Genomic DNA, 57671 nt, shown 5'->3' with positions numbered 1-57671 from the left:
CCACAGACATGACGGTTGTTCCGGCACAGCAGCAGAGCGGGGGCGGGGGCGGCACCAGCGGCTTGTACGACGTGCTGGAGCTGGTCCTGGACCGCGGACTGGTGATCGACGCGTTCGTCCGCGTCTCGCTGGTCGGCATCGAGATCCTGAAGATCGACGTACGGGTCGTGGTGGCCAGCGTCGACACGTACCTGCGCTTCGCCGAGGCCTGTAACCGGCTGGACCTGGAGACCGGCGCCAACAAGAGCCCGGGCCTCCCCGACGTCGTCGGGCAGGTCACCGAGTCCGGCGCCCGCGGCAAGTCCAAGGGTGCGCTGTCCGGCGCCGCGCAGACGTTCGCCGACGCCATCGGCCAGGGCCGCGAGGAGTCCGGCCAGACCGAGGAGCGCAGGCCGCGGCGCACCGCCTCCCGCAAGAAGGAGGAGTCCGAGTGAGCACGTACGTGTACGGCATCGCCCGCGCCGACCACCCCTCGCTGGAGGAGAAGGAAGTCCGGGGCATCGGCGACCCGCCGCGGCCGGTCCGCGTGGTGCGCGCCGGCGAGCTGGCGGCCGTGGTCAGCGACTGCCCCGAGGACCTGCGGCCCAAGCGCCGCGACCTGATGGCCCACCAGCACGTGCTGACCGAGGCCGCCACGGAGGGCGCGGTGCTGCCGCTGCGGTTCGGTTCGCTCTCCGAGGACGACGCGGCGGTGCGCCGGGTCCTGGACGAGCACGCCGAGCACTACCGCGCGCAGCTCGACCAGCTCAACGGCCGGATCGAGTACAACGTCAAGGCCGCGCACCGCGAGGAGGCCATCCTGCGCCAGGTCCTCACCGAGGAACCCGAGGTCCGGGCGCTCAACGACGCCAACCAGGCGTCCGGCGGCGGCTCCTACCAGGACCGGCTGCGGCTGGGCGAACTGGTCGCCAACGCCGTGCGGGCGCGCGAGGTCCGCGACGCCCACCTCGTGGAGGACACGCTCGCGCCGCGGGCGGAGCAGTCCTGCCCCGGGCCGGAGGGGTCGGGGTGGCTGGTGAACCTGTCCTTCCTGATCCGCCGCGAGGACGCGCCCGCGTTCCTGGAGGCCGCCGACGAGCTCGCCAAGCAGGCCACACACCTGGAGCTGCTGGTCAACGGCCCGCTGCCGCCGTACAGCTTCGTCCGGCCGATCGGCGGGTCCGGGACGGAACGCGGCAACGGCCACCGGGCCGGGAGCGCGGCGGCGTCCGCGCCCGCGGAGTGACCGGTGGGACTCGTCAAAGAACTGCTGCTGCTCCCGGCCGCCCCCATCCGCGGGACCGGCTGGGTGCTGCGGCAGGTACTGACCGAGGCGGAGCGGCACTACTACGACCCCTCCGCCGTCCAGCAGGAGCTGCGGCGGCTGGCAGAGCGGCTGGACAACGGCGAGATCGACGAGGCCGAGTTCGACCGGCGTGAGGACGAGCTGCTGGACCGGCTGGAGGCCGCCCGCACCCGGCAGATGCCGCAGGAGCGGGACGCCGCGGCCCCCGAACACCCGGACGGCGAACGGCGGTAGGCAGGCAGGCGGCCCGCCGGCAGGACGGAGGCGGAAGCACGGCGGGCCGCGGACGGACCGTGACGAGGAGCGAACGAGGAGAAGGAGCGCATCGAGATGACGAACCGGCTGGCACTGGCGCTGGCCGTGGCCGGAGGTTACGTACTGGGCCGCACGAAGAAGGCCAAGCTCGCCATCGGCATCGGCGGAATGGTCCTGGGCAAGCGTCTGCAACTCAGTCCGCAGCAGGTGATCGGACTGGTCAACGACAAGATCGCGGCCAACCCCCAGCTCGGCGAGATCCGCGACCAACTGCGCGGTGACCTCAAGGGCGTGGGCAAGGCCGCCACCGGCGCGCTGGTGACCCGGCGCCTCGACTCCCTCGCGGACCGTCTGCACGAACGGACGGAGGACGTGCGGGATCGCCTGTCGGCGGACGGGTCGGTGGGTGACGCGGTACGGGGTGCCGCATCCGGCACGGGGCTCGACAAGGTCACGAGGGGTTCCGGGTCGACCAAGTCTTCGGGCTCGTCCAAGTCTTCCGGCTCGTCCGGCTCGTCCGGCTCGTCGGGCTCGTCGGGCTCGTCGGGCGATGAGGACGACGAGGTCCTGGAGGCGCGGGAGGACGAGGACGTCCAAGAAGAGGACGCGGACACCGGCGATGACGACGCCCGGGACGAGGACGACGGCGCCGCCCGGGGCAGGGCGCGGTCCGCGCGCCGTTCGGCCACGTCGGCGGGGGCGGAACAGCGCTCCCGGGCGGGCCGGAAGACCGGGTCCGGCACGAAGAAGCCCGCCTCCTCCGGCTCGGCCAAGAGGACCGGCCCGGCGGGGAAGCGGACGGGCTCCGCGTCCCGCGGCTCGGGGTCGTCGGGCGGATCCGACCGCTCGTCCGATGGGGACGACTCGGGCCGCTCGAACAGTGCGGACGGCTCGGGCGGCTCGGGCACCGGCCGGAAGACCGCTTCGGTCGCGGCGAACGCCAAGAAGACCGCCCGCAAGACGGCGTCCCGGCGCACCGGAGGTGCGGACGATGACTGACACCGGCAAGCAGGGTTCCCCCGTCGGCTCGCTCAAGGAGAGCCTCGTCGGCAGCCCCGCCGCCGAACGGCTCAAGGAGGAGGCGACCGCGTTCGCCGCGGCCCAGGCGGAACGCCTGCTGGTCGCCACCGGCCGGCGGCTCGGCCGGGCGACCGCCTCCCTCCAGGACATCGCCGACGGCAACAGCCCGGGATTCACCGAACTCGCCCGGCGCGGCGGCAAGAAGCTCGCCGAGGGCAAGGGCCCGCTCCGGGCGGCCGTCGAGGCCGGCGCGAGCACCGTCAAGGACAAGGTGAAAGGCCAGGTCAAGGACCGGGCCAAGGAGGCGTTCGCGGGCCTGCGCGGCGGGCGCAAGGGAGGCGGCGGCAAGGGCAGGTTCGTCACCATCATCGAGGACACCGACGTCGGGGTCCCGGTGCGCGAGGCGTACGACCAGTGGACGCAGTTCCAGGAGTTCGGCACCTTCGCCAAGGGTGTGCAGGGCGTGGAGTCCGCGGACGACACCTCGTCCCAGTGGCGGACCAAGATCTTCTGGTCCTCCCGGAGCTGGCGGGCCACCACCACCGAACAGGTGCCGGACCAGCGGATCGCCTGGACCTCCGAGGGCGCCAAGGGCACCACGAAGGGCGTGGTCACCTTCCACCCGCTGGGCGAGAACCTGACCAAGGTGCTGCTGGTGCTGGAGTACCACCCCAAGGGTCTGTTCGAGAAGACCGGCAACCTCTGGCGCGCCCAGGGCCGCCGCGCCCGGCTCGACCTCAAGCACTACCGCCGCTTCGTGATGCTGCGCGGCGAGGCGACCGGCGCGTGGCGCGGCGAGATCCGGGACGGCGAGGTGGTCGTCAGCCACGAGGAGGCCGTCGAACGGGAGAACCAGGTCAAGGAGACCGAGGGGAAGGACAAGCACACGCCCGCCCCGGAGCCGTCCGAGGACGCGGACGCGCGTGCGGACGAGGGCGCGACCGGCGAGGAGGACGACCGGGAAGAAAACGCGCCCGCTGACGACGCCGGCCGGGACGACGCGATCGCCGAGGACGAGCAACGCGAGGACTCGACCGCTGACGACGAGCAGCGCGAGGGCACGACTGCCGAGGACTCGACCGCTGACGACGATGACGAGCGGTATGAGGACGAGACCGAGAGCGACGACGCGTACGCGGACGAGGCCGACGACGAGCCCTACGACGAGAGCGGCGACAAGGACGACCGGTACGACGACGAGTACGACGACGAGCCCGCCTACGAAGAGGAACCCGCCTACGAGGAGGACGAGGACGAGGTGGCGGAAGCGGAGTACGAGGACGAGCCCGAGCCGGAGCACGCCCGGTGACGTCCCAGATCCCGTCGGCCTACGGCTCGTCCAACGGCGGCGCCAACCTCGCCGACATCCTCGAACGCGTCCTGGACAAGGGTGTCGTCATCGCCGGCGACATCCGCGTCAACCTCCTCGACATCGAGCTGCTCACCATCAAGCTCCGGCTGATCGTGGCCTCCGTCGAGCGCGCCGAGGAGATGGGCATCGACTGGTGGCGCGACGACCCCAGCCTCTCGTCGGGAGCCAGGCGCCGCGAACTCGCCGAGGAGAACGACCGGTTGCGCGCCCGCATCGCCGCCCTCGAAGAACGCGAACAGCTACCGGAACAGGGACGGGGACGCGAGCAGCTACCGGAACAGGAACGCGAACAACTGCCGGAACGGGAACGGGAACGCGAGCAACTCCCGGAGCGGAAACGGGAACGCGGACGTGAGCGGAGAGAGGAGCCGGAGTGACGATGTCGCGGGGACGCGCCCCCGAAACGGACCGGCAGCACCAGCGGGCCCGGCCTTCCGGGGCGGTGACGCCGGGGCGCCTGCTGTATACGTACGCCGTCGCGCGCGCGGGCAGTAGCCCGCCGGACGCGCTGCTCGGCGTGGCGGACGCGCCCGTGCACACCGTCACCGAGGGCGGCCTCACCGCCCTCGTCTCCGAAGTGCCCGCCGCCGACTTCGAGGAGGCGGCGCTGCGCACGCGCTTGGAGGACCTGGCCTGGCTGGAACGGACGGCCCGCGCGCACCGGAGCGTGGTGGACGCGGCGGCGGCGCTGTTCTGCGTGCTGCCGCTGCGGCTGGTCACCGTGCACCGCGACGCGGACGGGGTGCGCGCCGCGCTGTCCGCCCGCGCCGGGAACTTCTCCCGTGCGCTGGCCGCCCTCGACGGCCGCGCGGAGTGGGGCGTCAAGGCGTACGCCTCGCAGGAGCAGCCGCCGTCGGGGAACGGCACCACGGCACGGGAGCGCCGACCCGCCGACCGGGACCCCGCCACCCGGCGGCCTGACGCGCCACCGGCCGGCTCCGAACCCCCCGGACCGCCCTCCGGCACCCCCACCGGCTCCGGCCGGGACTTCCTGCGGCGGCGGCTCGCCCAGCGGCGGGCCCGGGAGGAGTCCGAGCAGCGCGCGGACGCACTGGTCCGGGCGGCTCACGCGGAGCTGGACCGGTTCGCCGAGCGCAGCACGCTGCACCGGCCGCAGGACGCGCGGCTGTCCGGTGTGCCGGACCGCAACCTCCTCAACGGCGCGTACCTGCTGCCCCGCGAGCGCGCGGGCGCCTTCGCCGCGCTGGTGGGCGAGCTGGACGAGCGGTCCCCCGGCGTCCGGTTCGAACTGACCGGCCCGTGGGCCCCGTACTCCTTCGCCCAGCCCCCGGAACCGGCCGACCGGGGCGCCACCGACCCGACCCCGACCCTCACGGACGCCCCATGACCCATCCCGCCACCCCACCCGCCGCTCCCGGACTCCCCCAGCGCCGGATCGCCCTCGTCGACCTGCTCGACCGGCTGCTCGCGGGCGGCGCGGTCATCGCCGGGGACCTCACCCTGCGGATCGCGGACGTGGACCTCGTACGGATCGACCTGCGCGCATTGATCAGCTCGGTGAGCGCCCAGGTCCCCTCACCCTTCGACGACTCCGACGGGATCGACGGCATCGACGACACGATCGCCATCAGCGACACGACCGACATCAGCGACATCAGCGGCACCGATGTCATCAGAGACGGCCACCTGTCCGTCCGCACCGGCGAGTCAAACGACGAGGCCGCCGGGTCCGGAGCGCTCGGCGCGCTGACGGCCGGCGTTTGCGAGGAGCGGCCGTCATGACCCACCGGATCGAGCTGGACCAGGACACCGTGGAGCGCGACCTCGTACGGCTCGTCCTGACCGTCGTGGAACTGCTGCACCAGCTCATGGAGCGGCAGGCGCTGCGCCGCGTCGAGCAGGGAGATCTGAGCGAGGAGCAAGAGGAGCGGATCGGTCTGACGCTGATGCTGCTGGAACGGCGGATGGACGAACTGTGCGCGCGCTACGGGCTCGATCCCTCCGAACTCAACCTCGATCTCGGCCCGTTGGGCCCGTTGCTGCCCACCGAGAGCGAATAGGCCGGGCGGTCGGGCAACAGGACCGGCACGTCGGGCAATTGACCGGTACGGCGGACAACCGGACGACGCCCCCTCGCGCGCGGCGCGCCCGGCGAGCATCATGTGCTGAGCCGAACCCGGCACACGCTTGACCTGATCGCGTACGTCCTTGGCTGTTGCAAAAAACGACCCCGGTCGTCAGGAAGACGACCCCGGTCGTGAAGACGACCGGCTGTTGGCTGACGAGGTGGCGGATGGGTACGGACACAGCGACGACGAGCTCCCGGCGGGTGGTGGCGCACCGCCCGGGAGCGGTGGTGGTGAGCTGGCTGACGACCACCGACCACAAGAAGATCGGCCACCTCTACCTGATCACTTCGTTCGGGTTTTTCCTGATCGGCGGGGTGCTGGCGCTGCTGATGCGGGCCGAACTGGCGCGGCCCGGCCTGCAGATCATGACGAACGAGGAGTTCAACCAGGCGTTCACCGTGCACGGCACGATCATGCTGCTGCTGTTCGCCACCCCGGCGTTCGCCGGGTTCGCGAACGAGATCATGCCGCTGCAGATCGGTTCGCCGGACGTGGCGTTCCCCCGGCTGAACATGCTCTCCTACTGGCTGTTCCTCTTCGGCGGCCTGATCGTGATCGGCAGCCTGATCGTGCCGACGGGCGCCGCCAACTTCGGCTGGACGGCATACGCCCCGCTCAGCTCCATGGTCCGCTCCCCCGGCATCGGCGCCGACATGTGGATCATGGGGCTGGCGCTGTCCGGTTTCGGCACCATCCTGGGCGCGGTCAACTTCCTCACCACGATCATCGGCATGCGGGCGCCCGGCATGACGATGTTCCGGATGCCGGTCTTCACCTGGAACGTACTGTTCACCTCGATCCTCGTGCTGATCGCCTTCCCGGTGCTGGCGGCCTCGCTGCTGGCGCTGGAGGCCGACCGGCGGTTCGGGGCGGTGGTGTTCGAGGCGCAGTGGGGCGGGGCGCTGCTGTGGCAGCACCTGTTCTGGTTCTTCGGGCATCCGGAGGTCTACATCATCGCGCTGCCGTTCTTCGGCATCATCACGGAGATCATCCCGGTCTTCGCGCGGAAACCGATCTTCGGGTACGTGATGCTGATCGGCGCGACGATGGCCATCACGGGACTGTCGGTGGTGGTGTGGGCGCACCACATGTTCGCGACGGGCGCGGTGCTGCTGCCGTTCTTCTCGTTCATGTCGTTCCTGATCGCGGTGCCGACGGGCGTGAAGTTCTTCAACTGGATCGGCACGATGTGGCGCGGCTCGCTGTCCTTCGAGACGCCCATGCTGTGGGCGACCGGCTTCCTGGTGAGCTTCCTGTTCGGCGGGCTGACCGGCGTCATCCTGGCCTCGCCACCGCTGGACTTCCAGGTCACCGACTCCTACTTCGTCGTCGCCCACTTCCATTACGTCGTCTTCGGCACGGTCGTCTTCGCGACGTTCGCGGGCTTCTACTTCTGGTGGCCGAAGTTCACCGGCAGGATGCTGGACGAACGGCTCGGAAAGATCCACTTCTGGACGCTGTTCATCGGCTTCCACACCACCTTCCTCGTGCAGCACTGGCTGGGCGTGGCGGGGATGCCGCGCCGGATCGCGGACTACCTGGCCGCGGACGGGTTCACGGCGCTGAACACCATCTCGTCCATCGGGGCGTTCCTGCTGGGCATGTCCACGCTGCCGTTCCTCTACAACGTCTGGAAGACGGCGAAGTACGGCACGAAGGTCGAGTCCGACGACCCGTGGGGCTTCGGCCGCTCCCTGGAGTGGGCGACCTCCTGTCCCCCGCCCCGGCACAACTTCGTGACCCTCCCGCGCATCCGGTCCGAATCCCCCGCCTTCGACCTCCACCACCCGGTGATCACTCGGGTCGCCAAGGCCGCGGAGGAGGGGGAGGAGGAGCAGCCGGCGGGGGCCGAGGGGCGTGCGCCGGGAGGGGGACCGGGACCGGCGGCGGGGGACGGTGGGCCGTCGAGCGGGGCTTCTTGATCCGCCGATCGGGCGGGTTGATCCGCTGATCGGACGGGCGTCGGGGGTGCCGTGGGAGTCGCGCGTCCGCGCCCGGTCGAGGGCGGTCGGCCGAGTGAGTCGAGTCGGTCGGCCGAGTCAAGGGCCGTTAAGGGCGGTCGGCCGAGTCGGCCGAGTTGTCGAGGGCAGTCGGAAGCCCCCGGCGGTGTGCTGTGCCGGGGGCCGAGTGGACGGATGAACGGGTTCACGCGGGCGTTGCGTGTCGCGGCGGACGGTGCGCGGAGTCACGCCGCGTCGTGCGGCGAACTCCGCGCCCGCCCCTACGCGATGGGCCCGCGCCGGAGAGCAGGCGGAGCGGTCGTGCCGAGGTCTCCGACATGCCCGGAAGCCTGGCAGCCCTTGCGGACAGCCATGGTCCTGAGCCGACCACGGAGCACGTCGCTACCAGCGGTACCAGCGTGCGCGACTGCCCCCGGCACTGGACCGGAGCAGGAAGCCGAGCAGCCACACGACGAGCACGGCGATCGCCACCCACCACAGCGCCTTGAGCGCGAAGCCCGCGCCGAAGAGGATCAGCGCGAGAAGCAGTACCAAAAGAACAGGAACCATGTTGTTCGCACCTCCGCGACTCCGGGTTCCCCAAGTGCCCCGACCTATGCCATTCGGGTGACGGGGACATGGGCTGAAGTGCCGGAAACGCGTCAGGGCGTCGGGGCGGGTCCTCGTGCGCGCTCCACGCCCTCGCCGGCACGCGTGCGCCGCGTCCGCCCCTGGTCGCGGCTTCAGTGGGGCTGGGTCCCCATGACCCGGATCCCCAGGTTGTTGTCCATGGTGTAGTACGGGCCGACGCGCAGCACACCCGACGGCGAACCGACCGGGAGCACCGGGCAGGGGGCGCCCTGCCGGTCCGGCACGTCGCGCAGCAGGCGGGCGAGGCGGACCGGTTCGGCGTCCGCGGCGGCCCTGACCCACAGGTCCCACCGCTGGACACCGTCCTCCCAACGGTCGACCAGCGGCCCGTACGGCAGGGTGAAGGTGAAGTCCGGGCCGTGCCCCGTCACGGGGACCGTGACATGGGCGCGCCCGTCGCCGGGGGTGCCGGCCGGGGAATCGTCGGAATCGCCGCCGTGCGAAGGGGCGCTCGCGGTCCCGTCCGGTGTCTGGAGATCGTCCAGCGCCCCGTGCGGCAGCCCTCGGCCATCCGCCGCCCCATGACCGTCCGCCCCTCGGCCGTCCGCCGCCCCGTGACCGTCCGGCTCCTGGTGCGCGCGGGCCTCGGCGACCGCGCCGGGCGCGAGCACCGCGCCGTACAGCCGGCCCGTCACCGTCAGGCCGCGCGGCTCGGCGAGGAGGTCGCCCGCCTCCGCGTGCGGGCCGCGGACCCAGCTCCGCAGCGCGAGGCCGCCGTGCCGGTTCGCGTACGGGATGCGCACGCCGAGCCGGCCGATGCCGGCCAGCGGGCCGCGGTCCACCAGGGAGTGCAGGTCGTTGGCGCCGAGCAGCAGGCGCTGCGGGGCGCAGCCGTCGCCGAAGTCGGCGAACGCGTTCCAGTGGCCCTCGGCGAGCGCGACCGTGCTGGGCAGCACGGCCCGCAGCCGCCCGGTGCCGTCCGGGCCCAGCGGCAGCCGCACCTCCTCCTCGGCCGCGTCGCCCGTCCCGTCGCCCCCTGGTCGCAGCACCAGCGCCGCGCTCCACAGCGACTCGGCCGCGAGAGGGGCGGTGATGTCGAAGGTCAGGCCGCCCGCGGAGTCCGCGATGCAGTCGGCCCTCAGCTCCGGTGCCCCGACCATCGCCACCCCCTACGCACCCCTTCTCTTGAATTTCTTCCGTGTCTCGCCGGGCGTCGGCGCCCGGACCGAGGTCTCCCCCAGGGGCCGAGGGCGCACATCGTCGCTCGCCCTCGGCATGCTTACCGAACGGATAGATCAGGGCGAGAGGTTCCAGGTTGGGACCTATAGCCAACTTGTGCCGAAAGCGTTAGGACATCGGAAGCGAAAAGCTGGAACTCTCGTCTTGTTCTTCCTCTTCCGCCCCGTTCATCCCTTAGAGATCATGATTCTCAGAGCCACCAGAGCCACCAAGGCCATCAGGCCCCTCAGGATCCTCGCAGCGGGATGATTCGCGAGCCTCGGGGCCTCAGTGCCTCAAGGCCGGACGGTCCCCGGACTTCGCGATCTCACGCCTTCGCGATCTCACGGCCTCACGGCCGGTAAGGCAACTGCGGCACCGTGAAGCAGTTGCGGTCCATGTCGCCGCCCTGCGTGACCCAGCCGCCCTTCCCGCCGCGCGCCGCGTCCTGCCAGCGTGCCACCGACAGGCAGGTGCGCCGGGTGGCGGGCGGCCGTTCCATGGGGGTGAAGGAGGTGGGGACCAGCAGTCCGCGGGCGGTGTAGGGCGTGTCCCGGCCGAGGTACCGCTCGACGCACGCGCGGGTCGGGTCCGCGCCGCAGGACCGGGCCGCGTCGGCGAACCACATCGCCGCGGCCCACCCCTCCAGTTGCCACTGGGACAGCGGCCCGCTCCCCTTCCCGTACCGCGCCATGCCAGCCCGGAACTCGCGTACGGCGGGGTGCCCGGTGTCGTCGTAGTTGCGGCTGGAACCCGTCACCCACAGCGCGTTCCGGCATCCCGGCGCATCCTTGTAGTCCTCGGGGACGGAGTCCGACCAGTTCTGCACGTTGGTGACCTTCGCGGTCGGTTTCACGCCCGCCGCGTCCATCGCCGCGCAGAGCTGGGCGTTGCCGTGCGTGTCCATCGAGTCGAAGACCAGGTCGGTGTCCTGGTCGCGCAGGTCGGCGGCGACCGCGGCGAAGTTGGGCAGCGCGAAGTCCACCTGCTCGGTGACCACCTCGTACCCCTCGGCCTCCAGGCCGCGTACCACCAGCCGGGCGTACGCGGCGGACGCCGCCTGGTTGTAGGAGACGACGGCGGCGGTGCGGGCCCGCTGCGCGCGCTTGAAGTACCGGTAGACCTCGGTGCCGCCGTACAGCCGCCCGCCCCAGCCGGGTTCGTCACCGTTCCGGGGAGCCACGCTGCCGTAGATCCCGTACAGGTGCGGATAGGTCTCGTACGCGGACCCGATGGGCTGTCCCCCGATGTCGGGCACGCCCGCGTCGCTCACCCGGGGGGCACCCGCGTAGTCCAGCGCCGTGGTGGCGACGAGTGCGAACACCTTCCGCTCGGCCAGCAGCCGGTGCACGCACTCGTTGTTGCCGATGCCGCTGCCTCCGTCGTCGCAGGTGACGACCTCCACCGGGCGGCCGTTGACGCCACCGCGGGCGTTGAGCGCGGCGAAGTACGCCCGCGCGCCGTCCCGCGGCCCGGTGAACGCCTGGCCGCCGACGGGGCTGGTGGCACTGCTGATGATGCCGACCGTGATCGGCGGGGGCGCGGCGCCGGTGGGAGGGGGCCCTTCGCGGTGTTCGAAGTCGCTCTCGGGCAGCCTGCTGCCGCATGCGGTGACGAGGACGAGCAGCAGCGCGAGGAGGACGGGGAGGGCGTAGCCACGGGCGGGCGCGAAACCGCGCGCGGGCGCCGTGGTCCCCAGCGTGGCCCCCGACGCGGCGCGGCGGGCGGGCCCGGCCTTCCGGCCGGTGGGAACGGACGGGGTCCCCCGGCCGGTCGGAGCGGACAGGGCTCTTCGGCCGGTGGAGGCGCGCCCTCCGCTCGTCATCTCAGCAGCCCGGCACCTTGACGCCGTTGTCACTCATGTTCACCAGGCCGCAGAGCGTCTTGAGCGACACCTTCCACACCCCGTTCTGGAGGACGGTGACGCCCTTGGCGTTGGGGAGCGCGGTGGTGCCGTTCAGGGTGAGGGTGTACGTGACGTCACCCTCGGTCGGCGAGGTGAACGTCACCTTGGTCACCCGGGACGCGACCTGCCCGCCGCGTTTGTCCCCGTTGAACGCCTCCAGGAGCAGCTTGAGGTCCTCACCGTTCTGGAGGTACTTCGCCTTCTGGTCGTTGGACAGGGACGGGTCGAAGAACTTCTCCCAGTTCTCCCTGACCTGCCGTTCGGCGGCGGCCGGGTCGGCCGGGCCGTTGCCGCCCGGCGTGGCGGAGCCTTCCGGGGCGCCCGTGCCGCCGCCGGTGGTCGCCACACCCGTCGGCGTCGACCGCTCACCGTCCCCGCCGCCCCCGTCCCCGCAGCCCGCCGTCCCGACCGCCACCAGCAGCGCCGCCGCCACGATCAACGGAGCCCGGCGCGCCCGTCCCCCTAGGGCCTTCATCCCCACCACCGCCTGATATCGGTCCCGGCTGAGTTCCCCGAATTTCCTGTATGTGCTGTGCTTCCGAGTTTCCGAGCGGTCCGCGAACCGGGCTCTGGGAACGTTCCGGGGTCTGCCCTTCTCCCTGGCCACGGTGCGGTCTCACGCCGGTACCCCGGCCGCACCCCCGTTCGTCCGCGCGCCATATCCACGGACGGCGCCCGCGCGTCCCATGGCTGCCTTACGGCCGCCCCACAGGGCATAGTGCAACTGTTCGCCGGATGCCGCGAGGGGGCCCGATGCGCCAGGCGCGAATACGGTTCGGGGCACGATTCGCCCAATGGGGCGGCTGGGCGGCGCTGGCGGGCGGGGCGGTGCTGTGCGTCATCGGGTGGTACGGCGTCTCCGGCGAACGGTTCGCCGAGCGCCAGGTGCCCTACCTCGCGTCCTGCTCGATCCCCGGCGCCGCGCTGATCATCGCGGGCGCGGTGCTGGTGGCCCGGGGTGACCAGGGCCTGGCGGCGGCGCGCGTCGAGGAGTTGTACGGGCTGCTCGTCGCGTACGACCCGGAGGCGGGCGAGCGGAAGGCGGGCGAGCGGAAGGGGAAAGCGGGCGGCACGGGGGACGACGTCGCTGCCACCGCCTCCTCCGGGGCCCCACCCCGGGAAGCTCCGGAGCCGCTGCTGCGGGTGCCCGGCGGAACGCTGCTGCACCGACCGGGCTGTCCGCTCATCGCGGGGAAGCCGGACGCCGTACCGGTGACGCCCGGCGATCCGGCCACCGGAACGGCCGGGACACACCGCCGCCTGATGCCGTGCCCGGTCTGTGAACCGTCACCGCCGTCACCAGGTGAAGGCCACCCCACCGCGAGCACCCCCGGCGGCCCCGGCCCGGTCCATCCCTCCGGCCCCACTGGCTCTACCGATCCCACGGGCCCGACCGATCCCACGGGCCCGACCGATCCCACGGGCCCGACCGATCCCACGGGCCCTACCGATCCCGCTCGTCCCTCCGGCCCCTGACGGACGTCCGACGATGGACTCCCTCACATACGACCTCACCCTCGCCGGGCTGGCCGTGGGCAGCGCCGCCGCGCTCACCGGCATCGGGCTGATCGTCACCTACCGGGCCACCGGCGTCCTGAACTTCGCGCACGGCGCCATCGCCATGGTCTGCGCCTACGCCCTGCGGCACCTGGCCGTCGAATGGGACTGGCCGCTGCCGCTCGCCGCCGCGGCGACCCTCCTCCTGCTCGCCCCCGGCCTCGGCCTCCTCCTGGACGTGACGGTCTTCCGTCCGCTGTCCGTGCTCGGCGCCGGGCCCGCGCGCACCCTCGTCGCCTCGCTCGGGGTGTTCGTGCTGCTGGTCGGCGGGGCGGTGCTGCTGTGGGGGCCGGGGGCGCGCGCGGACGCGCCCGCGCTGCTGCCCGACGACCCCTGGGCGCAGCTCGGCACGGCCGTCGCGCTGGCCACGGGCGTCACGGCCGTCACCCGCTGGACGCGCTTCGGGCGCGAGCTGCGCGCCGTCGTGGACAACCGGCCGCTGGCCGTGCTCGGCGGCATCGACGCCGACCGCGTCGCGGCGGCCGGCTGGGCCTTCGGCTCGTTCACCGCGGGGGTGACCGGCGTCCTGCTGGCGCCGCTGCTGCGGCTGGACCCGTACGGGCTTCCGTTGCTGGTCATGGAGGTGATGGCGGTCGCGGTGGCGGCGGGGCTGCGGAGCCTGCCGGTGGCGGTGGGCGTGGCGCTGGCGGTCGGCGTCGCCCAGAGCCAGCTCACCCGGCTGCACCCCCAGGGCACTCTGGAACCCCTCCTCCAGGCTGTCAGCGCCAATCTCTTCGTCGTCGCCCTGCTGGTCGCGGCCCTGACGCCGCGTCCGCTCCGCACCACGACGCACCGCGACAGCGCCCCGCTCGGCCGGGGCCGGCTGCCCGACCGGGACGGCCGGGCGTGGGTCGTCTGCGGCATCCTCTTCCTCCTCCCGCTGGGGCTGGCCGGCAGCGACCTGCACGTCTCCATGCAGGTGCCGGCCCTGGGGGTGGTCCTGCTCTCCCTGGTCGTGGTCACCGGGCGCGGCGGTCAGATCTCGCTGGGGCAGGCCGCGTACGCGGGGCTGGGGGCGCTGTTCACGGCCTTGCTGGCGGCCGGGCGGTTCCCGGGGTTCGGCCGGGTGCCCGAACTGCCCGCGCTGCTGCTGTCCGTCCTCCTGGTCGCCCCGCTCGGACTGCTCACCGGCTGGCCCGCCATCCGCCGCCGCGGCCTCGCGCTGGCGCTCGCCACCCTCGCCTTCGGCGTCGCGGTCAGCCGCTTCGTCTTCGCCCAGCCGTACGCCACGTCCGGGCTGTCCCTCGGACGCCCGGCCGGCTTCGCCGCCGACCGCGTCTACTACCTGCTGGAACTGGCGCTGTTCGGCCTCGCGCTGCTCTGCGCGGCGGCGCTGCGCCGCGGCCGTACGGGGCGCGCGCTCGCCGCCATGCGCGACCACGAGGCGGGGGCGGCGGCGGCCGGCGTACCGGTGCCGGCGCTCAAGCTGACGGCGTTCGTGGCCGGGGCGGCGCTGGCCGCGCTCGGCGGCGGGATGCTCGGGATGGCGCTGCGCGCCTTCGACCCGGCGTCGTACGACCCGGTGCGCGGCCTGCTGTGGTTCGCGGCCGTGCTGGTCCTGGGCGCCGACAGCCTGCTCGGCGCGCCGACCGCGGCGGCGCTGCTGGTGGGCCTGGACGCGGGCGCGCGGGGCGGCGCCGCGGCGGCGGTCATCGGCGTCCTCGCCGTCCTCTCCGGCCGCCTCCCGAACGGCCCGTACGAGGCACTGCGCGCCGCCGTCGGCCGCCTCACCGCGCCCCGGACCGCACGGCTGACACCCCTCGGCGTCCGCGCACAGGAACGGATGGCGATGACGATCACGGGCGGGGGCCTCCAGGACGTCCAAGGCGGGAAGGAGGGCGGGAGCACCAAGCGGCCAGGCGGCGGGGGCTGCCGGGGCGACCAAGGCGGAAGCGAGGGCGGAAGCGCCAAGCGGCCGGGCGGCCGGGACCGGGACGGCAGCGAGAACCGGCGCGCCAAGGACCCGGGCGCCGGAACCGGCCGGGGCCGGGACGCGTTACGGAACGGGCTACGTAGCAGCGTCGGCCCCCACCGGCTCTCCTCAACCCCCCACGCCCCCGCCACGCCCACCCCCAAGCCCACGCCCCCACCCCCCGTCAGGGCCCCCGTCAGGATGCCCGTCGCACCGTCCGTCATCCGCCGTGCCACCGCCGACGGACGCCTCACGGCCCGCCACATCCGGGCCCACTACGAAGGCTTCACCGCACTGGACGGCGTGGACCTGGCGGTGGCGCCCGGCCGGATCACCGCGCTCATCGGCCCCAACGGCGCGGGCAAGAGCACCCTGTTCCACTGCCTGTGCGGCACCCTGCGCCCCACCTCCGGCCGGGTGGTGCTCGGCGGGACGGACATCACCCGGCGGCCCGCGCACGCCCGCGCCCGCCTCGGCCTGGCCCGCACCTTCCAGCAACTGGCGGTGTTCGAGGGGATGAGCGTGGAGGAGAACGTCCGGGTCGGCGCCGAGCAGGGCGGCGTACGGCACCCGAAGGCCGCCACCGACCACGCGCTGCGCCTGCTCGCCCTGGACGGACCGCTGCGCTCGGTCCGCGCCGCCGGGCTGGACACCGGCACCCTGCGCCGCGTCGAACTGGCCCGCGCCCTGGCCGGCCGCCCGCGCACCCTCCTCCTGGACGAGCCAGCCGCCGGGCTGGACGGCGCGGAGGCCGCCGCGCTCGCGCACGTCCTGCGCGCCCTGGCGGCGGAGGGCACCGCGCTGCTGATCGTGGAGCACGACCTCGACCTGGTCGCCGGGCTCGCAGACACTGTCTACGTGCTGGCGGCCGGCCGGATCACGGCATCGGGCCCGGCCACCCGCGTCCTCGCGGCCCCTGGGACCGTCCTGCCATGACCGCCGATACCACCCTCCGCGCTCCCCACGTCCTCGCCGACCCGGAGGCCGCCCTCCCATGACCGCCGACATCCTGCGCCAAGCCACCCGCGCCCTCACCAGCCCGGGAACCGTCCTCCCATGACCGCCGACATCCCCCGCCGCGCCGCCCGCGACCTCACGGCCCCGAAAACTGCTCTCCCATGACCATCGCCATCGCCCTCCGCGCCGCCCGCGTCCACTACGGGCCCCTGGAAGCCCTGCACGGCATCGACCTGTTCGTCCCGGCCGCCCGGTTGACCGTCCTCCTCGGCCGCAACGGTTCCGGCCGCACCACCGTCCTGCGCGCCCTGGCCGGAACGGTTCCGCTCACGTCCGGCAGCGTGCTGTGGCGCGGCACCGACATCACCGGCACCCCGGCCCACGTCCGCGCCCGCCGGGGACTGACCCTCGTCCCGGACCAGGGCGCCGTCTTCGGCTCGCTGCCGGTCGCCGACCAGCTCTCCCTCGCCTCCCCGGACGGCACGTACGCCGCCGCCCTGGACGCCTACCCGGCCCTGCGCCCGCTGCTGCCCCGCCGGGCGAGCACGCTCTCCGGCGGCGAGCAGCGGATGCTCGCCGTCGCCCGGGCCCTGCTCTCCCCCGCCCGCCTGCTCCTCCTGGACGAGCCGACGCAGGGCATGTCCCCCGCCACGGCGGCCCGCACGCACGCCCTCCTCGCCTCCGCCACGGCCGCCCCCGGACCGCCCGACGGCGCCGGCCCCGGCCGCACCGTCCTCCTCGCCGAGCAGTCCTTCCCGCCCTCCCTGCGCCGGGCCGCCACCCTCGTGTACGAGCTGCGCCGCGGCACCGTGGTCTTCGCCGGCGAACCGGGCGAGATCGAACGAGGAGAAGCCCAACGAAGAGAAGCCCCACGAGGAGAAGCCCAACCGGGGGAAGCGGGGAACGGGAGCGACGACAAGACCTGACACCCCGCGGCCCTCGCCATCTCCACCCGACCGCGACCCCGCCCCCGATCCCCACCTCACCTCACCGCGTCCGCACCCCCTGGCCGCTCCCCCCTCAGCTGATAACGCCGCGAGCAGTGCGGCCAGGCGCGCCAGCCCTGTTGCTCCTGGACCCGGCGCCCGACCGCGATCTGTTCCTCGCGGGTGGCCAGATCGGCCCGTGGCGCGAACGCCAGCCCGCCGTACTGCTCCCAGGTGGACTGCTGGAACTGCAGGCCGCCGTAGTAGTCGTTGCCCGTGTTGGCGTGCCAGTCGCCGCTGCTCTCGCACTCGGCGAGGCAGTTCCACGGCCCCTGCGCCCCGGCACAGCCGAACGGGACCCGTCCCGGCTGCGGTACGGCGGCGTCGGCGTCCCCCGCGCCGGCCGTTCCCCAGGCGAGGAACGCCACGAGGAGCGCCACGAGCGCCGCCGGGAGCGGACTCCTTCGGCGCGCTCCCCGTACCGGTGTCAGCAAATGGTGAGACATGGCAGGACACGCTAAGCAAAAACGTTCTTCCGATGAACACCGCTCCCGCCGACGCGCCGGTGTCCCACCCGGTCGATGCAACATCCGGGTGGGACACCTCGAAAACGCGCCGCATGTCCGGGAACGACGGTGGGCGCTCACCCGGAACGCGTCAGCGCCACCGGCACCCGGCCCCGGCCGGGGCCCGGTCCAGACCGGCCCAGGCCCCGGCCCGGCTCACACCACGAGCCGCTGACCCGGGACGATCACGTGGGGGTTGCCGCCCACGACCGCCCGGTTGACCGCGTACAGCTGGCGCCAGCCGACCCCGCGTGCCGCGGCGATCCGGCTCAGCGTGTCGCCCGGCCGCACGACGTACGTGCCGCCCTTCCGCACCTGCCCGCGATCGGCGCGCCAGGTGGGGCCCCAGGTCTTCTTCCGTACCTCGCCGGACGCCTGTCCGCGTCCGTTCCCGTACGACTGGCGACCGTTCTTGTACGTCTTTCGCTTGCTCTCGTACGCCTTCGGTGCGGCGGGGGCGCTGCCGTACGCTCCGGCGCGGGCCGAACAGGTGGGCCAGGCACCCCAACCCTGGCTGGCCTGGACCCGGGTGGCCACGGCGATCTGCTGCGCCCGGCTGGCCCGGTCCGCGGTCGGCGCGTAGGCCGTACCGCCGTGGGCCCGCCAGGTACTGGGGCTGAACTGGAGTCCGCCGTAATAGCCGTTGCCGGTGTTGATGCTCCAGTTGCCGCCGCTCTCGCAGCGGGCGATGCGGTCCCACACTCCACCATCCGCCGCTCGCGCGGGTTCCGCGGTGGCGGTCAGCAGCGCGAGGGGGGCCGCCAGAGCCGCCCCGGCCAGCACTGCGATGTCACGACGTATGAAGCCCTTCGAAAGAGGCATGGAATCCCTCTCCGCGGACCCGGGGTTCCCCCTTGAAGAGGGCGCGGCGCGGACGCGTCCATGCGTCCGCGGGCCACGCCGACCCGCCCGCCGCGGGCCGTGCGGTACGGCGCCGGCCCGGCTGGGCGGCGCGGTTCCCCGCACGCGGTCACTCGTCAAGCGTTCGCTCGTGCGTGACCGTTTCTGTCTCGTTCACATCCCCGCATTGATGCTGCTGCACTCGATCGCAGTCGAACTCTCGTGCACAGACTTGCCTTTATGGCTCTTGATGTGGACGGCGGGCGTCCCCGGGCGGTGCTCGGTGCACACGGCCGGAGAATGTAGGGAGCCTTGTGCCCCGTTTTCAACCGAAGCGGCGTCTTTCCAGGCCAGTTACCGGTTACCAGAGGTATCAGCGTTTTCCGGACACGCTTTTCATCCGTTCATTTCCGTATTTACCACCCCGGCCCTTCATAGTTATGTGACCCACCTCACCATTCCAACATGTGTGTGGGACACACGGACTGGCAGGGAGTGAGGGGTTCCGGCCCTCGCCTCACCCTGCGCGACGAATGGAGCGATCCCTTCCCCCGGCACGCGTGACCCTGGCCACAGATCGCCCGTTGTCTCCTTACGAGTCGGGAACCACCCGGCATTCCCACCGGACCGAGGAGCCACCCGTGCCCCGCATGCTCGACGTCAGCAACGACGTTCGCGCCGAGATCGGCGACGAGGAAGCCGACCGCCTGCTGGCCGGTGACAACGCCCCCGGCAACTACGACTGCACGTCCTGCCGCGGCCCCGGCAACAGCGACCGGGAGCGCACCAGCACCGTTCTGTTCATCGGCGAGGAGACGGCGGTGCTCGCGTTCGCCCACGCGGCGTGCATCCCGTCCCAGGTCGTCCCGGTCTCCGAGGAACAGCTCCAAGGAGCTGTGCGCTCGATCACCGGCGAGGACCCCGTCCCGTCCGCCGCGCCGCAGGGCCCCCTGGCCCCACCGCTCGACCCGCCCGCTCCCTCCGGCCCCGGGCACGCCACCCTGGGCGTCACCTGCGGCCTGGTCCTGGTCGCGGACGACCTCCGGCCCGCCCTCGTCGTCGAACCGGGCGGCCCGATCACCCGCCCCGGCGCCACCGGCCCCGGGGACGACTTCCTCCCGCTGCTCATCGAGCAGGGCTTCCTGCCGGTGACGGACATGGCCACGCTGCCCGCCGTCAACACGGGGTGGTCGGTGCTGGTGGCCATGGGCCGGCTGCACGCGATCCTCCAGCCGGGCGTGCTCGGCGGACCCCAGACCGCCTGGTGGCAGGCCCACCAGCCGCTCGCCGTCACGGAGGGGTGGCGCACCGCGGCGAGCAAGACGCGGACGGTGCTGGTCTACGCGGCCCCGGCGGGTTCGGTCGGGCACCAGCCCCGGGAGGACCTGATGCGCCAGGCCCTGGAGAAGGCCGTCGCCGAGGGCACCCTCGTCGCCGCGTCGATGCCCCTCGCGGGCACCTGAGCGGACGCCGCGACGCAGGACCGGCGAAGACACCCCGACGCGGAACCGGCGAAGACACCCGCCGGGATCCGCCCGGAAAAACCGCCCGCCCCCGACCGTCCGGCGACGACGGCCCGCCATCGGGCCCCGCTGCCGGACGCCCACCTCCCGCAACCGGCCCGTACCCCCTACGCCCGCCTCCGTACGGGCCCCCGTGTGATCACCGTATTCCGGGCCGAGCCCGCATCCCGCGCGGCACGGGGTCGTTGGCACAGACGTGCACACCTACGAACCTCCGCCCCGCGTCCCCTCTCCCCAGCCCATCCCCGGCATGCGTCCGTCCTACGACGTACGGGCGTCGGTGACGATCCCGCCACCGCCCACCGAACCCCGCCGCTCGGCCACGCCGATCTTCGACGCGCTGTACGCGGAGTACCGCCGCTCCTTCCGCGCGCTGCCCGGGGACCGCACGGGCGAGGAGGAGCTGAGTTCGGAGGCGCTGCGCGGCATCTGGCGGCGGACGACCCGTTCGACCGGTGACTGGGAGCTGGTGGGCCGGCTGCCGCACCGGCCGCAGCACGCCAGGGCCCGTGTCCCGGCGGCGCTGCCGCCCGGCGGCGACTGGTCCGCGGAGCAGTGAGCGGCGGGGCCGTCCGCCACCGCCGCTCACCTGCCCGGCCCCTTCTTCCGGATTCTTCCGGAAGCGGGTCCTGCTTCTTCTCTCTGATGCCTCGCGGAAGCGGGGCCTACTTCTTCTTGCTGGTGCCGCGCTTCTCGCGCACCCGCACCGAGATGTGGATGGGCGTCCCCTCGAAGCCGAACTCCTCGCGCAGCCGGCGCTCGATGAAGCGGCGGTAGCCCGCCTCCAGGAAGCCGGAGGCGAAGAGCACGAAGCGCGGCGGCTTGGTGCCCGCCTGGGTGCCGAAGAGGATGCGCGGCTGCTTGCCGCCCCGGATCGGGTGCGGGTTGGCCGCGACGAGCTCGCCGAGGAAGGCGTTCAGCCGTCCCGTCGGGATCCGCGTCTCCCAGCCGGCCAGCGCGGTCTCGATCGCCGGCACCAGCTTCTCCATGTGCCGGCCGGTGCGCGCCGAGACGTTGACCCGCATCGCCCACGGGACCTGCACGAGGTCGCGCTCGATCTCCCGCTCCAGGTAGAAGCGGCGCTCCTCGTCCAGCGTGTCCCACTTGTTGTACGCGATGACCAGCGCCCGGCCGGCCTCCACCGCCATGGTGATGATCCGCTGGTCCTGGACGCTGATGGACTCGCTCGCGTCGATGAGGACGACGGCGACCTCGGCCTTCTCCACGGCCGCCGCGGTGCGCAGCGAGGCGTAGTAGTCGGCGCCGGCCTGGAGGTGCACGCGGCGGCGGATGCCGGCGGTGTCGATGAACTTCCAGGTCTTGCCGCCGAGCTCGATCAGCTCGTCGACCGGGTCGCGGGTGGTGCCGGCCAGCTCGTTGACGACCACCCGCTCCTCGCGGGCGACCTTGTTGAGCAGGGACGACTTGCCGACGTTCGGGCGGCCGATCAGCGCGACCCGGCGCGGGCCGCCGACGGCCGTGCCGCCGTAGGTCATCTCGGGGGCCTCGGGCAGCGCGTCCAGCGCGGCGTCCAGCATGTCGCCGGTGCCGCGGCCGTGCAGCGCGGAGACCGGGTGCGGCTCGCCGAGGCCGAGGGACCACAGCATGGCGGCGTCGGCCTCGCCGGAGGGGCCGTCGACCTTGTTGGCGGCCAGCACGACGGGCTTGCCCGCGCGGCGCAGCAGCTTGACTACGGCCTCGTCGGTGTCGGTGGCGCCGACCTTGGCGTCCACGACGAAGATCACCGCGTCGGCGGCGTCGATCGCGAACTCGGCCTGCATGGCGACCGAGGCGTCGATGCCCAGGACGTCCTGCTCCCAGCCGCCGGTGTCCACGACCTTGAAGCGGCGGCCGTTCCAGTCGGCCTCGTAGGTGACGCGGTCGCGGGTGACGCCGGGCCGGTCCTCGACGACGGCCTCGCGGCGGCCGATGATGCGGTTCACCAGAGTCGACTTGCCGACATTCGGGCGGCCGACGACGGCGAGGACGGGGAGCGGACCGTGGCCGGCCGCGGCAATGTCGCCCTCGACCTCCTCCAGGTCGAAGCCCTCCTGCGCGGCGAGCTCCATGAACTCCGAGTACTCGGCGTCGTCAAGCGCGCCGTGCCCGTCGCCGGTGGGGATCTGGTCGTTCATGAAGTCCGTTCCTCGTTCACGCAGTCGGTTCGCGGCTACCGCCGCGTGTGGTCGTCGATGGGCCGTGGCGGCCCACTACTCGTTGTGTTCCGGCCCGGGCCGGCCCGTCGTCCCGGACCCGGTACCAGTGTCGGTCAACGCCCGGTCAGCCGCCTGGCCCCGGCCAGGTGGGCGGTCAGCCGCTCCTGGATGCGGGCGGTCGCCTCGTCCAGCGCCGTCCGCGTCCGCCGTCCGCTGCCGTCGCCCGCCGCGAACGCCTCGCCGAACACCACGTCGACGCGGCCCCGCAGCGGCGGCACCGCCGGTATGACCCGGCTGCGCCGCTCGGCGCCGCCCAGGACGGCCACGGGGACGACCGGCGCCCCCGAGCGCAGGGCGAAGTAGGCGAGCCCGGCGCGCAGCGAGGCGAAGTCGCCCTCGCCCCGGGTGCCCTCCGGGAAGATGCCCAGGACGCCGCCGCGCGCCAGAACGTCCAGCGCGTCGGTGACGGCCTTGCGGTCGGTCGTGCTCCGGTCCACCTTCAGCTGCCCGATGCCGCGCAGGAACGGGTCCAGCGGTCCGACGAACGCTTCCTTCTTGATCAGGAAGTGCACCGGCCGCGGCGCCGTCCCCATCAGCATGGGCCCGTCGATGCCGTGCGAGTGGTTGACCGCCAGTATGACCGGACCGGCGGACGGAACCCGCCAGGCGCCCAGCACCCGCGGCTTCCACAGCCCGTACATCAGGCCGATGCCGATCCGCCGGCCGACCGCGGCGCCGGCCGGGCTCGGCGGTGTGCCGCCGTCGGTCACGTCGCCGCCTGTCCGGCCTCCGCCTTCGCGGACATCGCCGCCTCGGTCAGCGTCACCACGCACTCCACGACCTGCTCCAGGGTCAGGTCGGTGGTGTCCACCTCGACCGCGTCCGCGGCCTTGGCCAGCGGTGACGTCTTGCGCGAGGAGTCGGCCGCGTCGCGCTTGAGCAGCGCCTCGCGGGTGGCGGCCAGGTCGGCGGCCTCCTTGCCCTTCAGCTCCCCGCTGCGGCGGGCGGCGCGCGCCTCGGGCGAGGCGGTGAGGAAGACCTTCAGGTCGGCGTCGGGCAGGACGGTGATGCCGATGTCCCGGCCCTCGACGACGATGCCGTGCGGGGCCTCGGCGGCGATGGCGCGCTGGAGCTCGGTGATCCGGGCCCGCACCTCCGGGACGGCGCTGACGGCGCTGACGGCGGCGGTGACCTCCTGGGTGCGGATCGGGCCCGCGGCGTCCAGGCCGTCCACGCTGATGGTGGGGGCGGCCGGGTCGGTGCCGGAGACGATCCGCGGCTTGCCCGAGGCGTCCGCGATGGCGGCCGGGTCCCCGACGTCGATGCCGTTGGTGAGCATCCACCAGGTGATCGCCCGGTACTGAGCGCCGGTGTCCAGGTACCCCAGTCCCAGCTTGGCGGCCACTGCCTTGGACGTGCTGGACTTGCCCGTGCCCGCGGGACCGTCGATCGCGACGATCACAGCGGCCGGAGCGGTCCGGGCGGCGGTTTCCACGGTGTCGGGCACCTTCCTTGTGGCAGGGGGACGAGGGTCATGGGACATGACCCCGGACAAGGTTACTGGCAAGCGACGGCGCCCCGTACAGCCCGTCCGGCACCACCGGGGCCGACGGGCAGTCGCTCATACCCCGGGGCGTCGCGGCTCCCGGCCGGGCGGTGCCACCTGCCCGTTTGACATGCAACCAATTGGTTACCAATCTGGTGGGGAGGGGGTAGGCCGACATGGACGACGTGTTCAAGGCGCTCGCGGACAGGAGTCGCAGGCGGCTGCTGGACCGGCTGCACGAGCGGACCGGGCAGAGCCTGCGCGAGCTGTGCGCGGGGCTGGAGATGACCAGGCAGGCGGTGGCCAAGCACCTGGCGGTGCTGGAGGGCGCGGGCCTGGTCACGGTGGTACGGCACGGCCGGGAGAGGCTGCACTACCTCAACCCCGTGCCCATCCACGACATGGCCGACCGCTGGATCGGCAAGTACGAGCGGGACCGGGTGGCCGCGCTCGGCAATCTGAAGCACGCCCTGGAAGGAACAGCGATGAGCAAGCCCGAATTCGTCTACACGATCTACATCCACACCACGCCCGAAAAGCTCTGGGAGGGGCTGACCAGCCCGGAGTTCCTGAAGCAGTACCACGGCGGCTGGGCACCCTCCTCCGACTGGAAGGCCGGCTCGAAGGTGCTGTGGCCGGTCGAGGACGGCGGCGAACCGCAGGACCTGGGCCAGGTCGTCACCGAGTCGGAGCCCGGCAAGCGGCTCGCCTACACCTGGCACACGCTGCAGCCGATGCACCAGGAGATGTTCGGCATGAGCGACGCGGAGTTCGCCGAGGCCGTCAAGGAGCGCTCGAAGGTCGCCTTCGACATCGAGCCGGCCGAGGAGCCGGAGATGGGCGTGAAACTCACCATCACCCACGACGGCTTCACCTCGGCCGACTCCAAGATGCTCGAAGGCGTCAGCGGCGGCTGGATCATGATGCTGTCGGAGCTGAAGACGATCCTTGAGAAGGCCTGACCGCTTCCCCCCTCGGCACCGACCCGCTTCCCGGCAGGGCTGGTCAGCGCCTTCCCCACAGCGCTGACCAGCGCCTTCCCCACAGGGCTGGTCAGCGCCTTCCCGGCAGCGCTGGTCAGCGCCGGATCGACCATCCTCGGGCCCGCAGCTCGTCCGCCAGCGCCGGAGCCGCCTTCGGCTCGACCATGAGCTGGATGAAGCCCGCCTGCTGGCCGGTCGCGTGCTCGATGCGGACGTCCTCGATGTTGACCCCGGCGCGGCCGGCGTCGGCGAAGATCCGGGCCAGCTCGCCGGGCTGGTCGCCGATGTGGACGGCGACGATCTCGTAGGCGGCGGGGGCCGCGCCGTGCTTGCCGGGGACCCGTTCCCGTCCGGCGTTGCCGCGCCGCAGCACGTCCTGGATGCCGCGCCGGCCGCCGCCGGACCGCTCCTCGTCCGCGGACTGGAGCGCGCGCAGCGACCGTACGGTCTCCTCCAGGTCCGCGGCGACCTCGGCGAGGACGTCGGCCACCGGGCCGGGGTTCGCGGCGAGGATCTCCGTCCACAGGCCCGGGTCGGAGGCGGCGATCCGGGTCACGTCCCGGATGCCCTGGCCGCAGAGCCGTACGGCCGTCTCGTCCGCGTCCCGGAGGCGCGCCGCGACCAGGCTGGAGACGAGCTGCGGGGTGTGCGAGACCAGGGCCACCGCGCGGTCGTGCGCGTCCGGGTCCATCACCACCGGCACCGCCCGGCACAGCGCGACCAGCTCCAGCGCCAGGTTGAGCACCTCCGTGTCGCCGTCCGGCGCCGGGGTCAGCACCCACGGCCGCCCCTCGAAGAGGTCGGCGGTGGCGGCCAGCGGGCCGGAACGCTCCTTGCCCGCCATCGGGTGCGTCCCGAGGTACGCGGTCAGGTCGCAGTCCAGCGCCTCCAGCTCCCGGCGCGGGCCGCCCTTGACGCTCGCCACGTCGATGTACGCCCGCGCCAGGCCGCGCCCTATGACGGCGGCGAGGGTGGCGGCGACGTGCGCGGGCGGGACCGCGACGATCGCCAGGTCCACCGGCGCCTCGGGGGAGTCGGCGGTGCCCGCACCCAGGGCCTCCGCGGTGCGGGCCTGCGTCGGGTCGTGGTCCTCCAGGTACACCCGCACGCCCCGGGCCTGGAGCGCGAGGGCCGCCGAGGTGCCGATGAGGCCCGTTCCTATGACGATCGCGGTCTTCACCGGGCGACGCCCTTCCGCGGCGCCGCCGCACCGTCCCGTTCCCGCCGCTCGGCCGCCCGGCCCAGTCCTACCGCCACGCTCTCGTCTCCCCTGCGTCCCGCTCGTACCGGTGGCACACCGGCTCGCCGCCAGCCTAGCCAGCCGCGCCCGGCGGACGCGTGGGGCGCCCGGCCGGCGAGACGCGAGACATGGGAAAAGAGGGAACGGAGACGGAGAAGAGAACGGGGGCAGAGACAGAAGCAAAAACAAAGAACGGGGAAGAGAGAACGGAGCCTGGGACGGGAGAACGGAATAACGAGAGGACGCGTACGAAAAACCGTCCCCCGCCACCACGACGGCGACGGGGGACGGCGGGGCTCCGGGGCGGCCGGTGCTCCCTACAGCTCGACCTCGCGCATCAGCATGCCGACCTCGGTGTTGGTCAGGCGGCGCAGCCAGCCGGACTTCTGGTCGCCCAGCGCGATCGGCCCGAAGGCCGTCCGCACCAGCTTGTCGACCGGGAACCCGGCCTCGGCCAGCATCCGGCGCACGATGTGCTTGCGGCCCTCGTGGAGGCTGACCTCGACGAGGTAGTTCTTGCCGGTGTTCTCCACGACGCGGAAGTGGTCAGCGCGGGCGTAGCCGTCCTCCAGCTCGACGCCGTTCTTGAGCTGCTTGCCCAGGTCGCGCGGGAGCGGGCCCTGGATGGCGGCGAGGTAGGTCTTCTTGACGCCGTACCGGGGGTGGGTCAGCCGGTGGGCCAGCTCGCCGTGGTTGGTGAGCAGGATGATGCCCTCGGTCTCGGTGTCCAGGCGGCCGACGTGGAACAGCCGGGTCTCCCGGTTGTTCACGTAGTCGCCCAGGCACTGGCGGCCGTCCGGGTCCTCCATGGTGGAGACCACGCCGGCCGGCTTGTTCAGTGCGAAGAAGAGGTAGGACTGCGTGGCGACCGTCAGGCCGTCCACCTTGATCTCGTCCTTCTCCGGGTCGACGCGCACGCCCTGCTCCATGACGATGCGCCCGTTGACCTCCACCCGGGCCTGCTCGATCAGCTCCTCGCAGGCCCGCCGCGAGCCCATGCCGGCCCGCGCCAGCACCTTCTGGAGGCGCTCGCCCTCCTGCTCGCCGAACGTCTTGGGCAGCTTGACCTGCGGCTTGTTGTGGCGGGCGCGGTTGCGCTCCTCGATCTGGGCGTCGTACTCGCGGGGGCGGGCCGGAGCCTGGCCGCGCCCGCGCTGCGGGGCGCCCTTGCCGCCGGTCCCCCGGGCGCCGGTGCCCTTGGCGCCGGCCTTGGGGCTGGTGCGCGGGCCGCCCTTGGCGCCGCCGCGGGCCGCCGCGCCCCGGCCGCCCTTGCGCTCGCCGTCCCGGCCGCCGCCACCCGGAGCGCCGAAGTCCACGTCGTAGCGGCGCTCCTCGGGACGGGGACGGCGCGCGCGCTTCTCCTGGCCGTCGCGTCCGCCCGCGCCCGACCGGGGACGGGCACCGCCGCCCGCGTTGTTCCGGTTCCCGCTGTTCCTGCCGCTGCTTCGCATCAATGATCCGTCTGAGAGTCGCCGCTGTCGTCTACGTCGAACGACGGGACACCTTCCGCGGAGTCCCCCTCGACCGCGTCCGCCTCGGGGAGGAACGGAGCCAGTTCGGGAAGCTCGTCCAGGCCGCGCAGGCCCATCCGCTCCAGGAAGTAGTTCGTCGTCCTGTACAGGATCGCACCTGTTTCGGGTTCCGTCCCCGCCTCCTCCACCAGACCGCGCTGGAGGAGGGTGCGCATCACGCCGTCACAGTTCACACCGCGTACGGCCGAGACTCGGGAACGGCTGACCGGTTGACGGTACGCGACCACCGCCAGGGTCTCCAAGGCGGCCTGCGTCAGCCGGGCCTGCTGCCCGTCCAGAACGAAGCTCTCCACGGCGTCCGCGTACGCGGCCCGGGTGTAGAACCGCCAGCCGCCGGCCACCAGACGCAGGTCGAAGCCCCGGCCCTGGCGCGTGTACTCGTCCGACAACTCCCGCAGCGCCAGCGCCACCGCGCGGCGCGGCCGGTCCAGCACCTTCGCGAGGTGCGCCTCGGTGGCGGGCTCGTCGACGACCATGAGGACGGCCTCCAGGGCGGGCTTGAGGTCCAGATCCGCGAGGCCGAGCGCTCCGGTGGGGGGCTCGGCGCCGGGGTCCGGCCGCGCGGTGCCGGGGTCCGGCCGCTCGGCGCCGGGTTCCGGCCGCTCGGGCTCGGACCACTCGCCGTCCGACCGCGCGGTCTCGGACCACTCGATCTCCGGCCGCCCGGGCTCGGTCCACCCGCTCTCCGGCCGCCCGGTCTCGGACCGCTCGATCTCCGGCCCGGCCTCCCCCGTGGGGGACGGGGGCCCGGGGATCCGCGCTGTACGCTCCTGCGCGCCGCTCACGACCGTTCCACCTCTGTCTCTGTCGCTTCCGTCGCCCGTTCCCTCGGGGCGACCCCGCTCCGCCGGGCGGCTGTGACCTCCCGCACGTTCCGCGCGTTCCGCGCCGCGGTCCGGGAGCCGTTCCCGTCAGGCGTCCCGTCCGGAGTCCCGTCCGCCTGATCGAACTCGTCCGTGACGACCGCCCCGGCCGTCTCCCCGCCCGTCCAGCGGGCCGTCAGGGGCCCCAGGGGCTCGTCCTGGTCCAGCGCCACCACCCGCTCCCGGTAGAGCTCCAGCAGGGCGAGGAACCGCGCGACGACCGTCAGGGTGTCCGGCGCGTCCTCGGTCAGCTCCGCGAACCCGGCCGACCCCGCCGCCCGCAGCCGCGCCACGACCACCTCCGCCTGCTCCCGGACGCTGACCAGGGGCGCGTGGATGTGATCGACGTACACCTGCGGCCGGGGCCGGGGGCGCATCGCCTTGACCGCCAGCGCGGCGAACTTCTCCGCCCCGATGCCGAGCACCACCTCGGGCAGCAGTTCCGCGTGCTGCGGCTCCAGCCCGACCGTCCGGGGGAACCGGCGTCCCTCGTCCTCCAGGCGCCCGCTGAAGATCTCCGCGATCTTCTTGTACGCCCGGTACTGGAGAAGCCGGGCGAAGAGCAGGTCCCGGGCCTCCAGGAGGGCGAGGTCGGCCTCGTCCTCGACCTCGGCGGCGGGCAGCAGCCGCGCCGTCTTCAGGTCCAGCAGCGTCGCCGCGACGACCAGGAACTCGGTCGTCTGGTCCAGGTCCCAGTCCGGCCCCATGGCCCGGATGTGCGCCATGAACTCGTCGGTCACCTTGGAGAGGGCGACCTCGGTGACGTCCAGCTTGTGCTTGGTGATGAGCTGGAGGAGCAGGTCGAAGGGGCCCTCGAAGTTGTCCAGCCGGACGGTGAAACGGCCGTCGCCGGGGGGCTCGGCACCGGCTTGGGGCGCCGGGGCACGCTCCGGCGCGGGGCCGGGCGCCGGGACGGCTGCGGGTGCGAGTCCGGACGCCGGGACCGCTTCCGCCGCGTCCGGAGCGCCGCCGGGCCCCCTGCCGAGTACGCGGCGGGGCGTACGGGAGGCGGGGGCGTCGTCGTCGGTCGTCGGCATGGTGGTCCAGGGTGCTGCGGTTCCCGCACGGCGGCGGGTCGATCACGGGCTCAGGGGCACCACGGCCCTGCCGGGTACCCCGGCAGGCTACCCCGGCACCCCCACGCCACCGGGGACGCCGTGCGGTCGCGGGAAGGGAGGGGCGACTGCGTGGGACGATGGCCCGCCAAATCAACCCGGTCCGGCTCGGCTGATGGACGGCCCGCCACTTCAAGCCCGCCCGGCCCGGCTGGTGGGCGGTCCTCCATTTCAAGCCCGCCCGGCCCGGCTGGTGGGCGGTCCGCCAAATCCAGCCCATCCGGCCCGCACGAGTGGACGGCGTCCCGGCAAAATCAAGCCCGCCCCGCCCGCACGAGTGGACGACAGCCCGGCAAAATCAAGCCCGTCCGGCGATTGAGGACAACGCCCCCGGCGTTCACCGGCACCCAAAATCACCCACCACCCGCCCAAGAGCCCGTACCCACGCTCAGAGGGGTGTCCTCAAACGCCGGACGGGCTGGAGATGACGGGCCCAGCCCAAAAGGTGCGGGCCCCTTCCCAGGTGGCAGGCTGCTGTCGTCGGACAAACGACAGCCCGTCGCGACCCCTGTCACCGCGTCCTCAAACGCCGGACAGGCTGGATATGGCGGCCTACCGCCCCCGCAACCTCCGCACCAGAATGCTCGCGTCACCGCGCGACTCCAGATCGGCCAGCACAACCGCCACCGCCTCGCGCACGATCCGACCGCGATCGACGGCCAGGCCGTGCTCGCCGCGCAGCACCAGCCGCGCGTGCTCCAGATCCATCAGCTCCTCGGCGGAGACATAGACGGTGATCTTCTCGTCGTGGCGTTCCCGGCCGCTGGGGCGCCGGTTGGCGGCCCGGGCCCGGCGGCGGGCGGGGGCCGTCTGCGACGCGGCGGCCGGGGCCGCGGCGCTCTCCACGCGTTCGGCCCGGCGGCGGCCCTTGGCCGCTTCCGGCTCCGCCGCGCGCCCGGCGTGTTCGGCGGCGCGCGCCGCGGGCGCGGAAGCGGGCGCGTCGCCGGAGGCGGGCGCCTCCGGCCGCTGCCGGGGCGGGGTCTCCGGTTCCGGCTGGTCCGCCGGAGCGGGCTCACCGCCCGGGGCGGGGACCCGCGGCGGCTCGTCGGCCGTGGCGGAGCCGTTGACCCCCCGGCGCGGCGAGGACGGTTGCAGTGCCATCCCCCCGGTGGTGCGGAACAGTTCGTCGGCTCCCGGCAGACTCACTCGGCGTGACACCGGGCGAGCACCTCCCTGGCGAGCTGGCGGTAGGCGGCGGCACCGACGGAGTTGGAGGCGTAGGTGGTGATCGGCTCACCGGCGACGGTGGTCTCGGGGAAGCGCACCGTGCGGCCGATGACGGTGTGGTAGACGTGATCGTCGAACGCCTCCACGACGCGGGCCAGGACCTCGCGGCTGTGCACGGTCCGGGAGTCGTACATCGTCGCGAGGATGCCGTCGAGCTCCAGGTCCGGGTTGAGCCGTTCCTGCACCTTCTCGATCGTCTCCGTGAGCAACGCCACACCGCGCAGCGCGAAGAACTCGCACTCCAGGGGCACGATGACCTTGTGCGCGGCGGTCAGGGCGTTGACCGTCAGCAGGCCCAGCGAGGGCTGGCAGTCGATGACGATGTAGTCGTAGTCCGGCAGCAGGGGCTTGAGCGCCCGCTGGAGGGTCGACTCGCGGGCGACCTCGCTGACGAGCTGGACCTCGGCCGCCGACAAATCGATATTGCTGGGCAGCAGGTCCATGTTGGGCACCGCGGTCTTCAGCAGGACCTCGTCGGCCGACATCCCCCGCTCCATGAGCAGGTTGTAGACGGTCAGGTCCAGCTCCATCGGGTTCACGCCGAGCCCGACGGAGAGGGCGCCCTGCGGGTCGAAGTCGACGAGCAGCACCCGGCGGCCGTACTCGGCGAGCGCGGCGCCCAGATTGATGGTCGAGGTGGTCTTGCCGACCCCGCCCTTCTGGTTGCACATCGCGATGATCTTGGCCGGGCCGTGGTCCGTCAGCGGTCCGGGGATCGGGAAGTACGGGAGGGGGCGGCCGGTCGGGCCGACGCGCTCGCGGCGCTGGCGCGCGGCGTCCGGCGCGAGCGTGGCCGCGTATTCCGGGTCGGGCTCGTACTCCGCGTCCGGGTCGTAGAAGTGCCCGTCGGGCAGGTCGTCGTAGTCGGCGAGCCGGGCGGGATCTCCACTGCCCTGGTCGCCGGCCATGGCGTTCACGTGATGGCCGTCCATGCTCTGGTGGGCTGTCGTGGTCATGCTCTGGTGGGCTGCGAAGGTCTGGACAGCGACGGAGCCGACAGCCTTGAGCCCCGAAGGCCCCGGGCCCTGCGCAACCGCTCCTGGTCGACCACCTCCGGGAGAAAATGTCGACTCATTCACAAGTCGTCTTACCTCCTTGGACGTGACCAGGAAACTTATCGATAGGTCAGCGTGGGACCATGCCGACGGTTGGCGACTCTATGGCGTGTCGGGCGTTCGCAGCAACACAATCCACCGGACCCGGCCGGATGTGTCGGCAATCGAATGCCCTGATGTCAAGGGTGCGGGCACCATCAGACCGAGCTTTTGACGGCGTACGAATCGGGTGAAGCGGTACGTCTACGGCCAGTTGGGGACTCGTCGGTCCGAGCCGGGCGCGCGGCGTGTCGACAACGCACCCGGCCGGACCCCTCACGGAGCCCGGCCGGGTGCGCACCCCCCTTTGACGCGCGACGTTGACGGTCAGCCGAGCAGCGAGCTCAGCTCGACGGCCTCCAGGCCGTGCGCCTCGGCGACCGGGCCGTAGACGACCTTGCCGTCGTGCGTGTTCAAACCCTTGGCCAGCGCGGCGTCACGGCGCAGCGCCTCGACCCAGCCGCGGTTGGCCAGTTCCACGATGTAGGGCAGCGTGGCGTTGGTCAGCGCGTGGGTGGAGGTGTTGGGGACGGCGCCCGGCATGTTGGCGACGCAGTAGAAGACCGAGTTGTGGACCTCGAAGGTCGGCTCGGCGTGCGTGGTGGGACGGGAGTCCTCGAAGCAGCCGCCCTGGTCGATCGCAATGTCGACAAGGACACTTCCCGGCTTCATCTTGGCGACCAGCTCGTTGGTGACCAGCTTCGGGGCCTTGGCACCCGGGATCAGGACGGCGCCGATGACCAGGTCGGCCTCGACGACGGCCTTCTCCAGCTCGAAGGCGTTGGAGACGATCGTCTGCACCTTGGTGCCGAAGATCTTGTCCGCCTCGCGCAGCTTGTTGATGTCCTTGTCGAGCAGGGTGACGTGGAAGCCCAGGCCCACGGCGATCTGCACCGCGTTCCAGCCGGAGACGCCGCCGCCGATGACGACGGCCTTGCCCGCCGCGACACCCGGGACGCCGCCCGGCAGGATGCCGCGACCGCCGGCCTGGCGCATCAGGTGGTAGGCGCCGACCTGCGGGGCGATCCGGCCCGCGACCTCGGACATCGGGGCGAGCAGCGGGAGCTGGCGGTTGGCCGTCTCCACCGTCTCGTACGCGATGGCGGTGGTGCCGGACTCCAGCAGGGCGTCGGTGCACTCGCGGGAGGCGGCCAGGTGCAGGTAGGTGAAGAGGGTCTGGTCCTTGCGCAGGCGGTGGTACTCCTCCGCGATCGGCTCCTTGACCTTCAGCAGCAGGTCGGCGGTGGCCCAGACCTCGTCGGCGGTGCCGAGGATCGCGGCGCCGGCGGCGACGTACTCCTCGTTCGTGATGGAGGAGCCGACACCGGCGTCCTTCTCGACGAAGACCTGGTGGCCGTTGCGCACCAGCTCGTGCACACCGGCGGGCGTGATCGCCACCCGGAACTCGTTGTTCTTGACCTCGCGGGGGATACCGACCTTCACGTCGATCACGGTCCTTGATAAGAGAGCTATTGGGGGCAATCCGTGACATGCGACGCATGACCGGACAGACCGCGGCGAGCGCGGCCCAGCCAGTCTATTGAAGGATCTCCTGTTGTCTAGCCTTGCAAAGCATCAATCTTCACTGGCTGCACTACCGATTTCGCAGGTCACTCAGCGTTATCGCGCAGCAGTTGCTCACCCGCCTCGCGGTGCGGCCGGGCCGCCGACGGGTCACCGAGCCTCTCCAAGGTGTCCGCGATCCGCAGCCGCAGCGCCGCCTCCAGCCGCCGGTCCGCCGCCCGCGACGCCAGGGCCAGCGCCTCCTGGCAGGTCCGCAGCGCCTCCTGGGCCCGCCCGGCGTACTCCTGCACCCGCGCCACCTCCCCCATCGCCCGCGCCTGTCCGGCCAGGTCACCGAGCCGCCGGTGGGCACCCGCGGCGGCCCGCCACTGCTTGAGCGCCTCGCCCCAGCGCGCCGCGTAGGTGAGCACCGCACCGGTCCGGCCGTGCAGCCGCGCCGCGTCCGCGCCCTCACCCCGGGCCAACCGCAGCTCCAGCGCCCGCCCGTACCAGTCCGCGGCCCGCTGCCAGTCCCCCAACTCCGTGTATGCGCCACCGATTGACTCCAGCGCGCGGCCGGTCGCGATCGGGTCGCGCACCGAACGCGCCGCGTCCAGCGCCCCGCGGTAACGGGCGAGCGCGTCCACCGTCCGGCCCGCCCGGGCGTCCAGATCGGCCAAGTTGAGCAGCGCGGCGGCCTTCTCCCGCGCCAGGCCCCGCCGTTCGGCGACCTCCAGGACCAGTCCGTGCAGCGCGTACAGATCCGGCGCGGCGGCCTCGTCCCCCTGATGGGCGATCAGCGTACGCACCAGCGCGGCCATCAACCGCCGGTCCAGCGTGTCCAGTTCACCGTCGGCGACCGCGATCCGGGCCGCGTCCAGCAGCGCCGTACGCCGCTCGCGCAGCCACGCGGCGGCGGTCGCGGCCGACGTGAAGCGCAGCGAACGCGGCAGCCCCTCCACCCGCTGCCGGGCCGGCGAACCGGCCGGTTCCGCCATCGCCCGGCAGGACTGGAGCAGCCGCACCGTCCGCTCCAGCATCCGCGCGCGGGCGAGCCGGATCTCGGCCGGGCGCTCGTGCTCGTCCAGCAGCGCCCGCACCGGCGCGTACAGGCAGCCGGGCAGCCGGTAGCGGGCGCGCGGCGCGCTGTCCCCGTCCTCGGCACCGCCTTCGGATTCCGTGGCGACGGCGTGCAGCAGGCCGAGCGCCACGAAATCCCGCAGCGCCGCCTCGGCCGCCGCGACCGAGCACCCGGCCAGCGCCGACGCGGTGTGCGCGTCCACCAGCCCGGCCGGGGCCAGGGTGAGCAGCCGCAGCGTCCGGGCCCGGGGCTGCGGCAGGTCCGCGTACACCAGGTGCAGCAGCCGGGCCTGCGGAGGGCCGGCCGCCGGGGCGTCGCGCAGCGCCGTCAGCAGGTCGGCGACCGACTCCTTGGGCCGGGCCGCGAGCCGTCCGCCCGCCATGATGATGGCGGCGGGCAGCCCGCCGCACTCCTCGACGACGGATTCCGCGGACCGCGGGTCCACGGTGATCCGGGTCGGGCCCGCCCACCGGCCCAGCAGATCGAGCGCGGCGGCGCCGCCCAGCCCGCCCAGCGTGCACGGCCGGACGTCGGAGATGCCGGTCAGCGGCCCCTCGGACACCACCACGACCAGGCACTCCGGCGCGTCCGGGACCAGCGGCTCGACGTGCGCCGCGCCCGGCGCGTCGTCCAGCAGCAGCAGCGCCCGGCGGTCGGCCAGCGCGCCGCGCAGCGCCTGGGTCAGCTCGTCCTCGGAGGCGCCGGGCGGGGTGGGCACGTCGAGGGCGAGGAGCAGTTCGCGGGCGATGTGGGCGGTGGGGACGGGGCCGCCGCCGGGCACGCTCAGCCGCGCCCGGAGCAGGCCGTCGGGGTAGTCCGCCGCGAGCCGCCGGGCCAGCTCCTCGGCGAGGGCGGTCCGGCCCGAGCCGGGGCGGCCGGCGACCAGCAGGACGCGGCTGCGGGCGCCGCGGCGGCCGGACAGGGTGTCCAGGCCGGTGCGCTCGATGTCGGCGCGCAACGCCTTGATCTCGCGTTCCCGGCCGACGAACGCGGGCGGCTCGACGGGCGCCCGCACCTCCACGGCCGGCCGCGCCGCGCCCCCGGCCCGGCCCGCCCTCGGCCGCGCCCCGCCGCCCCGGCTCCGCGTCGCCGTCTGTCCCCCCGTGCTCGACGGGACCCGCCGCCCGTCCACCGCCTGATCCGTCACGGGCCACGCTCCCGTCCACCTGCGCTTACGGCCCCGCCCCGGTCGCGGGCGGGCACGCGACCGAGCGTAGTTCACGGCCCGTCACAACCCCGGATGGCCAGGGCTGTTGGTCCCTCAATCGGATCAGTGGATGATCTGACCGGCGGGGTGGGGCCTCGGCCGCGCCTCGTCCCCGCGTGCAAAGACCGGCTCGCCACGTCCGGAAACCGGCTCTCTCGATCGGAAACCGGCTCCCCCACGACCGGAAACCGGCTCCCCACGCGTCCGAATACCGGCGCCACGAACCGGCCACCCCCCGACCACCACGAACCAGCCACATCACCGAGCGTGCGCGGCCCCCACCGCCCTACGCCTCGAAGGGCCGCGCCGGCCACGGGGCCTCGGCCGGGCGCAGCGCGTCCAGGCCGTCGCCCGCCCGCGCCGCCGTCAGCGCCAGGACGCCGGCCACCAGGCACGTGTTGTGCAGCTCCCCGGCGAGCGCGCCGCGCACCAGGTCACCGACCGGCACCCGGGCCAGCTCCATGTCCGCCTCCTCCCCCACGGCCTCGAACCGCTCGCCCTCCGCCGCGGAGAGCCCCTGCGCGAGGAAGACCCGTACGGCCTCGTCGGAGCCGCCCGGGCTGGTGTAGAGATCGACGAGGACCCGCCAGTCCTCGGCCTTGACGTGGGCTTCCTCGTACAGCTCGCGCTGCGCCGCGTGCAGCGGGTTCTCGCCGGGGACGTCCAGCAGCCCGGCGGGGAGCTCCCAGAGCTTGTGCCGAACGGGGTGCCGGTACTGCCGCAGCACCAGCACCCGGCCCTCGTCGTCGAGGGCGAGCACCGCCACCGAACCGGGGTGGACCTGGTAGTCCCGGGTGGCGGTGGAGCCGTCGGGCATCACGACGTCGTCCGACCGGACGCCGGTCTTCTTGCCCTCGAACGGCGTCCTGGTCCCGGTGACCTGCCACTCCTCGGGCGTGTCCTTGACGGCCATGCACATCCTCCTCGTCGACGCGGGGCCGCGCCGCCCCGGAGGAACGGTGGCGGTGCGGCGCCCGGAATTGCCTTCCGTACGCCCGGGCCGGCCGGGTCCGACGTGCGCGGCGCCCGGCGGCACCGGGGTCTCCGGTGCCCGGTACGGCGGCTGTCGTCACCCGGGAACGCGGAAACCGGGGCACGGACCGCGATGGTCCGTACCCCGGCAACCGTAAAACGTCCGCGCGGGCGCCCCCGCGCGTGGCGCCGTGGCGCCCGAAGAACCGAGTAAGAAGTCCTTGCTTCTCTGTCTTCGCTTCTTCTCTTCTTCTTACTTCTGCGCGGCCTTCTTGCCCGTGGTGCCCGCGCCCGTCTTGCGCTCGACGGCGGCCTTCACCAGGCCGGCGAACAGCGGGTGCGGACGGGTCGGCCGGGAGCGCAGCTCGGGGTGCGCCTGGGTGGCGACCAGGTACGGGTGGACCTCGCGCGGGTACTCCACGTACTCCACCAGCTTGTTGTCCGGGGAGGTGCCGGAGAACACCAGGCCCGCCTTCTGCTCCAGCTCGGCGCGGTAGGCGTTGTTGACCTCGTAGCGGTGGCGGTGGCGCTCCTCGACGTACGGCTGGTCGTCGTAGACCTCGCGGACGATGGAGCCCTCGGCCAGCTTCGCCGGGTACAGGCCCAGCCGCATGGTGCCGCCCAGGTCGCCCTGACCGGCGACGATGTCCATCTGCTCGGCCATGGTGGAGATCACCGGGTGGGCGGTGGCGGGGTCGAACTCGGTGGAGTTGGCCTCCGCGATGCCCGCCAGGTTGCGCGCCGCCTCGATGACCACGCACTGGAGGCCCAGGCACAGGCCCAGCAGCGGGATCTTGTTCTCGCGGGCGTAGGTGATCGCGCCGACCTTGCCGTCCACGCCGCGGTCGCCGAAGCCGCCGGGGACGCAGATCGCGTCGCAGTCGCCGAGCTGCTCACGGGCGCCGGCCGGGGTCTTGCAGTCGTCCGAGGTGACCCACTTGATGGACACCTTGGCGCGGTTGGCGAAACCGCCGGCCCGCAGCGCCTCGGTGACCGACAGGTACGCGTCGGGCAGGTCGATGTACTTGCCGACCAGCGCGACCTTGACCTCGTGCCGGGGGTTGTGGACGCGGTCCAGCAGGTCGGCCCACTGGGTCCAGTCCACGTCGCGGAACGGCAGGTCCAGCTTGCGGACGACGTAGGCGTCCAGGCCCTCGGCGTGCACGACCTTGGGGATGTCGTAGATGGAGGGGGCGTCCGGGCAGGCGATGACCGCGGCCTCGTCCACGTCGCACATCAGCGAGATCTTGCGCTTGATGGCGGCGGGCACCTCGCGGTCGGCGCGCAGCACGATGGCGTCCGGCTGGATGCCGATGTTGCGCAGCGCGGCGACGGAGTGCTGGGTCGGCTTGGTCTTCAGCTCGCCGGAGGGGCCGATGTAGGGCAGCAGCGAGATGTGCACGACGAAGACGTTGTCCCGGCCGACCTCGTGCCGGACCTGGCGCACGGTCTCCAGGAACGGCAGCGACTCGATGTCGCCGACCGTGCCGCCGACCTCGGTGATGACGACGTCCACGTCGTCGGTGGCCAGACGCCGGATGCGGTGCTTGATCTCGTTGGTGATGTGCGGGATGACCTGCACGGTGTCGCCCAGGTACTCGCCGCGCCGCTCCTTGGCGATCACGGTGGAGTAGACCTGGCCGGTGGTGACGTTCGCGGACCCGTCCAGGTCCACGTCCAGGAAGCGCTCGTAGTGGCCGATGTCCAGGTCGGTCTCGGCGCCGTCGTCGGTGACGAAGACCTCACCGTGCTGGAACGGGTTCATCGTGCCGGGGTCGACGTTCAGGTACGGGTCCAGCTTCTGCATCGTGACCCGAAGGCCCCGAGCCTTCAGCAGCGCTCCCAGGCTGGAGGCGGTGAGCCCCTTGCCGAGCGAGGAGGCGACGCCCCCGGTGACGAAGAGGTGCTTGGTCGTCGAGGATTTGGGCGGCATGGCCAAGAGGGAGCTCCCGTGGTCGCTGGTGAGGGGTGCGATTCGGCCTTGCCCCCGGCTCTGCGAGGGGTGCCTTTCGCTGCGGTGCGGGGGTGCCGCGGCTACTGCTGAGGCCCACCGTCCACGGGGTACCAGGCTATCAGCGACCGGGCGTGGTCGCGCCCGGCCACGCCCGGTGACGCGGACGGGCGCGCCCGTTCAAGATCCACTTCTGGGCTGCCGGAGGGTGGCCGGGGCCGCTCCCCGGCGCCCCGCCGCCGGCCCGTTCCGGCCACTCGTACGGATGATCGCCACCCCGTCGGCACCGCCGGGTGGCCACGCCCGCCGCGGCCACCCGTTCGGCCCGTCACACGCGCCCCGGTGGGCGCGCGGATCACTCGTGTGCGTCGTATTCTGCTCGGGCACCTGAACGCGCGGGTCCGTTCCGGGCCTTCGCCTTCCCTACGAGCCATCCGGCACGGCGCAGTCCCGCCCGATTTCCGGACCCGACGCTCGACGCAGTTTCATGGTCAGGACGGAAGATCACACGTCCCCAGGGGGGCGTCCCTCCAGTGAGTTCGACGGGAGATGCACGTGGCCGGGCGGATCGAGGACTACGCACTCATCGGCGACATGCAGACCGCCGGTCTGGTGTGCCGTGACGGCACCCTGGACTGGCTCTGCCTGCCGCGATTCGACTCACCGGCGGCGTTCGCGGCGCTGCTGGGCACCGAGGAACACGGATTCTGGCGGCTGGGGCCCGCGTACAGCCCCCAGGGGGAGCCCGCCCCCGCCGACCGCCGGCGCTACCAGGGCGACTCCCTCGTCCTGGAGTCCGAGTGGGACACCCCGCGCGGCACCGTCCGCGTGATCGACTTCATGCCGCCCCGGGACGGCGCGCCGAAGGTCATCCGCATCGTGGAGGGCGTCAGCGGCCGGGTGCCGATGCGCTCGGCGCTGCGGCTGCGGTTCTCCTACGGGTGGGTCGTGCCGTGGGTGCACAAGGTGGACTCCCGGACGGCCGCGGTGGCCGGCCCCGACTCGGTGTGGCTGGACGCCGGTGCCGAGACCTACGGCAAGGACCTCACCACCTACTCCGACTTCACCGTCTCCGCCGGCGAGCGGGTCGCCTTCGCGATCAGCTGGCAGGCCTCGCACCACGAGCCGCCGCCGGTGCCGGACGCGGAGGCCGCGCTGGAGGCCACCGAGGAGTTCTGGCGCGAGTGGGTCGAGCAGTGCACGTACCACGGGCCGTACCGGGACGCGGTGGTCCGCTCGCTGATCACCCTCAAGGCCCTCACGTACACGCCGACCGGCGGCATCGTCGCCGCGCCGACCACCTCCCTGCCCGAGGACATCGGCGGCTCCCGCAACTGGGACTACCGCTTCACCTGGCTCCGCGACGCCGCGATCACCCTCTCCTCGCTGCTGCGCACCGGCTACCGCGAGGAGGCCCGCGCCTGGCGCGAGTGGCTGCTGCGCGCGGTCGCCGGCGACCCGGAGAACCTCCAGATCATGTACGGCATCGCAGGCGAGCGGGAACTCGGCGAGAACGAGCTGAGCTGGCTGCCCGGCTACGAGAACTCCACGCCCGTCCGGATCGGCAACGGCGCCGCCGGCCAGGTCCAGCTCGACGTGTACGGCGAGGTCATCGAGGCGCTGCACCTGGCCCACAACACCGGCCTGGCCCGCAACGACTACGCCTCCATGCTCCAGCTCAAGCTGATCGAATGGGTCGAGCAGCACTGGCAGGACCCGGACGAGGGCATCTGGGAGGTCCGCGGCCCCAAGCGCCACTTCGTCCACTCCAAGGTCATGACCTGGGTCGCCGTGGACCGCACGATCAAACTCATCGAGTCCGGCGACGTGGACGGCCCCCTGGAGCGCTGGCGCACGCTGCGCGACACCATCCACCGCGAGGTCTGCGAGAAGGGCTACGACCCCGAGCGCAACACCTTCACCCAGTCCTACGGCTCCCGGGAACTGGACGCCTCCCTGCTCCTCATCCCGCAGATGGGCTTCCTCCCCCCCGACGACAAGCGCGTCATCGGCACCATCGAGGCCATCCAGCGCGAACTGGGCACCCCCGACGGCTTCGTCCTGCGCTACCCCACCTCCGGCGAGGACGCGGGCGTCGACGGCCTGGAAGGCGACGAGGGCGCGTTCCTGGCCTGCTCGTTCTGGCTGGCCGACGACCTGGCGATGATCGGCCGCGTCGAGGAGGCCCGCAAACTCTTCGAACGCCTGCTCTCCCTCCGCAACGACCTGGGCCTCCTGGCCGAGGAGTGGGACTCCCGCGCCCAACGCCAGGTGGGCAACTTCCCCCAGGCGTTCAGCCATGTGCCCCTGATCGACACGGCACTGCGGCTTACGGCCAGTGGGGCTTATGGGGTGTAGGTAGGTGTGGGTTCCCGGTCCCCGTGCGCGTAGGTAGGTGTGGGGATCCCGCTCCCCGTGTCGGAATCCGCGCGGGGATGTCGTGGCCGTGCCGGATACGGCAGGTGGGCGGGATCCACGCCTCCGACTCAAGCAGTTGCACTCTTCGTGTCCCGGAGCGTCCCGGTCGTCGTCAACGCGGACGACCGGTGCGGCCGGCAGCGTTCGGGCCGATCAGGCCGCCGTGGAGGACGCAGGGCTGGGGGTCAGGTGAGCACGACCGGGTTTGGCCGCGTCGGCGCAGGTGAGTGTCCGGCAGGCCGACGAGTGTGTACTGGAGGACTTGGCGTCACCATCACTCTCAGACCTTCAAGGAATGAGCGAAATTTTCCAGAGGACTTGGGAAAGATCACGCAAAGAGGCCACCAGCCCGACGTCAGCGTTTGGCAGCCGGCGTAGCAGGGAGTCAAACGTGCAGGACATCGTTGTCGACCCCGTTTCCCACAATCGGGCAGCCTGGGACAGGTATGTCCAAGAGGGCAGCGAGTGGTCGAGGCCGGTGAGTGCCGAGGATGTCGAGCGCGCCCGCATGGGCGACTGGTCGATTGTTCTCATCGGGCGTGAGCCGGTCGACCGCTCCTGGCTGCCGACGGACCTGACCGGCAAGGACGTGTTGTGCCTGGCCTCCGGCGGTGGCCAGCAGGGTCCGATCCTCGCCGCCGCGGGGGCGCGGGTCACCGTGTTCGACAACTCACCCCGCCAGCTCGGCCAGGACCAGATGGTGGCGGCGCGCGACAAACTTGAGCTGCGCACCGTTCTGGGCGACATGCGCGACCTCAGCGCCTTCGGCGACGCGACTTTCGACGTCGTATTCCATCCGGTCTCCAACCTGTTCGTACCGGACGTGGCACTGGTGTGGCGTGAGTGCTTCCGCGTCCTGCGATCGGGCGGAACTCTGCTCGCGGGCTTCCTCAACCCCGATGTGTACTTGTTCGACCACGAGGCGCTCGACGAGCGCGGCGAGATGATCGTCGTGCACAAGCTGCCCTACAGCGATGTCACGCAGTACTCCGCCGAGGAACGCGCCGCGAAGTTCGGCGCGGATGCCGCCCTTGAATACAGCCACACCCTCACCGACCAGATCGGCGGGCAACTCGCCGCGGGTTTCGTCCTCACCGGCTTCACGGAAGCGCCGCACCAATCCAACGCGTCCGCTCCATACATGTCGCACTATTTTGCGACGCTGGCGGTCAAGCCGGGCTGACCCGGCCATGAGGACGGCCGAGACGGCCATGTTTCCCAAGGGCCGAGTGCAGCGCTGTGCCGGCCCGACCCCCACTGACTTCGTCGAGCCCCCTCACTCTGAACTCCGAGGAAAACGACAGCGCCACGGGACGAAGCCACCGACACAACGGTAGAAATGGATCATAAAATCCCAGGTCGGAGGAACTAACGGGGCGTCAGCTACCGGAAAGCTACGGGGCCGGGGCTCTGCCTGGGGGCCGGGCCCCATCCCTCCGCCCCGGCTGACGGTCGGCGGCCCGGCAGAATCAAGCCCGTCCGGCGATTGAGGACAACGCCCCCGGCGTTCACCGGCACCCAAAAACCACCCGCCCAAGAGTCCGCACCCGCGCTCACCGGGGCGGCACGGACCCGGCGGCAACGGCCGGACCACCACGAGGAGACGGCCCCAAACGGACCCCCGCCCTCCACTTGGACTCCTACCGGTACCGTTCCCCGCCATGGGGCCGGAAGTGAACACCGAAGCGGAGATCACGGTACGCAGGGCGCTGGAGCTGCCCGCGCTGCGGCGCGGGCTGCCGGAGGTGCTGGCCGGGCAGCGGCGGCTGGACCGGGCGGTGCGGTGGGTGCACGCCGGTGAGGTGCCGAACATCGCCTCGCTGCTCAAGGGCGGCGAGCTGCTGCTGACGACCGGCCTGGGGCTGGGTGCCCGCCCCTCCGAGCAGCGCAGATTCGTCCGCAACCTGGCCGACCGCGACATCGCGGCCCTCGTGGTGGAGCTGGGCTCCCGGTTCGAGACGCTGCCCACGGCGCTGGTGGAGGCGGCGCGGGCGTGCGGGCTGCCGCTGATCCAGCTGCACCGCGAGGTCCCCTACGTCACCGTCACCGAGGAGATCCACACCGCGATCGTCAACGGGCACTACGCGCTGCTGCGGCGCGCCGACGACGTGCTGCGGCGGTGCACCGACGTGCTGCTGCGCGGCGGCGGCACCCCCGAGGTGCTGCGGCTGCTGGCCGCCTTCACCGGCAACCCGCTGTGCCTGGAGGCCCCCGACGGCAGCCCCCTGTACGCGGCGGGCCCGGACGGGGACGAGACGGCGGCCCCGGGTGACGCCGATCCGCTGCGGGCGTGGGAGGGGCTGCGCGGCACCGGGTTGCGGGTGGACGTGCCCGGTGGCGGCCACGGGCCCGAGGCCGTCCGCGCGCGGCTCGTCCTGCTGCCGGTCCGCGGGCCGCTCGCGCCGGTGCACCGCATCGTGGCCGAGCGCGCCGCCGACCTGCTGGCCGTGGTCATGCTCCAGTCGCGGCAGGAGGAGGTGCTCGCCGCCCGGGGGCGCGGCGACTTCCTCGCCGATCTCGCGGAGGGCCGGATCACCGCCGCCGACGCGCCGGGGCAGGCCCGGCTGCTCGGCTTCCGGGCCGGTACCGGTCCGGCGGGCCCGGTGCTGCCGGTGGTCATGGGCCTGTCCTCCGGGCTGCCCGGGCCCGGTGACTGGGCGCTGCTCGCACAGGCGCTGCGGGAGGAGCTGACGGCCCTGGGGGCGCCCGTGCTGCTGGGCGTGCGGCCGGTGGAGGGGCGGGTTCCGCTGCTGGTGGGGCTGCGGGACGCCGGGCAGCGGGAGGCCGTCGCCGATCGGGTCGCCGAGGCGCTGCACGCGGGGTTCCGGCGGGCCGCGCCGCCCCGGCCCGCGGACCGGCGGCCGGTGGTGGTGGTCGGCGCGGCGGGCGACTGGGCGGCGGCGGGCCCGGGCCTGCGGCACGCCGCGGAGGCAGCCGCCGCCGCGCAGGGGCTCCCGGACCAGCCCTGGCACGACGCGCGCCGCCTGGACATCGAACTCCTGCTCTGGCGGATGCGCGAGCACGACGACCTGGCGGCCTTCGTGACGCGCGCCATCGGCCCGCTGCTCACCCACGACCAAACCGCGCGCCAGCCGCTGCTCCCCACCCTGGAGGCGTACCTGGCTCGCGCGGGCCGCAAGGCGGAGACGGCGCGCGACCTGAACGTCAACCGGCAGACGCTGTACGACCGGCTGGCCAGGATCGCCCAGCTGCTGGGCACGGACCTGGACGATCCGCAGACGGTGCTGGGGCTGCGGGTGGCGTTGCGGGCACGGCGGCATACGGGGCGGTGAGCACCACTTCGGGCGGGGCGCGCGGGTGGTGGGATCAGATCCGGCATCCGTAAGGGGCGCGCGGGGTGGGGCCTGTTTCCTCGGCGACCGGGCGGCTCTCCGTCCTCACCGCCCCGTCGCGCGGGGCGGGACCCGATCCTCGACGACCGGACGGCCGATACCTCAGTGACCGGATGGCCGGGACCTCAGACCAGACGGCCGATCCCGCAGCGACCAGGCGGCGATCCCTCAGCCCCCGGCCGCCCCCGTCCTCACTGCCCCGGTTGCGTCAGCTCGTCGTACACGCTGAGGATCTGGGCCACCACGTCGTCCTCCGTCGGCCAGCCGGCGGCCTGGGCGCGGCCGGCGGCGGCCAGGGCCGCGCGGCGGGCGGGGTCGGCCAGCAGGGCGGCGACCGTGCGGGAGAGGGCGGGGGCGTCGCCGTACGGGACGAGTTCCGCGGCCCGGTCGACCAGTTCGCGGGTGCCGCCGACGTCGGTGGCCACCAGGGGCACGCCCGCGCGCAGGGCTTCCTGGGCGATCAGCGAGCGGCCTTCCCAGCGGCTGGGGACCACCACCAGGTCGGCGGCGGCGAGGAGTTCCGGCACGTCGTCGCGGCGGCCGAGCAGGCGGACGGGCAACCGTTCGGCCACCACCCGGCGTTGCAGGGCGGGGCGCAGCTCGCCCTCACCGGCGACGGCGACCAGGGGCGGCGGGTCCAGCGACCGCCAGCCGCCGGCCGCGTCCAGGAGGAAGTCGAGGCCCTGGTGACGGTCCAGCCGGCCGACGACGAGGACCAACGGGCGCCCCGCGGCCCCCAGTTCCGCCCGGCGGAAGCGGTCGCGCGCGGCCGGCTCCGGACCGCCCGGGCTCCGGCCGGGCAGGGCGATGGGGGCCAGGCGCGCGTCCCGGGCGCCGCGTTCGCGGGCCCGGTCCACCAGGTCGGAGCAAGCACCCAGGACCACCGCGGCGGTCCGCGCCACCCTGCGCTCCAACAGGTGGACGAGCCGGGCCTGCGGGCCCTCGGCGAGCGCCTTGGTGTGCCAGGTGATGACGAGCGGGACACGGCGGCCCTTCGTGCCGTTCAGCGCCAACGAGGCGCGCAGCCCGGCCCGCAGGCCGTGCGCGTGCACGAGGTCGGCGTCGTCGCAGACCGTCCGCAGGGAGGCCACGCTGCCGGGGTCCGCACACGGCGGCACCCGTTCGAAGCGGGCGCCCGTGCCCGTGAAGTCGTACGCGTGCTCGGTGTCGGACGGCGCGCAGACCGTCACCCGCACGCCCCGGGCGACCAGCCCGGCGGCCAGCGAACGGACGTGCGCGGCGCTCCCCGCGCTGCCGCGGCCCAGCACCTGGACCGCACGCAGCGGCGGCTGACCGTGCGACGGGGCCGGGGTGCTGGTCACGGCGGGGCTCCTGGTTCGAGGACGTACGGAGGACCGGAAGCGTACGGGCCGTGGCGGCGCGTGCCCGCGACCGGGCCGGGACGTCGTACGCGCTGCGCCCAGGATGCCAGCCCGCGTCCGTGCTCCGGGGCCTCCCGCTAGGGGTAACGGGTGGCGCGCCCCGCTCCATCGCAGGTGGGACCCCCACATGGTCCACCGAGGAGGGTACGGGGTCCGGGCGTGCCGGAGGGGTGGGGAACGCTTGTGCCCGGGGCGGTGGTCGGTCGGCCCGGGTGGTCCTGGTGGTCATTCGGGAACGGCGTGCCGGGAGGGTCTGGTGCGCGGCGCTCGGGTCCGGCCACCTTGCCGGTGCGGGAGGTGTACGGCAGGACGCCCTGGCACGCGGTCCGGTCGGCTGTCGGCTATCGGTTATTGGCTGTCGGCTGCGGAGGGCGTCGTCCGCGTCACACCCGGCCCTCCCCGGCCACGATCACACCCGCCGCCACCGAGCCACGGCGAAGGAGAAGAGGCCGAACAGCGCCAGCCCGAGCGCGATGACGACCAGCAGCCACGGCCCGGCCGGGGTGTCGGCGAAGGAACGCAGCGTGTCGTCCATGCCCTTCGCGTCCTGAGGGTCGAACTCGGCCGCCGCCCGGATCAGGAACGCCCCGGCCACCGCGAGCACCCCGCCGCGCGCGACGCCGCCCGCCACTCCGAGAATGTCGACAAGTCGTTTCATCGCGGGAGACATCTCGTCACGGCGGAGGCGTTTGCGGAAGGAACGCCGGGCGGCCTGCACGCCGATCCAGATTCCGGCCCCGACGATCACCGCTCCGGCCACCCCCACGCCCCACCGGCCGCCCGGGAGCTCCATGGCCCGCGCCGTCACGTCGCGGGACTGCCGGTCACTGCCCCCGCTCCCGCTGCCCTGCTCGCCGGCGGCGAAGGACAGGACGGAGAAGGCGACGACGGCGTAGAAGACGCAGCGCACGGCCGAGAGCAGCCGTTTTCCGGCCTTCTTCCCCTCGGGCCCGGCCGCGCCGACGACGACCTCAGAGAGCCGCCACAGCGCCATCCCGGCCAGTCCGACGCCCAACGTCCAGATCAGGACCTCGCCGAACGGCTGCCTCGCCAGCTCCGCCAGCGCCCCGCCGCGATCGGCCTGTTGGCCGGTGTCACCGAAGGCGACGCGCACCGCCAGCACGCCCACCAAGAGGTGGATCACCCCGCGGGCGACGAAACCCCCGCGCGCCGCGGCCTCCACGGCGGGGCTGCGCGCGGCCCTGCGGACCGCCCCGCGCCCGGCGGACGGTAACGCTTCCGTCGCGTCCATGCACTGCCCCTCCCCGCCACCGGGTCACCTGCCCGGCGGCACGGAGCACCGCGTGCCCGCAAGAGGCGCGGGGAAACCCGGGGGCCGCGGACCGCCGCGAGAGCCCCGGGCGCGGACGGCTTCCGGATGGTTCGGGAGGGAGGACGACGGGGTGCGAGGGCCACCCGTCCTACGGGAGCGCCGCCTGTCCTACGGGAGCGCCGCCTGTCCTACAGGAGCGCCGCCTGTCCTACAGGAGCGCCACCTGCCCTACAGGAAAGCCTCCCGTCCTACGGGAGGCCCGCCCGCCATACAGAAGAGCCGCCCCGGCCACCCGTCCCACAGGAGGCCCGCCCACCCCACGGAAGGCCGCCCCCCCTTCAAGGGACCACCCACCCGGCGGAGAGAACGGCACGGAGAGGAGGCACGGGAAGGCCGCCCCCTCGCCAGAGGATCACCGCCCCCGCGAAAAGGCCACCCACCTCCGGACGGTCAGCCGCCCACCCGGCGGAGGACCGCCCACCCTGCGGAAAGACCGGCACGGAAAGGCCACCCACCCGGCGGAGCCACCCACCCACCGGAGGGCCACCCACCCACCGGAGCCACCCACCCCGCGGAGAAGACAGCAAGAAAGATCCCCCGCCCCTCAGCGCCCCGCCCGCGCCGTCTCCAGCAGTTCCTCCGCGTGCGCCCGGGCCGTCTCCGAGTCCTCCTGCCCGGCGAGCATCCGGGACAGTTCGCGGACCCGGTCCTCGCCTTCCAGGACGGTGACGCCGCTGCGCGTCACGGACCCGTCGTTGGTCTTCTCGACCAGGAGCTGGCGGTCCGCGAAGGCGGCGACCTGGGGCAGGTGGGTGACGACGACGACCTGCGCGGTCCGGGCCAGCCGGGCCAGGCGGCGGCCGACCTCCACGGCGGCCTTGCCGCCGACGCCCGCGTCCACCTCGTCGAAGAGGTAGGTCGGGACCGGGTCCGTACCGGCGAAGACGACCTCCACGGCCAGCATCACGCGGGACAGCTCACCGCCCGACGCCCCCTTGGCGATGGGGCGCGGCGGGGCGCCCGGGTGCGGGGCGAGCAGCAGTTCGACCTCGTCCGCGCCGGTCGCTCCGTAGGCCACCGTCCGGCCGCCGACCTCGATGCCGTCGGCGTCCTCGGCGACCTCGGTCTGCCGGATCTCCACGCTCACCCGGGCGTGTGGCATGGCCAGCTCGGCGAGTTCGGCGGTCACCGCGTCGGCGAATCGCTTCGCCGACGCCGTACGGGCGTCGGTCAGCGCCTGGGCCAGCTCGCCCAGTTCCGCGCGCAGCGCGTCCCGTTCCTCCGTGAGTTCGGCGATCCGGTCGTCGTCGTTGTCCAGTTCCGCCAGCCGCGCTGCGCTCGCCTCGGACCAGGCCAGCACCGCCGCGATGTCCTCGCCGTACTTGCGCGTCAGGTGGGTCAGCGCGGCCCGGCGCTCCTCGACGGCGGCCAGCCGCAGCGGGTCGGCGTCCAGCCCGTCCGCGTAACCCGCCAGCTCGCCCGCCACGTCGGACAGCAGGATGCCGATCTCACCGAGGCGGTCGGCGAGCCCGGCCAGCGCCGGGTCGTGGGACCGTACGGCCTCCAGCACCCGGTGCGCCCCGGCCACCAGCGTGGTCGCGTCGATGCCCTCCGGGTCCTCCGGGTCGCCGGCCAGCGCGACGTGCGCCTGGGACGCGGCGGAAGCCAGCGCCTCGGCGTGCCCGAGCCGCTCGGCTTCGGCCGCCAGTTCGGCGTCCTCGCCGGGCAGCGGCTCGACCGCCGCGATCTCCTCCAGGCCGAAGCGCAGCAGGTCGGCTTCCTGGGCCCGCTCGCGCGCCCGGGTCGTCAGCTCGTCCAGTTCGGCGGTCACGGCGCGCAGCCTGCGGTAGGCGGTGGTGTACGCGGCGAGCGGGCCGGAGACCGACTCGCCCGCGTAGCGGTCCAGGGCCTGCCGCTGGCGCGCCGGGCGCAGCAGCCCCTGCTGGTCGGTCTGGCCGTGCACCGCCACCAGGTCGTCCGCCAACTCGCCCAGCAGACCGACCGGGACGGCCCGGCCGCCCACATGAGCGCGCGAGCGGCCCTCGGCCGAGATCGTGCGGCTGATGAGCAACGCCCCGTCGTCCAGTTCCGCGCCCGCCTCCTCGGCCCGGACGGCGGCCGGCGCCGTCGGCCCGAGGGCGATACGTCCCTCCACGACGGCGGTCTTGGCGCCGATCCGCACCAGGGCGGGGTCGGCGCGGCCACCGAGCAGCAGTCCGAGGCTGGTGACGACCATGGTCTTGCCCGCGCCCGTCTCGCCCGTCACCGCCGTGAAACCCGGCGACAGCTCGACGACGGCATCGTCAATGACGCCCAGGGACCGGATCCGCATCTCCTCCAACACGGGTACGACCTTACGAGGTAGGGGGCCCGCACCGCGACGGCCGCCCCCTCCGCACGGGGCGGTGCCGCACGGTACGTCCGGTTACGGGACGGGGTGGGGGGAGGGCGGAGGCCGCCCCCGTTCCACAGCCGCCGCGAACGGCACACCGGGCGGCGTACGCCTACGCCGGACCCGGTACCGCGCACGCCACAGCGGGTAGCCCTCGCCCCGCCCGGACCGGGCCCCTCGTCCCGCCGCCTTACTGCGGCGCCCCCCGCCAACCCGCGACCGGAAGGGCGAACTTCGCCACCAGCCGGTCCGTGAAGGACGCGTGGTGCAGGCGGGCCAGGCGGACCGGGACCGCGCCGCGCCGGACCTCCACCCGGGCGCCGGCGGGGAGCTCCACCGTGCGCCGGCCATCGCACCACAGCACGCCGTTGGGCGTCTCCGGCTGGACCTCCACCGCCAGCACGGACTGCGGCGAGGTCACCAGCGGCTTGGCGAACAGCGCGTGCGCGCTGATCGGGACCATCAGCAGCGCCTCGACCTCGGGCCAGACCACCGGCCCGCCCGCCGAGAACGCGTACGCGGTCGAGCCGGTCGGGGTCGCGCACACCACGCCGTCACCGCCGAAGCGGGACACCGGGCGGCCGTCGACCTCCGTGACGACCTCCAGCATCCGCTCCCGCGCGGCCTTCTCCACCGAGGCCTCGTTCAGCGCCCAGTCGGTGTGCACGACGTTGCCGTTCTTGCGGACGAGGACGTCGAGCGTCATCCGCTCCTCGACCTCGTACGAGCGGGTGACGACCCGGTCGACGACCTTGTCCAGGTCGTCCCGCTCGGCCTCCGCCAGGAAGCCGACCCGGCCGAGGTTGACGCCGAGCATCGGCACCCCGGACGTGCGGGAGAAGTCGGCGCCGCGCAGCAGCGTGCCGTCACCGCCGAGGACGACCAGGAGCTCGCAGCCCTCGGCCGCGTGGTGCTCGGAGTCGACCAGCTCGACGGCGGGCGGCAGCGGCAGGTCGGCGGCCTCCTCCGCCAGCACCCGCACGCCGATGCCGCTGCGCAGCAGGCCGTCCACGACGAGCTCGGCGCTGCGGACGGCCGCGGGGCGGCCGGTGTGCGCGAGCAGGAAGACGGTGCGGTTGGTCGGGGCGTCCGCTGCCTCGGCCCGGGGCCCGGCCTGGGTGCCCGCGGCTGCGCTGTTCACCATCGGGCCGGCCGTCGTCCGGTCGTCCCCGACGAGCTGGTCACCCGAAACGGAGCGGTCGCCCTCAGCGGGCCGTTCGTCCGAAGCGGGGTGCCCCCCAACGGACCAGCCGCCCGCTCCCCCGTCCCCGTCCGTGCGGTCGCCCGCCCGGTTAATTGCCTCATGGTCCGCAACCGCCTGGTTCGTGTGTGTCTGTTCCACGTCGTTCACTGCCTGAGTGTTGGTCAACGGGGCCCCTCCGCCACTGCACGGTCGACATCCGCCGGGTCGAGTGCGGGCGCCCCGGCGCGCAGCCACAGAAAGTACTCGACGTTGCCGGACGGCCCCGGCAACGGGCTGGCCGTCACGCCCGCCACGCCCAGTCCGAGCGCCGCCGCCCGCTCCGCGACCCCGCGCACCGCCGAGGCCCGCAGCTCCGCGCTGCGCACCACGCCGCCGCTGCCCAGCCGCTCCTTGCCCACCTCGAACTGCGGCTTGACCATCAGCACCAGATCGGCGTCCGGCGCCGCGCAGCGCACGAGGGCGGGCAGGACGAGCCCCAGCGGGATGAAGGACAGGTCCCCGACCACGAGGTCGACCGGCTGCCCGTCGATGTCCTCCAGGGTCAGTTCGCGGACGTTCGTCCGGTCCTTCACGGTGACGCGGTCGTCGCTCTGCAGCGACCAGGCGAGCTGCCCGTACCCGACGTCCGCGGCGACCACGTGCCCGGCACCGGCCCGCAGCAGGACGTCGGTGAAGCCACCGGTGGAGGCGCCCGCGTCCAGCGCCCGCCGCCCCTCGATCTTCAGGCCGAGCGGGACGAACGCCTCGAAGGCGCCGGCGAGCTTGTGCCCGCCGCGCGAGACGTAGTCGGGGTCGTTCTCGTCGGCCCGGACGACCAGGGCGGCGCTGGTCTCCACCTGCGTGGCGGGCTTGGTCGCCGTCGCCCCGCCGACGGTCACCCGACCCGCGGCGATCAGCTGGCTCGCGTGCTCCCGCGAACGGGCCAGCTTGCGGCGCACCAGCTCCGCGTCGAGTCGGCGTCGTGCCACTCCTGCCACCTGTGGTTCAGCTCCTGTGCTCGTGGGGTTTGTGGGGGGGGACGGGTTTGTGAGGGTTATGGGTTTCGTGGGGGTTATGGGTTTCGCGGTCGGTGAAGCTGACGAGATCGCGATCAGTGAACCTTCGGGGGCTCGGTGGACCTCGCGGAACCGACGCGTCTCGTGGGCTCCCCCGGAGGTTCGGTGAATCCCGTGGGCTCAGTGCATCTCATGATCTTCGTGAGATCGATGGGATCCCTGCGGGCGATGCGGTTCGTGGGCAGGCGGGCCCGGACGCTGGTCCAGGCCGGCCAGCACGTCGCGCAGGCCACGGTGCACATCCTCGTACACGCGCAGGTGACCGCTCACGGCGAGGTGGTCCACGTCTGCCAACCGCGCCAGCCGGGCGTCCACAGCGGCATCGCCGGTGGGCGTGACGGGGATGCCCAGGGGCTGGGGGGCGGGCGGCTCGGCCCGGTCCGGCTCGGGGACGGCGTCCGCGGTGTCTGTCAGGTCCGTCGCCTCCGGAGCCGCCACGGCGTGATCCCCTTCGGCATCCCCCTCGGACGACGCGGACGATACGCCGCCCCGCTCGTCCGGCTCAGCGGAGGAAGCCCCCTCACCCGGCTCGTCCCCCGCGTCCGCGCGCCCGGAGGCCGGGCGGACACCGTGCCCCTCTTCGGGCGCCACGCGTCGCCCCTCCTCGGGCACCACGCGTCCGGCCGCCTCCCGATCGGCTGCCACCTCGGCGCTCTCCCGCGCCCCCGGCTCCGCGCCGGGCCTCGGCTCCTGCATGCTCCGACGCTACCCCGAACCCCGTCCGCACCCGCGCACCAGCCACCGGATGGACAGCGGGCCCCCTCCCCCGCCCCGCGGCCCCGTCATCCGAACCCGCCGCACGACCAAGCCGCGACCGGACCGCATGACCAAGCCGCACGACCGGGCCGTATCGCCCCGGCCCGGCGTATCGTCGATCACGATGGCCACTCTGGAACAATGCCGCGCCGCCCTCGACCGGCTGGCTCAGAACCTCTCCGCCGCCGAAGGCGACGTCCGCCGCGCCGCCGCGATGGACCGCTCACTGAGCTGCCACATCACCGATCTCGACGCCACGTTCCTGGGCCGCCTGGCGGGCGGCAGCATCCAGGACGTCACCCAGGTCGCCGGTCCCCCGCCCGGCAAGGCGCAGATCCGGCTGGCCATGTCCGGGGACGACCTGGTGGCCCTGGTGGACGGACGGCTCCACTTCGCCGCGGCCTGGGCCACCGGCCGGGTACGCCTGGAGGCCGGCCTGCGCGACCTGCTGCGGCTGAGGACGCTGCTGTAGCCGGACGGACGCGGTTGAGGACGCTGCCGCAGCCGGACGAACGCGACTGAGGACGCTGCCGCAGCCGGACGGACGGAAGCCGGCTCGACGAACGCGAGGCACCTCCGCCCGTACCGCGACCGGGTACTCCCGACGCACGGCCGCCAACCAAAGGCACCCCGGGCCCTCACCCCTTGGCGGCCGCAGCCTCCGGCACCCGTACGCGGGCCTTGCGCGCGGCCGGGACCACCAGCGGGGTGCCCGTCTCGGGATCGTCGATGACCTGGCACTTCAGCCCGAAGACCCGTTCCACCAGGTCGGCCGTGACCACCTCGCCGGGCGCGCCCTCGGCGATGATCTCGCCGCCGCGCATGGCTATCAGGTGGGTCGCGTAGCGGGCCGCGTGGTTGAGGTCGTGCAGGACGGCGACGAGGGTGCGGCCCTGCTCCTCGTGCAGCGTGGCGCACAGGTCCAGCACCTCGATCTGGTGCTGGATGTCCAGGTAGGTCGTCGGCTCGTCCAGGAGCAGCAGCGGCGTCTGCTGGGCGAGCGCCATGGCGATCCACACGCGCTGCCGCTGGCCGCCGGACAGCTCGTCCACGTAGCGCCCGGCCAGCTCGCCGACGCCGGTGGCCGCCATCGACTCCTGGACGATCCGCTCGTCCTCGCCGGACCACTGGCGCAGCAGGCCCTGGTGCGGGTAGCGCCCGCGGGCGACCAGGTCGGCGACCGTGATGCCGTCCGGGGCGATCGAGGACTGCGGCAGCAGGCCCAGCGTCCGGGCCAGCTTCTTGGCGGGCAGCGAGGAGATCGCCGCGCCGTCCAGCAGCACCGACCCGGCGGTCGGCTTGAGCATCCGGGAGAGCGCGCGCAGCAGCGTGGACTTGCCGCAGGCGTTCGGCCCGACGATCACCGTGAAGGACTGGTCCGGGATGGCCACCGACAGGTTCTCGGCGATCACCCGCTGGTCGTAGGCGAGGGTCAGGCCCTCGGCCGTGAGACGGCTCACTGCATGGCTCCTTGAAACGTCTTCGAGTTCACATCGGGCCGAGTGGCGCCCGTCTTCCCGGCGGCCCCGTCGCGGACCGGCCGCCCGCCGTCCACCACACCGGCGGACGAACGGTTTCCGTCGCCGCTCACAACCGGACGGTTTCCGTCGCCGCCCAAAGCGTCACCGCCCACAGCCGAACGGGCTTCGTCACCGCCCAAAGCGTCACCGCCCACAGCCGAACGGATTCCCTCCCCGCCCACAGCCGAACGGGCTCGCTCCCCCGTCATATCCGCCCCTTCCGCCGCTCCACCACCAGCAGCCACAGCAGATACCCGCCTCCCAGCATCCCGGTGACCACCCCGACCGCGACCTGGTCCGCGCCGAACACCTTCTGCGAGGCCCAGTCGGCGGCCAGCAGCAGCGCGGCGCCCATCAGGGCGGAGGGCAGCAGGTTGGGGCCGGGCGCGCGGGTGGCCCGGCGGGCGAGCTGGGGGGCGGTGAGCGCGACGAAAGAGATCGGCCCGGCCGCCGCGGTGCCGGCGGCGACCAGCAGGACGGCGGCCACGAGCAGCACGACGCGGACCCGGTTGACCCGGACGCCCAGCGCGTACGCCGCGTCGTCGCCCATCTCCAGCATCCGCAGCGGACGCCCGTACAGCAGCGTCAGCGGGATGAGCACCGCGCAGACCACGGCCAGCGGCCATACCTGGCCCCAGTCCCGCCCGCTGAGCGAACCGTTCATCCAGACCGTGGCGCGGGTGGCCTCCACGATGTTGGCCTTGGTGATCAGGAACAGCACGATGGCGTACAGCATCGCCGCGCCGCCGATGCCGACCAGGACGAAGCGGTAGCCGTGGATGCCGCCCTTCCAGGCGAGCAGGAAGATCGCGCCGCCGGTGGCCAGGCCGCCGACGACCGACCCGCCGGCGACGGCGACCGTGCTGCCCTGGAAGTAGACGATCACGACCAGCGCGCCGACCATCGAGCCCTGGGCGAAGCCCAGCACGTCGGGGCTGCCCAGCGGGTTGCGGGAGATCGTCTGGAAGACCGCCCCGGCCACCCCGAACGCCGCGCCGACCAGCAGCCCGACCAGGACGCGCGGCAGCCGCAGGTCCCGCACGATGAACGTCTGGGCGGCGCTGCCGTCGCCGAGGAGCGTGTGCAGCACCTGGTTCGGCGTCATCGGGAAGTCGCCGGTGCCGATGAGCAGGACGGCCGCCAGGAGCGCCACGAGGAGCAGCAGCGCCCCCGCGACCAGCGCCCGGACGTCGAGGCGCACCGACAGCCCGCCGCGGGTCCGCAGCACGGCCGCGCCCCGGCGCCGACCGGTCTTCGAGGGCTCCCCGGCCACCGTCGGCCCCGGCACGTCCCGTTCCGCCGTCCGCCCGTCCTTCTGAGTCGAGATCACAGCTGGGCCATCCTCCGGCGCCGTACGAGGTAGATGAAGACGGGACCGCCGATGACGGCCGTCACGATGCCGACCTGGAGCTCGCCGGGCCGCGCGACCACCCGCCCGATGATGTCCGAGCCGAGCAGCAGCACGGGCGAGAGCACCGCGGAGTACGGCAGGATCCAGCGCAGGTCGGGGCCGGTGAGGGCGCGGACGACGTGCGGGACCATCAGGCCGACGTAGACGATCGGGCCGCAGGCCGCGGTCGCGCCGCCGCACAGCAGGGTGACGGCGACCATCGCCATGATCCGCGTGCGGGTCAGCTTGGCGCCCAGCGCGCGGGCCTGGTCGTCGCCGAGCGCGATGGCGTTCAGCGGGCGGCCGATGGCCAGCGCGAGCACGGCCCCGACGAGGAGGAACGGCGCCACCTGCTCGACCGTCGTCATACTGCCGGAGGCCAGCGAGCCGACCGTCCAGAAGCGCATCTTGTCCAGCGCGGCGGTGTTGATGAGGTTGACCGCGTTGAGGTAGCCGGTGAGGACGGCCGTGAGCGCGGTGCCGGCCAGCGCGAGCCGGACGGGCGTGGCGCTGCGGGTGCCGCCCAGGATGTAGACCGCGGCGGAGACCACCGCGGCCCCCAGGAACGCGAACCACACGTAGCCGGTGAGCGAGGTGACCCCGAAGAAGGTGATCGCGGAGACGACGGCGGCGGAGGCGCCGGCGTTGATGCCGAGCACGCCGGGGTCCGCGAGGGGGTTGCGGGTCAGCGCCTGCATCACCGCGCCCGCGAGCCCGAGGGCGGCGCCGACCAGCAGCCCGAGGAGGGTGCGGGGCAGCCGTACGTCCCGGATGATCACATCGGTGTCGGTGCCCGAGTAGTGGAAGACACCGTGCCAGACCTGGTCCAGCGGGATCTGTTTGGCGCCGACGGCGACGCCGAGGATGGCGACGAGTGCCAGCAGTACCAGCGCGGCGAGCAGTCCCACCGAGCGCAGGGCCTGCCGCCTCTGTGGTGCCACGGGGGCCGTCGTTACTTCGGGGGGACTGTCAACCAACACGGAGGTTAGGTTAGCCTACCCTCACGATCACCCGACCAAGCCGTCGTTCCGGGACCTGTCCGAGCATATGCGCACGTACGTACGCGGACACTCGGGCCCCGTCCCGGCCACCTCGGCCCGGAGTCGGCCGGGACCGTCGCACACCGCCCGCCGGCCTGCGGACGATGTCGACAGACCCGGCAGATCCACATACCGGAATATCGGAACCGTCTGAATCCGCGTATCGGAACCGCCTGGATCCGCATATCGGAACCACCCGGCCCCAGACCCGGACCCCACATCTCCATATCCGTGACACCCCGCGGGCGTGACCGCCCCCACGGACGCAGCCGCGTCCACGGACACCACCGCGGGAGCACCGCCGAGGACGTACGCCGACGCCGTACGCTCCCCGACCCGCCCAGAGAGAAGCACACGACATGAGCACCCCCCGCACCCTCACCATGACCCGACGCGGCGTCCTCGCCGCCGGCGGCGCCGTCGGCATCGGCGCGCTGCTCGCCGCCTGCGGGGGCGACAAGGGCGGGTCGGGTTCCGCCTCCGGCGGCGGCAAGGGCGGCGCCTGGTCGTTCACGGACGACCGCAAGGAGAAGGTCTCGCTGTCCGCCACGCCGCAGCGGATCGTCGCCTTCACCGGCACCGCGGCGGCGCTGTACGACTTCGGCGTGGACAAGCAGGTCGTCGGCGTCTTCGGCCCGACGAAGCTGCCGAACGGCAAGCCCGACCCGCAGGCCGGCGACATCGACGTCGACCGCGTCACCATCATCGGCAACGCCTACAACCAGTTCGCCGTCGAGAAGTACGCGGGCCTCAACCCCGATCTGCTCATCACCAACATGTACGAGCCGGGCGCCCTGTGGTTCGTGCCGGACGAGAGCAAGGACAAGATCGTCAGCCTCGCCAAGACGGTGGCCCTGACCGCGTCCCGCAAGCCCCTGGTGAAGATCATCGAGCGGTACGCCGAACTGGCCGAGTCCCTGGGCGCCGACCTCAAGGCCAAGAAGGTCGTGGACGCCAAGAAGCGGTTCGAGGACGCCTCCGCCGCGCTGCGCAAGGCCGCCAAGTCCAACCCGGTCCGGGTGCTGGCCTGCTCCGGCAGCCCCGACATCTTCTACGCGTCCAACCCGGGCATCAACGCCGACATCATGTACTACAAGTCCCTCGGCGTGGACATCATCGTCCCCGACCACCTCGACAAGGGCGACTACTTCGAGAGCCTGAGCTGGGAGAACGCCGACAAGTACAAGGCCGACGTGCTCATGCTCGACAACCGCACCGCCACCCTCCAGCCCAAGGACCTGGCCGCCAAGCCCTCCTGGTCCAAGCTCCCCGCCGTCAAGGCCGGCCAGATCACCCCGTGGTCCAGCGAGCCGCGCTTCTCGTACGCGGGCGCCGCCCCGCTCATCGAGCAGCTCGCCAAGGCCATCGAGAACGCCAAGAAGGTCAGCTAGCAGCCCGGCGGCGGGCGGAAGTCCACGCCGGCGTTGTCCGCGACGGCCGGGCCGAGCACCGTGGCCCGG

At 73.2% G+C, this 57671-nt stretch carries 48 protein-coding genes and 3 pseudogenes (1 of these 51 running past the window's edge); 22 read left to right on the top strand and 29 right to left on the bottom strand.

The window, feature by feature from the left end; all coding sequences use genetic code 11:
- The 11 genes and pseudogenes from ABZX96_RS22300 to ctaD form a co-directional block, all read left to right on the top strand.
- Positions 1–12, top strand: partial view of a gas vesicle protein gene (locus ABZX96_RS22300; RefSeq protein WP_355547028.1) — the final stretch only. 312 nt of this gene lie to the left of the window's left edge; 12 of the gene's 324 nt are visible here — the last part of the coding sequence; its start codon lies off the left edge, out of view; it ends in the stop codon at positions 10–12.
- Positions 9–434, top strand: a complete 426-nt coding sequence (locus ABZX96_RS22295; protein ID WP_355547026.1) for a gas vesicle structural protein GvpA — start codon at positions 9–11, stop codon at positions 432–434. The genes ABZX96_RS22300 and ABZX96_RS22295 overlap by 4 nt, the downstream gene beginning before the upstream one ends.
- A complete protein-coding gene (locus ABZX96_RS22290; RefSeq protein WP_355547024.1) occupies positions 431–1225 on the top strand; it encodes a GvpL/GvpF family gas vesicle protein in 795 nt (264 codons plus the stop codon). Before ABZX96_RS22295 ends, ABZX96_RS22290 begins: the two co-directional genes overlap by 4 nt.
- Positions 1226–1228: 3 nt before the next feature.
- Positions 1229–1519, top strand: coding sequence for a gas vesicle protein GvpG (locus ABZX96_RS22285; protein WP_355547022.1), 291 nt, complete (start codon positions 1229–1231; stop codon positions 1517–1519).
- A 96-nt stretch (positions 1520–1615) separates the two neighbouring features.
- Positions 1616–2539: a DNA primase gene (locus ABZX96_RS22280; RefSeq protein ID WP_355547020.1), complete on the top strand. Its 924-nt coding sequence runs from the start codon at positions 1616–1618 to the stop codon at positions 2537–2539.
- On the top strand, positions 2532–3869 hold the full coding sequence (locus ABZX96_RS22275; RefSeq protein ID WP_355547018.1) for an SRPBCC family protein: 1338 nt from the start codon (positions 2532–2534) through the stop codon (positions 3867–3869). The genes ABZX96_RS22280 and ABZX96_RS22275 overlap by 8 nt, the downstream gene beginning before the upstream one ends.
- The gene (gvpJ, locus tag ABZX96_RS22270) at positions 3866–4309 is read left to right on the top strand and encodes a gas vesicle protein GvpJ (protein WP_355547016.1); all 444 of its coding nucleotides are present in this window, start codon (positions 3866–3868) and stop codon (positions 4307–4309) included. The genes ABZX96_RS22275 and gvpJ overlap by 4 nt, the downstream gene beginning before the upstream one ends.
- Positions 4310–4311: 2 nt before the next feature.
- Entirely contained in the window at positions 4312–5280 is a 969-nt protein-coding gene (locus ABZX96_RS22265; RefSeq protein ID WP_355547084.1) for a GvpL/GvpF family gas vesicle protein, read from the top strand.
- Positions 5277–5480, top strand: a pseudogene (locus tag ABZX96_RS22260) (gas vesicle protein); the annotation flags it as partial. The gene ABZX96_RS22265 and the pseudogene ABZX96_RS22260, both read left to right, overlap by 4 nt.
- A 191-nt stretch (positions 5481–5671) precedes the next feature.
- Positions 5672–5953 carry a gas vesicle protein K gene (locus ABZX96_RS22255; RefSeq protein ID WP_355547014.1) on the top strand — a complete coding sequence of 94 codons (282 nt, stop codon included), beginning with the start codon at positions 5672–5674 and terminating at the stop codon, positions 5951–5953.
- Between the two features lie 233 nt (positions 5954–6186).
- Positions 6187–7944 carry a cytochrome c oxidase subunit I gene (gene ctaD, locus ABZX96_RS22250; RefSeq protein ID WP_355547012.1) on the top strand — a complete coding sequence of 586 codons (1758 nt, stop codon included), beginning with the start codon at positions 6187–6189 and terminating at the stop codon, positions 7942–7944.
- 210 nt (positions 7945–8154) lie between these two features.
- On the opposite strand, the pseudogene ABZX96_RS22245 reads toward ctaD, so the two are convergent.
- The 5 genes and pseudogenes from ABZX96_RS22245 to ABZX96_RS22225 form a co-directional block, all read right to left on the bottom strand.
- A pseudogene (locus ABZX96_RS22245) lies at positions 8155–8302 on the bottom strand (DNA-binding transcriptional regulator); the annotation flags it as partial.
- Between the two features lie 62 nt (positions 8303–8364).
- Positions 8365–8532 carry a hydrophobic protein gene (locus ABZX96_RS22240; protein ID WP_355547010.1) on the bottom strand — a complete coding sequence of 56 codons (168 nt, stop codon included), beginning with the start codon at positions 8530–8532 and terminating at the stop codon, positions 8365–8367.
- A gap of 173 nt (positions 8533–8705) precedes the next feature.
- Positions 8706–9713 (bottom strand): hypothetical protein, encoded by a 1008-nt coding sequence (locus ABZX96_RS22235; protein ID WP_355547008.1) that lies wholly within the window; start codon positions 9711–9713, stop codon positions 8706–8708.
- 410 nt (positions 9714–10123) lie between these two features.
- Positions 10124–11596, bottom strand: a complete 1473-nt coding sequence (locus ABZX96_RS22230; protein ID WP_355547006.1) for an ABC transporter substrate-binding protein — start codon at positions 11594–11596, stop codon at positions 10124–10126.
- 1 nt (position 11597) lies between these two features.
- The gene (locus tag ABZX96_RS22225; protein WP_355547004.1) at positions 11598–12152 is read right to left on the bottom strand and encodes a hypothetical protein; all 555 of its coding nucleotides are present in this window, start codon (positions 12150–12152) and stop codon (positions 11598–11600) included.
- Between the two features lie 278 nt (positions 12153–12430).
- Here ABZX96_RS22225 and ABZX96_RS22220 point away from each other — a divergent pair.
- From ABZX96_RS22220 to ABZX96_RS22210, 3 genes and pseudogenes are all read left to right on the top strand, one after another.
- Positions 12431–12892 (top strand): annotated as a pseudogene (locus ABZX96_RS22220) (hypothetical protein); the annotation flags it as partial.
- Between the two features lie 274 nt (positions 12893–13166).
- On the top strand, positions 13167–16082 hold the full coding sequence (locus tag ABZX96_RS22215; protein WP_355547002.1) for an ATP-binding cassette domain-containing protein: 2916 nt from the start codon (positions 13167–13169) through the stop codon (positions 16080–16082).
- A gap of 182 nt (positions 16083–16264) precedes the next feature.
- Positions 16265–17029 carry an ATP-binding cassette domain-containing protein gene (locus ABZX96_RS22210; RefSeq protein WP_355547000.1) on the top strand — a complete coding sequence of 255 codons (765 nt, stop codon included), beginning with the start codon at positions 16265–16267 and terminating at the stop codon, positions 17027–17029.
- A gap of 56 nt (positions 17030–17085) precedes the next feature.
- On the opposite strand, the gene ABZX96_RS22205 is transcribed toward ABZX96_RS22210, so the two are convergent.
- Positions 17086–17535 (bottom strand): transglycosylase family protein, encoded by a 450-nt coding sequence (locus tag ABZX96_RS22205; RefSeq protein WP_355546998.1) that lies wholly within the window; start codon positions 17533–17535, stop codon positions 17086–17088.
- A 216-nt stretch (positions 17536–17751) separates the two neighbouring features.
- Positions 17752–18417 (bottom strand): transglycosylase family protein, encoded by a 666-nt coding sequence (locus ABZX96_RS22200; RefSeq protein WP_355546996.1) that lies wholly within the window; start codon positions 18415–18417, stop codon positions 17752–17754.
- A gap of 659 nt (positions 18418–19076) precedes the next feature.
- Between ABZX96_RS22200 and ABZX96_RS22195 the strand changes: the two genes are divergently transcribed.
- A complete protein-coding gene (locus ABZX96_RS22195) occupies positions 19077–19898 on the top strand; it encodes a hypothetical protein (protein ID WP_355546994.1) in 822 nt (273 codons plus the stop codon).
- Between the two features lie 310 nt (positions 19899–20208).
- Entirely contained in the window at positions 20209–20517 is a 309-nt protein-coding gene (locus tag ABZX96_RS22190; RefSeq protein WP_355546992.1) for a hypothetical protein, read from the top strand.
- A 106-nt stretch (positions 20518–20623) separates the two neighbouring features.
- On the opposite strand, the gene der is transcribed toward ABZX96_RS22190, so the two are convergent.
- The 3 genes from der to cmk all read right to left on the bottom strand — a co-directional run bounded on the left by der (position 20624) and on the right by cmk (position 23621).
- Positions 20624–22093, bottom strand: coding sequence for a ribosome biogenesis GTPase Der (gene der / locus ABZX96_RS22185; protein WP_355546990.1), 1470 nt, complete (start codon positions 22091–22093; stop codon positions 20624–20626).
- A 134-nt stretch (positions 22094–22227) separates the two neighbouring features.
- Positions 22228–22884: a lysophospholipid acyltransferase family protein gene (locus ABZX96_RS22180; protein WP_355546988.1), complete on the bottom strand. Its 657-nt coding sequence runs from the start codon at positions 22882–22884 to the stop codon at positions 22228–22230.
- Positions 22881–23621, bottom strand: coding sequence for a (d)CMP kinase (gene cmk / locus ABZX96_RS22175; RefSeq protein WP_355546986.1), 741 nt, complete (start codon positions 23619–23621; stop codon positions 22881–22883). Before cmk ends, ABZX96_RS22180 begins: the two co-directional genes overlap by 4 nt.
- Positions 23622–23836: 215 nt before the next feature.
- On the opposite strand from cmk, the gene ABZX96_RS22170 reads away from it, so the two are divergent.
- Entirely contained in the window at positions 23837–24622 is a 786-nt protein-coding gene (locus ABZX96_RS22170; protein ID WP_355546984.1) for a metalloregulator ArsR/SmtB family transcription factor, read from the top strand.
- 115 nt (positions 24623–24737) lie between these two features.
- Here the strand turns inward: ABZX96_RS22170 and ABZX96_RS22165 are convergent, their stop codons facing one another.
- The 10 genes from ABZX96_RS22165 to ABZX96_RS22120 form a co-directional block, all read right to left on the bottom strand.
- On the bottom strand, positions 24738–25823 hold the full coding sequence (locus ABZX96_RS22165; RefSeq protein WP_355546982.1) for a prephenate dehydrogenase: 1086 nt from the start codon (positions 25821–25823) through the stop codon (positions 24738–24740).
- A 377-nt stretch (positions 25824–26200) separates the two neighbouring features.
- A complete protein-coding gene (locus tag ABZX96_RS22160; protein ID WP_355546980.1) occupies positions 26201–27334 on the bottom strand; it encodes a pseudouridine synthase in 1134 nt (377 codons plus the stop codon).
- The gene (gene scpB / locus ABZX96_RS22155) at positions 27334–27924 is read right to left on the bottom strand and encodes an SMC-Scp complex subunit ScpB (RefSeq protein WP_355547082.1); all 591 of its coding nucleotides are present in this window, start codon (positions 27922–27924) and stop codon (positions 27334–27336) included. The genes ABZX96_RS22160 and scpB overlap by 1 nt, the downstream gene beginning before the upstream one ends.
- A 272-nt stretch (positions 27925–28196) precedes the next feature.
- Positions 28197–29315 carry a ScpA family protein gene (locus ABZX96_RS22150; RefSeq protein ID WP_355546978.1) on the bottom strand — a complete coding sequence of 373 codons (1119 nt, stop codon included), beginning with the start codon at positions 29313–29315 and terminating at the stop codon, positions 28197–28199.
- A gap of 630 nt (positions 29316–29945) precedes the next feature.
- Positions 29946–30539, bottom strand: coding sequence for a hypothetical protein (locus tag ABZX96_RS22145; protein WP_355547080.1), 594 nt, complete (start codon positions 30537–30539; stop codon positions 29946–29948).
- Positions 30536–31699, bottom strand: a complete 1164-nt coding sequence (locus tag ABZX96_RS22140) for a ParA family protein (protein ID WP_355546976.1) — start codon at positions 31697–31699, stop codon at positions 30536–30538. The genes ABZX96_RS22145 and ABZX96_RS22140 overlap by 4 nt, the downstream gene beginning before the upstream one ends.
- 342 nt (positions 31700–32041) lie before the next feature.
- Positions 32042–33157 (bottom strand): alanine dehydrogenase, encoded by a 1116-nt coding sequence (gene ald / locus ABZX96_RS22135; protein ID WP_355546974.1) that lies wholly within the window; start codon positions 33155–33157, stop codon positions 32042–32044.
- Positions 33158–33324: 167 nt separating this feature from the next.
- Positions 33325–35319 carry a tetratricopeptide repeat protein gene (locus tag ABZX96_RS22130; RefSeq protein WP_355547078.1) on the bottom strand — a complete coding sequence of 665 codons (1995 nt, stop codon included), beginning with the start codon at positions 35317–35319 and terminating at the stop codon, positions 33325–33327.
- A 472-nt stretch (positions 35320–35791) separates the two neighbouring features.
- Positions 35792–36418, bottom strand: a complete 627-nt coding sequence (locus ABZX96_RS22125; protein ID WP_355546972.1) for an NUDIX hydrolase — start codon at positions 36416–36418, stop codon at positions 35792–35794.
- A gap of 312 nt (positions 36419–36730) precedes the next feature.
- Entirely contained in the window at positions 36731–38410 is a 1680-nt protein-coding gene (locus ABZX96_RS22120) for a CTP synthase (RefSeq protein WP_355546970.1), read from the bottom strand.
- Between the two features lie 567 nt (positions 38411–38977).
- On the opposite strand from ABZX96_RS22120, the gene ABZX96_RS22115 reads away from it, so the two are divergent.
- From ABZX96_RS22115 to ABZX96_RS22105, 3 genes are all read left to right on the top strand, one after another.
- Positions 38978–40786: a glycoside hydrolase family 15 protein gene (locus tag ABZX96_RS22115; protein WP_355546968.1), complete on the top strand. Its 1809-nt coding sequence runs from the start codon at positions 38978–38980 to the stop codon at positions 40784–40786.
- A gap of 451 nt (positions 40787–41237) precedes the next feature.
- Positions 41238–42029, top strand: coding sequence for a class I SAM-dependent methyltransferase (locus ABZX96_RS22110; protein ID WP_355546966.1), 792 nt, complete (start codon positions 41238–41240; stop codon positions 42027–42029).
- A 478-nt stretch (positions 42030–42507) separates the two neighbouring features.
- Complete coding sequence (locus ABZX96_RS22105) at positions 42508–44139, top strand: PucR family transcriptional regulator (RefSeq protein WP_355546964.1); 1632 nt, start codon at positions 42508–42510, stop codon at positions 44137–44139.
- A 251-nt stretch (positions 44140–44390) separates the two neighbouring features.
- Here the strand turns inward: ABZX96_RS22105 and ABZX96_RS22100 are convergent, their stop codons facing one another.
- The 6 genes from ABZX96_RS22100 to ABZX96_RS22075 form a co-directional block, all read right to left on the bottom strand.
- Positions 44391–45521: a glycosyltransferase family 4 protein gene (locus tag ABZX96_RS22100; RefSeq protein ID WP_355546962.1), complete on the bottom strand. Its 1131-nt coding sequence runs from the start codon at positions 45519–45521 to the stop codon at positions 44391–44393.
- Positions 45522–45990: 469 nt separating this feature from the next.
- On the bottom strand, positions 45991–46833 hold the full coding sequence (locus tag ABZX96_RS22095) for a DUF1206 domain-containing protein (protein ID WP_355546960.1): 843 nt from the start codon (positions 46831–46833) through the stop codon (positions 45991–45993).
- 625 nt (positions 46834–47458) lie between these two features.
- Positions 47459–49186, bottom strand: coding sequence for a DNA repair protein RecN (recN, locus tag ABZX96_RS22090; protein ID WP_355547076.1), 1728 nt, complete (start codon positions 49184–49186; stop codon positions 47459–47461).
- A 250-nt stretch (positions 49187–49436) separates the two neighbouring features.
- Complete coding sequence (locus ABZX96_RS22085; protein WP_355546958.1) at positions 49437–50390, bottom strand: NAD kinase; 954 nt, start codon at positions 50388–50390, stop codon at positions 49437–49439.
- Positions 50391–50611: 221 nt separating this feature from the next.
- Complete coding sequence (locus ABZX96_RS22080) at positions 50612–51427, bottom strand: TlyA family RNA methyltransferase (RefSeq protein ID WP_355546956.1); 816 nt, start codon at positions 51425–51427, stop codon at positions 50612–50614.
- Positions 51428–51625: 198 nt separating this feature from the next.
- On the bottom strand, positions 51626–51919 hold the full coding sequence (locus tag ABZX96_RS22075) for a hypothetical protein (RefSeq protein ID WP_355547074.1): 294 nt from the start codon (positions 51917–51919) through the stop codon (positions 51626–51628).
- Positions 51920–52385: 466 nt separating this feature from the next.
- Between ABZX96_RS22075 and ABZX96_RS22070 the strand changes: the two genes are divergently transcribed.
- Positions 52386–52733 carry a sterol-binding protein gene (locus ABZX96_RS22070; RefSeq protein WP_355546954.1) on the top strand — a complete coding sequence of 116 codons (348 nt, stop codon included), beginning with the start codon at positions 52386–52388 and terminating at the stop codon, positions 52731–52733.
- Between the two features lie 166 nt (positions 52734–52899).
- Here the strand turns inward: ABZX96_RS22070 and ABZX96_RS22065 are convergent, their stop codons facing one another.
- The 3 genes from ABZX96_RS22065 to ABZX96_RS22055 all read right to left on the bottom strand — a co-directional run bounded on the left by ABZX96_RS22065 (position 52900) and on the right by ABZX96_RS22055 (position 56112).
- On the bottom strand, positions 52900–53721 hold the full coding sequence (locus tag ABZX96_RS22065) for an ABC transporter ATP-binding protein (RefSeq protein ID WP_355546952.1): 822 nt from the start codon (positions 53719–53721) through the stop codon (positions 52900–52902).
- 265 nt (positions 53722–53986) lie between these two features.
- Positions 53987–55054 (bottom strand): iron chelate uptake ABC transporter family permease subunit, encoded by a 1068-nt coding sequence (locus ABZX96_RS22060; RefSeq protein ID WP_355547072.1) that lies wholly within the window; start codon positions 55052–55054, stop codon positions 53987–53989.
- Positions 55055–55107: 53 nt separating this feature from the next.
- The gene (locus ABZX96_RS22055) at positions 55108–56112 is read right to left on the bottom strand and encodes an iron chelate uptake ABC transporter family permease subunit (RefSeq protein WP_355546950.1); all 1005 of its coding nucleotides are present in this window, start codon (positions 56110–56112) and stop codon (positions 55108–55110) included.
- Positions 56113–56570: 458 nt separating this feature from the next.
- On the opposite strand from ABZX96_RS22055, the gene ABZX96_RS22050 reads away from it, so the two are divergent.
- Positions 56571–57602 (top strand): ABC transporter substrate-binding protein, encoded by a 1032-nt coding sequence (locus ABZX96_RS22050; RefSeq protein ID WP_355546948.1) that lies wholly within the window; start codon positions 56571–56573, stop codon positions 57600–57602.
- Positions 57603–57671 lie beyond the last annotated feature (69 nt).

Origin of the sequence: Streptomyces sp. NPDC003077 (genome assembly GCF_040611095.1) — a bacterium.
Taxonomy (GTDB): domain Bacteria; phylum Actinomycetota; class Actinomycetes; order Streptomycetales; family Streptomycetaceae; genus Streptomyces.
Note: the sequence above shows the minus strand (reverse complement) of the source record. Positions and strands in the feature narration are given on the sequence as shown.

Coding starts and splice junctions, on each gene's coding strand:
- ABZX96_RS22215 (WP_355547002.1), top strand. CDS start 13,167: ATGGACTCCCTCACATACGACCTCACCCTCGCCGGGCTGGCCGTGGGC.
- der (WP_355546990.1), bottom strand. CDS start 22,093: ATGAACGACCAGATCCCCACCGGCGACGGGCACGGCGCGCTTGACGAC.
- ABZX96_RS22160 (WP_355546980.1), bottom strand. CDS start 27,334: ATGCGAAGCAGCGGCAGGAACAGCGGGAACCGGAACAACGCGGGCGGC.
- ABZX96_RS22225 (WP_355547004.1), bottom strand. CDS start 12,152: ATGAAGGCCCTAGGGGGACGGGCGCGCCGGGCTCCGTTGATCGTGGCG.
- ABZX96_RS22200 (WP_355546996.1), bottom strand. CDS start 18,417: ATGCCTCTTTCGAAGGGCTTCATACGTCGTGACATCGCAGTGCTGGCC.
- recN (WP_355547076.1), bottom strand. CDS start 49,186: ATGCGGATCCGGTCCCTGGGCGTCATTGACGATGCCGTCGTCGAGCTG.
- ABZX96_RS22295 (WP_355547026.1), top strand. CDS start 9: ATGACGGTTGTTCCGGCACAGCAGCAGAGCGGGGGCGGGGGCGGCACC.
- ABZX96_RS22170 (WP_355546984.1), top strand. CDS start 23,837: ATGGACGACGTGTTCAAGGCGCTCGCGGACAGGAGTCGCAGGCGGCTG.
- ctaD (WP_355547012.1), top strand. CDS start 6,187: ATGGGTACGGACACAGCGACGACGAGCTCCCGGCGGGTGGTGGCGCAC.
- ABZX96_RS22265 (WP_355547084.1), top strand. CDS start 4,312: ATGTCGCGGGGACGCGCCCCCGAAACGGACCGGCAGCACCAGCGGGCC.
- ABZX96_RS22280 (WP_355547020.1), top strand. CDS start 1,616: ATGACGAACCGGCTGGCACTGGCGCTGGCCGTGGCCGGAGGTTACGTA.
- ABZX96_RS22205 (WP_355546998.1), bottom strand. CDS start 17,535: ATGTCTCACCATTTGCTGACACCGGTACGGGGAGCGCGCCGAAGGAGT.
- ABZX96_RS22115 (WP_355546968.1), top strand. CDS start 38,978: ATGCACGTGGCCGGGCGGATCGAGGACTACGCACTCATCGGCGACATG.
- ABZX96_RS22105 (WP_355546964.1), top strand. CDS start 42,508: ATGGGGCCGGAAGTGAACACCGAAGCGGAGATCACGGTACGCAGGGCG.
- ABZX96_RS22210 (WP_355547000.1), top strand. CDS start 16,265: ATGACCATCGCCATCGCCCTCCGCGCCGCCCGCGTCCACTACGGGCCC.
- ABZX96_RS22070 (WP_355546954.1), top strand. CDS start 52,386: ATGGCCACTCTGGAACAATGCCGCGCCGCCCTCGACCGGCTGGCTCAG.
- ABZX96_RS22230 (WP_355547006.1), bottom strand. CDS start 11,596: ATGACGAGCGGAGGGCGCGCCTCCACCGGCCGAAGAGCCCTGTCCGCT.
- ABZX96_RS22125 (WP_355546972.1), bottom strand. CDS start 36,418: ATGGCCGTCAAGGACACGCCCGAGGAGTGGCAGGTCACCGGGACCAGG.
- ABZX96_RS22235 (WP_355547008.1), bottom strand. CDS start 9,713: ATGGTCGGGGCACCGGAGCTGAGGGCCGACTGCATCGCGGACTCCGCG.
- ABZX96_RS22095 (WP_355546960.1), bottom strand. CDS start 46,833: ATGGACGCGACGGAAGCGTTACCGTCCGCCGGGCGCGGGGCGGTCCGC.
- ABZX96_RS22240 (WP_355547010.1), bottom strand. CDS start 8,532: ATGGTTCCTGTTCTTTTGGTACTGCTTCTCGCGCTGATCCTCTTCGGC.
- ABZX96_RS22120 (WP_355546970.1), bottom strand. CDS start 38,410: ATGCCGCCCAAATCCTCGACGACCAAGCACCTCTTCGTCACCGGGGGC.
- ABZX96_RS22150 (WP_355546978.1), bottom strand. CDS start 29,315: ATGCCGACGACCGACGACGACGCCCCCGCCTCCCGTACGCCCCGCCGC.
- ABZX96_RS22255 (WP_355547014.1), top strand. CDS start 5,672: ATGACCCACCGGATCGAGCTGGACCAGGACACCGTGGAGCGCGACCTC.
- ABZX96_RS22275 (WP_355547018.1), top strand. CDS start 2,532: ATGACTGACACCGGCAAGCAGGGTTCCCCCGTCGGCTCGCTCAAGGAG.
- ABZX96_RS22085 (WP_355546958.1), bottom strand. CDS start 50,390: ATGGTGAACAGCGCAGCCGCGGGCACCCAGGCCGGGCCCCGGGCCGAG.
- ABZX96_RS22190 (WP_355546992.1), top strand. CDS start 20,209: ATGCGTCCGTCCTACGACGTACGGGCGTCGGTGACGATCCCGCCACCG.
- ABZX96_RS22050 (WP_355546948.1), top strand. CDS start 56,571: ATGAGCACCCCCCGCACCCTCACCATGACCCGACGCGGCGTCCTCGCC.